General features: G+C 68.7%; 47 protein-coding genes and 2 pseudogenes (1 of these 49 running past the window's edge). 29 read left to right on the top strand and 20 right to left on the bottom strand.

From position 1 onward, the window contains the following. The 5 genes from OR37_RS03515 to OR37_RS03495 form a co-directional block, all read left to right on the top strand. A protein-coding gene (locus tag OR37_RS03515; RefSeq protein ID WP_165570565.1) for a TonB-dependent receptor crosses the window boundary here: on the top strand, positions 1-548 show its 3' end. The gene continues 2872 nt to the left of window position 1, outside the view; the window shows 548 of its 3420 coding nt (coding positions 2873-3420); its start codon lies beyond the left edge, outside the window; its stop codon occupies positions 546-548. Between the two features lie 171 nt (positions 549-719). Continuing rightward, positions 720-1721 carry an agmatine deiminase family protein gene (locus OR37_RS03510; RefSeq protein WP_004615845.1) on the top strand — a complete coding sequence of 334 codons (1002 nt, stop codon included), beginning with the start codon at positions 720-722 and terminating at the stop codon, positions 1719-1721. Continuing rightward, positions 1721-2599: an N-carbamoylputrescine amidase gene (gene aguB, locus OR37_RS03505; RefSeq protein WP_004615843.1), complete on the top strand. Its 879-nt coding sequence runs from the start codon at positions 1721-1723 to the stop codon at positions 2597-2599. Before OR37_RS03510 ends, aguB begins: the two co-directional genes overlap by 1 nt. 13 nt (positions 2600-2612) lie before the next feature. After that, on the top strand, positions 2613-3140 hold the full coding sequence (locus OR37_RS03500) for a GNAT family N-acetyltransferase (protein WP_004615841.1): 528 nt from the start codon (positions 2613-2615) through the stop codon (positions 3138-3140). 119 nt (positions 3141-3259) lie between these two features. Next, positions 3260-4057: a SapC family protein gene (locus OR37_RS03495; RefSeq protein ID WP_004615840.1), complete on the top strand. Its 798-nt coding sequence runs from the start codon at positions 3260-3262 to the stop codon at positions 4055-4057. A gap of 59 nt (positions 4058-4116) precedes the next feature. Here the strand turns inward: OR37_RS03495 and OR37_RS03490 are convergent, their stop codons facing one another. After that, the gene (locus OR37_RS03490) at positions 4117-4509 is read right to left on the bottom strand and encodes a MaoC family dehydratase (RefSeq protein WP_004615838.1); all 393 of its coding nucleotides are present in this window, start codon (positions 4507-4509) and stop codon (positions 4117-4119) included. A 114-nt stretch (positions 4510-4623) separates the two neighbouring features. Between OR37_RS03490 and OR37_RS03485 the strand changes: the two genes are divergently transcribed. Beyond that, complete coding sequence (locus tag OR37_RS03485) at positions 4624-6783, top strand: protein-disulfide reductase DsbD family protein (protein WP_004615836.1); 2160 nt, start codon at positions 4624-4626, stop codon at positions 6781-6783. Positions 6784-6790: 7 nt separating this feature from the next. Here OR37_RS03485 and OR37_RS03480 read toward each other — a convergent pair whose 3' ends face one another. Beyond that, positions 6791-7516: a DUF1353 domain-containing protein gene (locus OR37_RS03480; RefSeq protein ID WP_004615833.1), complete on the bottom strand. Its 726-nt coding sequence runs from the start codon at positions 7514-7516 to the stop codon at positions 6791-6793. A 100-nt stretch (positions 7517-7616) separates the two neighbouring features. Next, positions 7617-8111: a hypothetical protein gene (locus OR37_RS03475; RefSeq protein WP_004615831.1), complete on the bottom strand. Its 495-nt coding sequence runs from the start codon at positions 8109-8111 to the stop codon at positions 7617-7619. A gap of 106 nt (positions 8112-8217) precedes the next feature. Between OR37_RS03475 and pgi the strand changes: the two genes are divergently transcribed. Beyond that, positions 8218-9837 (top strand): glucose-6-phosphate isomerase, encoded by a 1620-nt coding sequence (gene pgi, locus OR37_RS03470; RefSeq protein ID WP_004615829.1) that lies wholly within the window; start codon positions 8218-8220, stop codon positions 9835-9837. Between the two features lie 13 nt (positions 9838-9850). Here pgi and OR37_RS03465 read toward each other — a convergent pair whose 3' ends face one another. Both OR37_RS03465 and OR37_RS03460 read right to left on the bottom strand, forming a co-directional pair. Continuing rightward, positions 9851-11905, bottom strand: a complete 2055-nt coding sequence (locus OR37_RS03465) for a TonB-dependent receptor plug domain-containing protein (protein WP_004615827.1) — start codon at positions 11903-11905, stop codon at positions 9851-9853. A 187-nt stretch (positions 11906-12092) separates the two neighbouring features. Continuing rightward, a complete protein-coding gene (locus tag OR37_RS03460) occupies positions 12093-12377 on the bottom strand; it encodes a hypothetical protein (RefSeq protein WP_004615825.1) in 285 nt (94 codons plus the stop codon). A gap of 808 nt (positions 12378-13185) precedes the next feature. Between OR37_RS03460 and OR37_RS03455 the strand changes: the two genes are divergently transcribed. After that, on the top strand, positions 13186-13557 hold the full coding sequence (locus OR37_RS03455) for a hypothetical protein (protein WP_004615823.1): 372 nt from the start codon (positions 13186-13188) through the stop codon (positions 13555-13557). A 3-nt stretch (positions 13558-13560) separates the two neighbouring features. Here the strand turns inward: OR37_RS03455 and OR37_RS22055 are convergent. Both OR37_RS22055 and OR37_RS03450 read right to left on the bottom strand, forming a co-directional pair. Beyond that, positions 13561-13644 (bottom strand): annotated as a pseudogene (locus tag OR37_RS22055) (hypothetical protein); the annotation flags it as partial. 286 nt (positions 13645-13930) lie between these two features. Continuing rightward, a complete protein-coding gene (locus OR37_RS03450) occupies positions 13931-14770 on the bottom strand; it encodes a DUF3800 domain-containing protein (protein WP_054508499.1) in 840 nt (279 codons plus the stop codon). A 456-nt stretch (positions 14771-15226) separates the two neighbouring features. Here OR37_RS03450 and hisS point away from each other — a divergent pair, with 456 nt between their 5' ends. From hisS to hisG, 3 genes are read left to right on the top strand one after another with little or no spacing between them, the layout of a single operon-like run. Further along, positions 15227-16717 (top strand): histidine--tRNA ligase, encoded by a 1491-nt coding sequence (gene hisS, locus OR37_RS03445; RefSeq protein WP_004615820.1) that lies wholly within the window; start codon positions 15227-15229, stop codon positions 16715-16717. Between the two features lie 4 nt (positions 16718-16721). Next, positions 16722-17855 carry an ATP phosphoribosyltransferase regulatory subunit gene (locus OR37_RS03440; RefSeq protein WP_004615819.1) on the top strand — a complete coding sequence of 378 codons (1134 nt, stop codon included), beginning with the start codon at positions 16722-16724 and terminating at the stop codon, positions 17853-17855. Further along, on the top strand, positions 17855-18814 hold the full coding sequence (hisG, locus tag OR37_RS03435; protein ID WP_035016892.1) for an ATP phosphoribosyltransferase: 960 nt from the start codon (positions 17855-17857) through the stop codon (positions 18812-18814). Before OR37_RS03440 ends, hisG begins: the two co-directional genes overlap by 1 nt. Before the next feature lie 432 nt (positions 18815-19246). On the opposite strand, the gene OR37_RS03430 is transcribed toward hisG, so the two are convergent. Then, entirely contained in the window at positions 19247-20518 is a 1272-nt protein-coding gene (locus tag OR37_RS03430) for an NRAMP family divalent metal transporter (protein WP_004615817.1), read from the bottom strand. A 296-nt stretch (positions 20519-20814) separates the two neighbouring features. Here OR37_RS03430 and OR37_RS03425 point away from each other — a divergent pair, with 296 nt between their 5' ends. From OR37_RS03425 to OR37_RS03415, 3 genes are read left to right on the top strand one after another with little or no spacing between them, the layout of a single operon-like run. Then, positions 20815-22521, top strand: a complete 1707-nt coding sequence (locus OR37_RS03425) for a tyrosinase family protein (RefSeq protein ID WP_004615816.1) — start codon at positions 20815-20817, stop codon at positions 22519-22521. Positions 22522-22533: 12 nt separating this feature from the next. Then, complete coding sequence (locus OR37_RS03420; RefSeq protein ID WP_004615815.1) at positions 22534-22947, top strand: hypothetical protein; 414 nt, start codon at positions 22534-22536, stop codon at positions 22945-22947. Then, entirely contained in the window at positions 22944-23753 is an 810-nt protein-coding gene (locus OR37_RS03415; RefSeq protein ID WP_004615814.1) for a DJ-1/PfpI family protein, read from the top strand. The genes OR37_RS03420 and OR37_RS03415 overlap by 4 nt, the downstream gene beginning before the upstream one ends. Positions 23754-23840: 87 nt before the next feature. Here OR37_RS03415 and OR37_RS03410 read toward each other — a convergent pair whose 3' ends face one another. The 4 genes from OR37_RS03410 to ybaL all read right to left on the bottom strand — a co-directional run bounded on the left by OR37_RS03410 (position 23841) and on the right by ybaL (position 29340). Next, positions 23841-25961 (bottom strand): M13 family metallopeptidase, encoded by a 2121-nt coding sequence (locus OR37_RS03410; protein WP_004615813.1) that lies wholly within the window; start codon positions 25959-25961, stop codon positions 23841-23843. A 109-nt stretch (positions 25962-26070) separates the two neighbouring features. Then, the gene (locus tag OR37_RS03405) at positions 26071-26412 is read right to left on the bottom strand and encodes a response regulator (protein ID WP_004615812.1); all 342 of its coding nucleotides are present in this window, start codon (positions 26410-26412) and stop codon (positions 26071-26073) included. 10 nt (positions 26413-26422) lie between these two features. Beyond that, complete coding sequence (locus tag OR37_RS03400) at positions 26423-27490, bottom strand: sensor histidine kinase (RefSeq protein ID WP_004615811.1); 1068 nt, start codon at positions 27488-27490, stop codon at positions 26423-26425. A gap of 194 nt (positions 27491-27684) precedes the next feature. Further along, entirely contained in the window at positions 27685-29340 is a 1656-nt protein-coding gene (gene ybaL / locus OR37_RS03395; protein WP_004615810.1) for a YbaL family putative K(+) efflux transporter, read from the bottom strand. Between the two features lie 71 nt (positions 29341-29411). On the opposite strand from ybaL, the gene OR37_RS03390 reads away from it, so the two are divergent. From OR37_RS03390 to OR37_RS03330, 13 genes and pseudogenes are all read left to right on the top strand, one after another. Beyond that, positions 29412-29660: a helix-turn-helix domain-containing protein gene (locus OR37_RS03390; RefSeq protein WP_035016917.1), complete on the top strand. Its 249-nt coding sequence runs from the start codon at positions 29412-29414 to the stop codon at positions 29658-29660. 448 nt (positions 29661-30108) lie between these two features. Next, complete coding sequence (locus OR37_RS03385; RefSeq protein WP_235046539.1) at positions 30109-31596, top strand: OprO/OprP family phosphate-selective porin; 1488 nt, start codon at positions 30109-30111, stop codon at positions 31594-31596. A gap of 92 nt (positions 31597-31688) precedes the next feature. Beyond that, the gene (locus tag OR37_RS20585) at positions 31689-33500 is read left to right on the top strand and encodes a HAMP domain-containing methyl-accepting chemotaxis protein (RefSeq protein WP_004615807.1); all 1812 of its coding nucleotides are present in this window, start codon (positions 31689-31691) and stop codon (positions 33498-33500) included. Positions 33501-33582: 82 nt separating this feature from the next. Continuing rightward, entirely contained in the window at positions 33583-35376 is a 1794-nt protein-coding gene (locus OR37_RS03375) for a cation:proton antiporter domain-containing protein (RefSeq protein WP_004615806.1), read from the top strand. Between the two features lie 143 nt (positions 35377-35519). After that, positions 35520-36347, top strand: coding sequence for a class I SAM-dependent methyltransferase (locus tag OR37_RS03370; protein WP_004615805.1), 828 nt, complete (start codon positions 35520-35522; stop codon positions 36345-36347). A gap of 58 nt (positions 36348-36405) precedes the next feature. Then, complete coding sequence (locus OR37_RS03365; RefSeq protein ID WP_004615804.1) at positions 36406-37050, top strand: TetR/AcrR family transcriptional regulator; 645 nt, start codon at positions 36406-36408, stop codon at positions 37048-37050. Then, positions 37047-38030 (top strand): HlyD family secretion protein, encoded by a 984-nt coding sequence (locus OR37_RS03360; protein WP_004615803.1) that lies wholly within the window; start codon positions 37047-37049, stop codon positions 38028-38030. The genes OR37_RS03365 and OR37_RS03360 overlap by 4 nt, the downstream gene beginning before the upstream one ends. Then, positions 38027-38947, top strand: coding sequence for an ABC transporter ATP-binding protein (locus OR37_RS03355; protein ID WP_004615802.1), 921 nt, complete (start codon positions 38027-38029; stop codon positions 38945-38947). Before OR37_RS03360 ends, OR37_RS03355 begins: the two co-directional genes overlap by 4 nt. Beyond that, positions 38944-40116: an ABC transporter permease gene (locus OR37_RS03350; RefSeq protein WP_004615801.1), complete on the top strand. Its 1173-nt coding sequence runs from the start codon at positions 38944-38946 to the stop codon at positions 40114-40116. The genes OR37_RS03355 and OR37_RS03350 overlap by 4 nt, the downstream gene beginning before the upstream one ends. 334 nt (positions 40117-40450) lie before the next feature. Next, positions 40451-41655: pseudogene (locus OR37_RS22310) on the top strand (OmpA family protein). A gap of 459 nt (positions 41656-42114) precedes the next feature. Next, positions 42115-44001: a ribonucleoside-diphosphate reductase subunit alpha gene (locus OR37_RS03340; protein WP_165570564.1), complete on the top strand. Its 1887-nt coding sequence runs from the start codon at positions 42115-42117 to the stop codon at positions 43999-44001. Positions 44002-44205: 204 nt separating this feature from the next. After that, a complete protein-coding gene (locus OR37_RS03335; RefSeq protein WP_004615797.1) occupies positions 44206-45141 on the top strand; it encodes a lipid A-modifier LpxR family protein in 936 nt (311 codons plus the stop codon). A gap of 73 nt (positions 45142-45214) precedes the next feature. Continuing rightward, positions 45215-45556: a hypothetical protein gene (locus OR37_RS03330; RefSeq protein ID WP_004615796.1), complete on the top strand. Its 342-nt coding sequence runs from the start codon at positions 45215-45217 to the stop codon at positions 45554-45556. A 38-nt stretch (positions 45557-45594) separates the two neighbouring features. On the opposite strand, the gene OR37_RS03325 is transcribed toward OR37_RS03330, so the two are convergent. The 7 genes from OR37_RS03325 to OR37_RS03295 form a co-directional block, all read right to left on the bottom strand. Next, entirely contained in the window at positions 45595-47019 is a 1425-nt protein-coding gene (locus OR37_RS03325) for a M20/M25/M40 family metallo-hydrolase (protein WP_004615795.1), read from the bottom strand. An 86-nt stretch (positions 47020-47105) separates the two neighbouring features. After that, on the bottom strand, positions 47106-48170 hold the full coding sequence (locus OR37_RS03320; RefSeq protein WP_004615794.1) for an alpha/beta fold hydrolase: 1065 nt from the start codon (positions 48168-48170) through the stop codon (positions 47106-47108). Positions 48171-48321: 151 nt separating this feature from the next. Next, on the bottom strand, positions 48322-49593 hold the full coding sequence (locus tag OR37_RS03315; protein ID WP_004615793.1) for a patatin-like phospholipase family protein: 1272 nt from the start codon (positions 49591-49593) through the stop codon (positions 48322-48324). Positions 49594-49599: 6 nt separating this feature from the next. Next, positions 49600-50289, bottom strand: a complete 690-nt coding sequence (trhA, locus tag OR37_RS03310; RefSeq protein ID WP_035016891.1) for a PAQR family membrane homeostasis protein TrhA — start codon at positions 50287-50289, stop codon at positions 49600-49602. A 129-nt stretch (positions 50290-50418) separates the two neighbouring features. Beyond that, the gene (locus tag OR37_RS03305; RefSeq protein WP_004615790.1) at positions 50419-51189 is read right to left on the bottom strand and encodes a sulfite exporter TauE/SafE family protein; all 771 of its coding nucleotides are present in this window, start codon (positions 51187-51189) and stop codon (positions 50419-50421) included. A gap of 38 nt (positions 51190-51227) precedes the next feature. Then, positions 51228-52265, bottom strand: a complete 1038-nt coding sequence (locus OR37_RS03300) for an aldo/keto reductase (protein ID WP_004615789.1) — start codon at positions 52263-52265, stop codon at positions 51228-51230. 12 nt (positions 52266-52277) lie between these two features. After that, positions 52278-53444: an MFS transporter gene (locus tag OR37_RS03295; protein WP_004615788.1), complete on the bottom strand. Its 1167-nt coding sequence runs from the start codon at positions 53442-53444 to the stop codon at positions 52278-52280. Positions 53445-53541: 97 nt separating this feature from the next. Here OR37_RS03295 and OR37_RS03290 point away from each other — a divergent pair, with 97 nt between their 5' ends. Next, entirely contained in the window at positions 53542-54471 is a 930-nt protein-coding gene (locus OR37_RS03290) for a LysR family transcriptional regulator (protein WP_004615787.1), read from the top strand. A 160-nt stretch (positions 54472-54631) separates the two neighbouring features. On the opposite strand, the gene OR37_RS03285 is transcribed toward OR37_RS03290, so the two are convergent. Beyond that, the gene (locus tag OR37_RS03285) at positions 54632-55678 is read right to left on the bottom strand and encodes an aspartate-semialdehyde dehydrogenase (protein ID WP_004615786.1); all 1047 of its coding nucleotides are present in this window, start codon (positions 55676-55678) and stop codon (positions 54632-54634) included. 355 nt (positions 55679-56033) lie between these two features. On the opposite strand from OR37_RS03285, the gene OR37_RS03280 reads away from it, so the two are divergent. Then, entirely contained in the window at positions 56034-57251 is a 1218-nt protein-coding gene (locus tag OR37_RS03280) for a PQQ-dependent sugar dehydrogenase (protein WP_004615785.1), read from the top strand. Positions 57252-57377: the final 126 nt, after the last annotated feature.

Below are 57377 nucleotides of genomic sequence, written 5' to 3'. Positions count from 1 at the left end.
GCGACACCCAGCTGTTCTACGTGCCGAAGGCCGACTCGTCGGGCAACATCACGATGACCAGCGACCCGATCGTCCACTTCAACAACGCCAACGACGCCGCCAAGCTCGACGACTTCGTGAAGAGGACAGGCCTGAAGGATTACGCCGGCCAGATCGCGCCGCGTAACGCCTTCAAGTCGCGCGACATCACGACGATGGACGTTCGTCTGCAGCAGGAACTGCCCGCCTTCTTCCCGGGCGGCTCGAAGCTGAAGGCGACCCTGGACATCATCAACCTGGGCAACCTGATCAACAAGAAGTGGGGCGTGCTGGAACAGTACGCGTTCCCCTACCGCGTGAACGTGGTGCAGGCCGTGAACTGTCAGGCGACCGCTCTGGCCAACCCGAGCCTGAGCGCCGCCAACAAGGCGACCGCCACGACCGCCTGCGCCGCCGGCCCGGGCAACTACTATCAGTACAACCTGTCGTCCACGACGACGCCGACCGTGAACACCTCGAACCAAAGCTCGACCTGGTACATCAAGGTCGGCCTGAAGTACGAGTTCTAAGGTCCACGACCTCATCTAGGGGAAAGGGCGGTCCGGCTTCGGGCCGCCCTTTTTCTTTGTCATTTTCGTTTGCTAACTAGGCGGCGCTTGACCCTGGTCCCGAGAGGGGCCATCTGCGCCCCCTTTCGTGTTTTCGCCCCCCGTCTTCCCGTTTCAGGCCCGAGCTTCGCCATGACCGTCATCGTTCCCGCCGAGTGGGCTCCGCACCGCGCCATGTGGGTAGGTTTCCCCAGCCACGCCGAGCTGTGGCGGGAAGATCTTGAGCAGGCGCAGGCCGAGGTCGCCGGCCTCGCCCGCGCCCTGGCCGGTCCCGGCGGCGAGCGCGTGCGCCTGATGGTGGTCGGCGACGAGGCCGAAGCCGCCGCGCGCGCCCTGCTCGGCGACACCAGCGTCGAGATCGTCCGGGGCCAGTTCGGCGACATCTGGCTGCGCGACACCGGCCCGATTTTCGTCGACGATGCTGGCAAGGCCGTGGCGGCCGGCTTCCAGTTCAACGGCTGGGGCGGCAAGTACAGCCTCGAGGGCGACGACATCGTCGCCGAGCAGATCGCCGCCGCCTCGGGCGCGCCGCTGGTCCGCAACGGCTTCATCCTGGAGGGCGGCGCCCTCGATCATGACGGCAACGGCACGATCCTGACCACGCGCCAGTGTCTGCTCAACGCCAATCGCAACGCCGGCTGGGACGAGGCCTCGGCCAGTTCGGCCCTGGCCTCCGCCCTGGGCGCGAAGAAGGTGCTGTGGCTGGGCGATGGTCTGCTCAACGACCACACCGACGGCCATGTCGACAACCTGGCGCGCTTCGTGGCGCCCGGCGTCGTGGCCTGTCCGATGGCTTTCGGGGCCGACGATCCGAACGCCCAGGTCTATGCCGAGACCGCGCGCCTCTTGGCCGGCATGACCGACAGCCGGGGCTCGCCGCTGCAGGTCGCGCGCATCCCCTCGCCGGGCAAGATCCTCGACGAGGACGGCGAGCCGATCCCCGCCTCGCACATGAACTTCCTGATCGCCAACGAGGCGGTCATCGTGCCGATCTACGCCGAGGAGTCGGGGGCCTTCGCCGTCGAGGTGATCAAGGGCCTGTTCCCCGAGCGCCAGGTCATCGGCCTGCCGTCCACCGCCATCCTGACGGGCGGCGGCTCGTTCCACTGCATCAGCCAGCAGGAGCCCGCCTAATGGCCCGCACGCTCAGCGTCGCCGCGATCCAGACCTCTTATGGCATGGATCTGCAGGCCAATATCAAGAAGACCGAAGCCTTCATCCGCGAGGCCGCGTCCAAGGGCGCGCAGGTCATCCTGCCGTCCGAGCTTTTCCAGGGGCCGTACTTCTGCGTCGCCCAGGAGGAGCGCTGGTTCGCGGAAGCCCATCCGTGGCGCGAGCATCCGGTCGTCAAGGCGATCGCGCCGCTGGCCGGCGAGCTGGGCGTGGTGCTGCCGATCTCGATCTTCGAGCGCGAGGGCCCGCACTACTTCAACAGCCTCGTGATGGCCGACGCCGACGGCTCGCTGATGGGCGTCTATCGCAAGAGCCACATCCCCGACGGCCCGGGCTACATGGAGAAGTACTATTTCCGGCCCGGCGACACCGGTTTCAAGGTCTGGGACACGCGCTTTGGCCGGATCGGCGTTGGCATCTGCTGGGACCAGTGGTATCCGGAGGCCGCCCGCGCCATGGCCCTGATGGGCGCCGAGGCCCTGTTCTACCCGACCGCGATCGGCAGCGAACCGCACGACCCGAGCCTGGACACCGCCTTGCCGTGGCGGAGGGCCATGCAGGGCCACGCCGTCTCGAACGTGATCCCGGTGATCGGCGCCAACCGGATCGGCTTCGAGCCGTGGGAGGGCTATCCGAACGGCGGTCAGACCTTCTATGGCTCGTCGTTCGTGGCCGATCATCGCGGCGACCTGGTGTCGGAGCTCGGGCGTTCGGACGAAGGCCTGGTCAGCGCCACCTTCGATCTCGACTTCCTGACGACGCACCGCGCCGCCTGGGGCTTCTTCCGCGACCGCCGGCCCGAATTCTATTCGGCGCTGTCGACCGGCCGCCCGGCTTGATCGAGATCTGCCGGTGATCGAGACCGAGCGCCTGATCCTTCGTCCGCCCGTCGATGGGGACCGGGCGTCGGTGGCGGCGATCGGCGCCGACCCCGAGGTCGGCCGGTGGCTGGGCGGCGTGCGCGACCGCGCCGCCAGCGATCTGCTGGTCGACCGCTGCCTGGAGCATCTGGAACGGTTCGGCTTCGGCATCGGCGTGATCGAGCGCAAGGCCGACCGGCGGGTGATCGGGATGGCCGGTCTGGGCTATGTCCCCGACGGCCTGCCCGAGGAGGGCGAGGTCGAGATCGGCTGGCGCCTGCTGTCCGAAGTCTGGGGGCAGGGCTACGCGACCGAGGCCGCCCGCGCCTGGCTGGCCGAAGGGTTCCAAAAGATCGGCGCGACCGAGATCGTCGCCTTCACGGCGCGGATCAATGTCGCTTCGCAAAAGGTCATGCGCCGTATCGGCATGGTCGCGACGCCGGATCGGGATTTCGACCATCCGCTGGTGGCCGAGGGCGATCCGCTGCGGCCGCACGTGACATGGATCGCTCGGCCCTAGGCGGCCAAGTCCCGTCCGTGAGAGCGGCAAGATTGCCGGTCGGCCTGGGATCGGCTAGAAGGCCGAGCCTTCGCGGTCGTCATCGAGCGCCCGTTTCTTATTCTGTCGTAGAGCTCTTCATGGAAACGACCCAGTCCGCCGGCGAAATCTCCGGCAACGTTCTGTTCTACCACTCGCCTGAACCGCTGAACCGCGAACAGCACGCCAAGCTGGCTCTGGTCCACAAGGACAAGCCGTATGGCTTCGCCGCCGCCGGCACCGCCGTGCCGCTGACGGTCTCGGAATTCGCGCCGGCCGCGCTGACCTATCCGGTGATCTTCGCGGGCGAAGACCGCGTGCCGCTGGCGGTGATGGGCCTGAACCAGCAAGAAAACCTGTTCATCGAGGCCGATGGCTCGATCGAGCCGAACGTCTATATCCCGGCCTATATCCGTCGCTATCCGTTCGTGCTGGCCAATGACGACACCGCCGATCGCCTGATCGTCTGCATCGACCGCGGTTCGGACCTGCTGTCGGAAGCCGGCCAGACCCCGCTGTTCGACGCCAAGGGCGAGCCGACGGAATATACCCAGAACTGCATCAAGTTCTGCGACGACTTCGAGGTCGAGCGCCGTCGCACGGACTCGTTCGTCCAGCTCCTGAAGGACCTGGACCTGTTCGAGCTGAAGAAGGCCGTGTTCCAGCCGCAGGATGAAACCGGCGCGCCGGCCGGCGAGCTCGTCACGGTCGCCGAATATTTCGGCGTTTCGGAAGAGAAGCTGAACAAGCTTCCGGCCGACAAGCTGAAGGAACTGCAGGAAAACGGCGCCCTGGCCCAGATCTACGCGCACCTGGTGTCGCTGCTGGGCTGGGATCGTCTGATCACCAAGACCATGCTGAAGCAGGCCGCTCAAGCGCCGGCCGCCAACCTGAACTGAGGTTCGGCGTCAGCTGAAAGACCGAAGGGCGGCGGGGCTTCGGCTTCGCCGCCTTTTCTTTATCGCGCGAAGATGCTGCGGGTCAGGCACGAGAAGACCAGCCGGCCCGCCTCGTCCAGCAGATCGTGCTGGGCGATGACGATGCCCTTGCCCTCGCCGACCGGATCCTTGCCCATCACGGTCATCCGGCCGCGCAACAGCTCGCCCACGGGCGGATTGCGTAGCCAGCGCAGGGCGTCGACGCCCAGGCGCTTGGTCTGGGGCCAGGCGGCGCTGGCTTCGGCGTCAAGGCGCGACCAGAGCGCGAAGACCATGCCGTCCGGCGCGCCGTTCTCCACCGGCCAGCCCGGATTGAACGCGGCGACGAAGGCCGCCAGGGCCTTTTCGTCCACGGCCCGTGAGCCCAGATTGACGACCTGTCCGATCTCGATGTCGTCGAAGGCGGCGGGCATCAGCGTCTCCCGATTGATTCTCTTTCGACTGTCCCTTGAGCCTTGGCCATTGTCGAGACGCGCGCGGCGCGCCATGTGTTCGTCCGCTGTCGTTTTTCACCGAGCCCGTCGCCGATGTTCCTGAAGAAGTTCGTTCTCGCCCTGCAAGCCCTGCTGATGGCGGGCCTCGTGGCGAACGCCGCGGCGGCTGGGCCGGTGGTCAATTCCGGGCACATCGAGTCCGAGCTGATCGCGCAGGAAAGCGGCGTCGCGCCGGGCGGCACGGTCTATGTCGCCCTGCGCCAGAAGATCATTCCGGGCTGGCACACCTATTGGCGCAATCCGGGCGACGCGGGCGAGGCGACCAAGATCGCCTGGACCCTGCCCGCCGGCTGGAGCGCCGGCAACATGGTCTGGCCGGCGCCGATCAAGGCCAAGCTGGGTCCGCTGCTGGACTACGCCTACGAGGGCCAGGTGCTGATCCCCGTGCCGATCACCGCGCCCGCCAACGCCCAGCCAGGAACGACGATCAGCCTCAACGCCGCCGTCCAGTACCTGGTCTGCCAGGATGTCTGCGTACCCGAGGACGCCAAGCTGACCCTTCTGTTGCCGGTTGTCGCCGGCGCGCCCACGGCCGATCCTCAATGGGGCGCGGCGATTGGCGACGTCCTGGCCAAGGCTCCTAAGCCCGCCGGGCTGAAGGCGGTGTTCAAGCTGGACGGTCCGACCCTGAAGCTGGCGATCACCGGCGCGCCGCTGAAGGGCGCCGAGATGGCCGACGCCTATTTCTACCCGTACTCGCCAAAGGTCATCGAGCACGCCGCGCCGCAGGCGATCGAGCGCGGCCCGGAGGGCCTGACCCTGTCCATCAAGGCCGGCTACGACTTCGTCGGCGGGGGTAAGGCGCCGAGCGAACTGGCCGGCGTGCTGGAGACCCGTTCCGGCGCCTGGGAAGTCACCGCGACGCCGGGCGAACCGCCCGCCGCCGCGATGGGCCTGGGTGCGCCGGCCGCCGCGACCGCGCCGAACGCCGGCGGCGTCTCCGGCGGTCTGCTCGGCGCGCTGTTGTTCGCCTTTGTCGGCGGCCTGATCCTGAACCTGATGCCGTGCGTCTTCCCGGTGCTGTCGATGAAGGCGGCCAGCCTGGCCGGACATGCTCACGACGCCGGCAAGACCCGTCTGCAGGGCTTGGTGTTCCTGCTGGGCGTCGTCGCCACCTTCCTGGCGCTGGCGGGCTTGCTGTTGGCCGTCCGCGCCGGCGGGGCGGCCGTGGGCTGGGGCTTCCAGCTGCAGTCGCCGCTGGTCATCGCGGGTCTGGCCCTGCTGATGCTGCTCGTCGCCCTGAACATGTCGGGCGTCTTCGAGATCGGGACCTCGGTCCAGGGTGTCGGCGCCGAGGCGTCGTCCAAGGGCGGGGCGGCCGGCGCCTTCTTCACCGGGGCTCTGGCCGTGGTGGTGGCCGCGCCCTGCACCGCGCCGTTCATGGCCGGCGCCCTGGGCTATGCCCTGACCCAGCCGCCGATCGTGGCCTTGGCCGTGTTCCTGGCCCTGGCCCTGGGCTTCGCCGCGCCGTTCGTCGCCGTGGCCTTCGTGCCCGGCCTCCAGAAGCTCCTGCCGCGTCCCGGCGCCTGGATGGAGGTCCTGAAGAAGGGGCTGGCCTTCCCGATGTACGGCGCGGCCCTGTGGTTGGTCTGGGTGTTCGCCCAGCAGGCCGACACCTTAGCTCTGGGTCAGGTGCTGGCGGCCGGCGTCCTGGCGGCTTTCGGCGCTTGGCTCTATGGCCTGTCGCAGGCGCGGCGCGCCTCGGGCAAGCCGTCGACGACCTCGGCGATCGTCGGCCTCGTGGCGGTGGTCGCGGCGGTCGCCGTGGCCGGCGCCTCCGCCGTCGCGGCCAAGCCGGCTTCGACCGCCGCGGCCACATCCCAAGCGCCCGTCGCCGGCTCCGGTCTGGTCGCCGAGGCCTGGTCGCCGGAGAAGGTGAAGGCCCTTCAGGCCGAGGGGCGTCCGGTGCTGGTCGACTTCACGGCCGCCTGGTGCGTCACGTGCCAGGTCAATGAGAAGGTCGCCCTGTCCGGCGCCAAGGTCGCCGACGCCTTCAAGGCTAAGAACGCGGTCTACTTGAAAGCCGACTGGACCAATCGGGATCCGACCATCGCCAAGGCTCTGGCGGAGTTCGGCCGGGTCGGCGTGCCGCTGTACGTGGTCTACCCCAAGGCGGGCGGCGCGCCCGTCATCCTGCCGCAGCTGCTGACCGAGGGCCTGGTCGTCGACGCCATCGAGAAGGCGGGGACTTAGGAGCCCCTCACTTCTTGCCGAACGGCAGCCGCTCCCGGACCTTGTCGATCGGGGTGCGGGTCGTGGTGACCGGCGGCGGCGCGTTGATCACCGGGACAGGCAGCGGATAGGCGCGCCAGCCGCTGGCGATCAGGGCGCCGAAGCCCTGGCAGCGCGGCAGGAACTTAACCATGCCGGTGCGGGGCTTGGGGAAGGGCGGCGGCTGGGAGACGCCCTGCCGGGTCGGGTCGACGAAGCGCCAGTCGCTGGGCAGGCCATAGCCGCGCTCGCCGCCGATGCGGACGGCCTGATAGGCGATGTTGGCCTGGAACGGCGAAACGCCATAGCGAAGCATGGCCCGCAGGAAGATCTGGTCGGCTTCCTCGCGCTTGCCGGGCTCGCCGATCGTGTACAGCCAGTCGTGGATGATCGCCGCGCGGGCCGTCGGACCCTGGGGGTCGACCACGGCCTGGCCGTACCACGGCACGCTGGCGAAGTCGGTGACATACCAGCGCGGCACCACGATCACCTTGCCCGTCTCGACATCGCAGTAGGGGAACTCTGCGTCGAGGGTGAACAGTTTCCGGCCGTCCTTGGTCTGGTTGAACAGCATGATCGGCTGCGGCGTCAGCGAGCTGGGCGGCGTCGGCGCGGTCACCGGCACATAGACGGTGGTGCTCTTCTCGGTCGTGCAGGCGGCGAGGGTCAGGGCGAGCGCGGCGAGGGTCAGGCCGGAGCGGATCTTCGAGGACATGGCGTGGCGATTAGGGCCCGGACGGGCGGCCTTGCAAGGGTTGGTCGACTAGCCGACGCCTTAAGCGCGCGTGTTGCGGCGATTCTGGGGCCAGCGGCGATTAGGCCGCGGGCTGGGGCGGCGCGGTGATGACCTCGATATTGTCGTTCAGCAGATAGACCATGTCGCGCAGGGCCAGGTCCTGGTCCTTGATGGTCTTGGCCGCGCCGACGGCGGTCAGTTTCTCGGGCAGATCCTGGCTGATGCCGCGCAGGATGCATTTGAGGTCATCGACCGCGCCCCGCGCCTTCAAGGTCAGGTGCCCCTTCATGTCCAGGCTGGAGAGCTCGCCGATCTTGCCGGAGAAGGCGTCGAAGCCTTTCAGCGCCTTGGCCGTGGCGGCCGTGTCCGCGCCGGCCAGGGTCTTGCGGTAGCTTTCCGCCTCGGTCTTCAGCTGCCGGGCGCGCTTGACGATGTCCTGGAACAGCGGCTCTCCGGCCACCGAGGCCGGGGCGGCGGGCTGCTGCTGCACGGCGGGCGCGGGGCCGGCGGCCTGGCCGGGGCTGTAAGCGGCGAACCACAGCAGGGCGGAAACGGCGACGGCGTCGCAGGACATGGCGGACTCCGGCAAAAAACGTCATTGGTCCGCCATGACGCGGCGGCGGGCGTTTGATAAGCCGCTTGGCGTAAACGCCGATTTACCAAACTTGAGGATGCCGCGCATGGCCGATCTCGACATCGCCTGGACTCGCCTGGAAGCCGCCGCCAAGGCCGCGGGCCAAAAGCGCATCGTCGAGTTCTTCGACGCCGAGCCGGAGCGGCTGGAGGCCCTGACCCTGGACGTCGCCGGCCTGCACCTGGACCTCTCCAAGCAGGCCTGGGACGAGGCCGGCCTGGAGGCCGCGCTCGACCTGGCCCACGCGGCGGATGTCGAGGGGGCCCGGGCCCGGATGTTCGGCGGCGAGGCGATCAACGGCTCCGAGGGGCGCGCGGTCCTGCACACGGCGCTGCGCGCGCCCGCCGGCGCCGACGTCAAGGCGCTGGGCCAGCCGGTCATGGCCGAGGTCGAGAGCGTCCGCCAGCGGATGAAGGCCTTCGCCGAGGCCGTCCGCGCCGGCGAAATCCGGGGCGCGACCGGCAAGCCGTTCAAGGCCATCCTGCACATCGGCATCGGCGGCAGCGACCTGGGGCCGCGCCTTCTGTGGGACGCCCTGCGTCCGATCAAGCCGACCATCGACCTGCGCTTCGTGGCCAATGTCGACGGCGCCGAGTTCGCCCTGACCACGGCCGATCTCGATCCCGAGGAGACCCTGGTCATGGTGGTCTCCAAGACCTTCACGACGCAGGAGACCATGGCCAACGCCGGCGCGGCCCGCGCCTGGCTGGTCGCCGCGCTGGGCGAGCAGGGCGCGAACCAGCATCTGGCCGCTATCTCGACGGCGCTGGACAAGACCTCGGCCTTCGGCGTGCCGGACGAGCGGGTGTTCGGCTTCTGGGACTGGGTCGGCGGCCGCTATTCGCTGTGGTCGTCGGTCAGCCTGTCGGTGGCCGTGGCCTGCGGCTGGGACGCGTTCCAGGGCTTCCTGGACGGCGGCGCGGCGATGGACGCCCACTTCCAGTCCGCGCCGCTGGGCAAGAACGCGCCGATCCTGCTGGCCCTGGCCCAGATCTTCAATCGTAACGGCCTGGACCGCCGGGCCCGCTCGGTCGTGCCGTACTCGCACCGCCTGCGCCGCCTGGCCGCGTTCCTGCAGCAGCTGGAAATGGAGAGCAACGGCAAGTCGGTCGGCCCCGACGGCCAGCCGGTCAAGCGCGGCACGGCGACGGTCGTGTTCGGCGACGAGGGCACCAACGTCCAGCACGCCTATTTCCAGTGCATGCACCAGGGGACGGACGTCACCCCGATGGAGCTGATCGGCGTCGCCAAGTCCGACGAAGGTCCGGCCGGGATGCACGAGAAGCTGCTGTCGAACCTGCTGGCCCAGGCCGAGGCCTTCATGGTCGGCCGCACGACCGAGGACGTCGTCGCCGAGCTGAAGGCCAAGGGCGTTCCGGACGCCGAGATCGCCACCCTGGCGCCGCAGCGGACCTTCGCCGGCAACCGCCCGTCGACCCTGGTGGTGCTGGACCGCCTGACGCCCCAGACCTTCGGCGCCCTGATCGCCCTCTACGAGCACAAGACCTTCGTCGAGGGCGTGATCTGGGGGATCAACAGCTTCGACCAGTGGGGCGTGGAGCTGGGCAAGGTGATGGCCAACCGCATCCTGCCCGAACTCGAAAGCGGCGCGAGCGGCCAGCACGACCCGTCGACCTCGGCGCTGATCCAGCGGTTGAGGAAGTAGCGCCTGGCGCCCCCTAAAACGTCTTGCGCACCCGCAGGGTCCAGAAGGTGCGGGGGTTGATCTCGCGGTCCTCGACAAAGGACACCGGCCGGGCCGGGGTGCGGTCGGCATAGACGACATAGCGCTGGCGGAAGTCGTTCCAGACATTGATCTGGGCGCGGATCGCCAGGCTGGGGGTCGGCTTGTACTCGGCGAAGGCCGAGTAATAGCCCGTGCCGCGCCACTTGTAGGTCTGGTCCGGATCGTAGGTGCCCTGGCCCAGCAGCGGGATTACGTCGAAGCCCCACTGGGTCTTCCAGCGCGGCAGGTCCTGCTGGAAGCCGATGTCGGCCTGGGTCGGCCGCACCCGTGAGATCGGGCGCTTGCGCCCCGTGGTCGGATCGGTGACGTGGCTGTCGTTCCAGTCGTTCTTGAAGGTGATCCGGCCGCCGCCCACCCCCAGCTTGTCGGTCGGGACCACGATATTGACCGACAGCTTGTCCAGCGTGCCGTCGCCGATATTGCCGGTCGCCGATAGGCCGCCCGGCAGCGGCAGGCGGTCGATCACGCCGATGATCTCGTCGTGGCGATAGGTCACCGAGACCACGCCCTGGCCCCAGAACCGGCGCTCGTAGCCCACTTCCGAGATCCAGCGCTGCTCGGGCCGCAGGTCGACATTGCCGCCATAGACCTGGCCGTTGCTCAGCGAGGCCGAGGCCGCGAAGTCGTTGAAGTCCAGCTGGCCCAGCTCGCGCTCGAACCGCACGCGCACCTGGCTGGCCGGCGAGGGCGTCCAGGTCAGTAGCACGCGCGGCTTGGCGTAGAAAAAGCTCTTCTTGGCGCTGGCGTCGCCCGACTGCTTGATGGTCGAGGTCTCGAGGCGCATCTGGCTTTCCAGGTTCAGCTTCGGACCGATCCGCCAGACGGCCTTGGCGAAGGCCTCGCCGCGCAGCTCCTCGACCTTGACCGAGGCCGAGGGCAGGGGCACGTCGACGCCGTCCTCGGTATAGGCCTGCTTGGTGTCGAGCATGTTGTAGGCGACCTCGCCGCCGCCCTCCAGCGTCAGGTCCGGCGAGCGCTCGTTGCGCACCAGGGTCCGCAGGATGGTCTCGCCGTCGTCGCCCTTGGAGGTGAACTTCTGGAACGGGCTGGCCACGCCGTCCTCGCGCTCGGCGCCGGTCGAGGCGTTGCGGAAGGTGTCGAAGCTGTGGATCGCCCGGGTCTCCAGCGTCCAGGTCGGGGCCAGCGGGCGGATATAGGTCAGGCCGACCTCGCCGAACTTGGTGTCTTCCGAATAGTCCGTGCGGTTGAAGCTGGTCGCCGAGACGTCCTGCTGCCACTCCTGCCAGTCGTGGATGCCGTAGCGGGCCGTGGCCTCCAGCTTGCCGCCCGCGAACGGACCCGAATAGTTGAGGCGGATCGAATTGCTGCCGCCCCAGCCGTCGTTCGAATAGGCCGTGTCGCGCAGCACGTTGCCGACCGCGTCGCGGCGCACGGTGCGGCCCGTACCGTTGCTGTCGCTGCTGCTGGTGCCGTCGCTGAGCAGCACGCCCCAGCTTCGATCGCCGTTATTGGCCGTGAACTGATAGCTGCCGCCATAGACGTCGTGGCCGCCGTCGAAGATCTGGGCGTTCCAGGTCAGGATCTGCTGGGTGTTGACGCCCTTCTTCAGGATGACGTTGGCCACCATCGCATAGCCCTGCATGTCGATGCCGGCTGCCCCGCCGCGCACCAGCTCGATCCGCTCGACCTGGCTGGCCGGGGTGCGCGACAGCACGTTGGAGCCGGTGTCGTTCTTCGAGGCCGGGCGGTTGCCGTTGATCAGCACATTGCCGACCGCCCCCTCGAAGCCGCGCGTCTGGGCCCCGTCATTGATCGAGAAGCCGGGGATCCGGTTGACCATGTCCTGGGCGGTGTTCGGACGATTGGCGGCGAAGAAGTCGGGCGTGAAGACCAAAACTCCGCTCTGATCGGCCTCGGTCGTCGGGGCGGGCGCGGGCGTGGTCGTCTGGGCCGTGGCTTGGCCGGCGAGCGCCGCGCCGGCGACGACGAATACCGCCGCCGTCGCCAGCAACTGGGTCCTGGTCATTCGTATTTCCCCTCAATTGACGAGAGGTCTGGACGCCAGGGTCGTTCATCTCAAGTTACAAGCCAGAAATGTGGGTTAAATTGTCGCAATTATTACATGGAGTTCATGTTTCTATACGAGATATTACGAACAATCGTTTCGAAGGCCTGTGGATAGACTTGTGCGGCGCGAAGTCATAGGTGGCGCTTTACCGCGCCCTCCGCCGGGCTTCGGTGACCAGCCGGTCCAGCACCGGCGTGCGGCTGGGGGCCAGCATCGCGGCCCGCGCCTCGGCGAAGATCCGCCGGTTCTCGGCGCAGGTCGCTCGCATGGCGGCCAGCTCCTCGGGCGGGACCTTGTCGGCCAGGGCCTCGGCCTCGCGCTCGGCGCGGTCGGTGAGGCGTTCCAGCCGGTCGTAGAAATTCAGCATCGAGCGCTCGCGGCTGACGGGGTGGCGGGTGCGCTTGCGGCGCGGCGGCTTGGACTTGGGCATGGGTTTCTCCGTTCGGGGGTAAAGCTCCTCCCCCGCGCTGCGGGGGAGGTGGCCCGGAGGGCCGGAGGGGGCGAACTGGGCGGAGGCCGCGCTGGCCCCCTCTGTCGCTCCGCGACAGCTCCCCCGTGGCACGGGGGAGCATCTTCACGCGGCCAGCCGCTGAAGGCGTGTGGGGAGGCGACGGAGCGGCCGGGCGAACCCGGAGACCGTGAGTGGTTTTGTGTTTCGGCTCGCGAGTCCGCTCCGCCAGGCTGTTCTTGCCCGTGAGGATGGGAGGCGTGAGCGTATTTCAGCTCGGGTCCCCACTAGCCCCCGGACGGGCGCGGACCAACTGGGACGGCTACATCCGGACCCAGCCCGACGATCCGCGATAGGCGGCTTGTACGATCACCGCCCTGTCGCTCCGCTGGTGGTTTTGGCCCCGGCCGATCCGTCACCCGCGCGCGCCCCTGAAGAGGCAGCGACGCGGCGTGAGGTCTGCGCCGGGAACCGCCAACGGCCCCGCTCAACCTAGCCCCGCCGCCGTTTTGGGCCGGATCCAAACGCCCTCCCCCGCGACGGGGATGGCTGTGATTATGGAGCGGCGCTGAACGCCGAGGATTGGCGGGTGTGTAAAATCGACAAGGCGTTGATTTCGCTGGATTCGAGATCGCCAATTCCGAGGATAGCGGCGCGCCAATCCCCTTGACGACGCTTCTCCCCTCACGGGGAAGGTGGCCCCCCCAAGCCGCGCGCGCCGTCCCTTGAGCCGCGCCGCGTTCAGCGCCTAAGCTTGGGCCAAGGACAAGACCGAGGGGAGGGGGCGACGATGCGGCTGGCCCGCTGGATATTCCGCCTGGCCGGGATCTACGGGATCCTGCTGCTGGCGCCGATGTACTTTCTGGAGCGACAGGTCGCCGGCCCGGCCGGGGTTCTTCCCCACGCGGAGTACTACTACGGCTTCATCGGAACGGCCCTGGCCGCCCAGGCGCTGTTCCTGATCATCGCCCACGACCCGATCCGCCTGCGCCCGGCCATGCTGGCCGGGGTGCTGGAGAAGCTGGCCTTCGGCGTCCCGGTCTGGGCGCTGTGGCTGCAAGGCCGCGTCGCCGCGCCGGTCGTGGCGTTCGGGACGATCGACCTGGTGCTGGCGGCGCTGTTCGTCCTGGCCTATGTCCGCACCCCGCCGGCGCGGGCTTGAGCCGCCTCGCCTCCCCCGATGGGGGAGGGGAACCGCCGAACGGCGGTGGAGGGGGCCACCACCAAGCCCACCAAACCCCACCGTCATTCTCGCCAGGCTCACAAACCCCACCGTCATTCTCGCCCTCGTGGCGAGAAACCCTGGTTCCGCTAGCACGTGCGGCGCCAGCGAACCGCCAGCGGTTCGCCCCTCCCGCCCTTGCGGCGGACAGAGGGGTTCCCGCCACGAGGGCGGGAATGACGGGGTTTATTGGGATGGGTCAGTGAACACCCCGACCGCTCCAGGTCGGGCCAAGCCTTACGTCTCTTGGAGGCTGCGGCCCGCCCAGCGATCGTCTCGCCGTGAGATGTAAGGGGGTAGGGCGTCTAGTTTCTTATTGCTGCTTGTCCAAAATCGAGTAGCGCAACGTTGGGCGCGCCTGTGACGTCTGTTCCGTCGTGTCGTTGGCGACGGAAGGAATGACAATGCTGCGCTTTTTATTGGGACGCATCTCGACGCGACTATTAGTGGCTAAGGCAGTAACCCGATTTCCGAAGTATCGGTCGACGATCTCGTGATCTTTAAACTGCTCAGGTTGAGTACGGTGGGCCCATATGCGGCCGACAATAGACGCAATCCAGTCAGCGGCCTGTATATGCTGGTTGAGATAGCTCTCGACTTCGAACGGAGGGCTGACTAGTCGACGAGCGGGTTGCGCTCCATACATAGTCTTTGCGGCGCACTCGAGTAGTTCTTTTCTGGCGCTGTGCTCATCCACTACGAGAGCAAAATTGCTACCCTGGGCATGAGAGTGTGCGTCCAGCCCTCGGATGGTCTTGCTGAAGACCGTGGTGTACATGCCGGTCGGATTGCCGTCGGTCATGCCGACGATCTTTTCCCGACCATAGAAGTAGACCTTTCCTTCGTGGCGTCTGATCAGGCTTAGAAGGCGGAAGCCCACTTCTCTAAGTGCGGGATACTTATCGAGCGCCTTCGGGCGGAAAATATCCTGCCCCTTCTTCTCCCAGTTGAAGGGCATCCGCTCAGCGCGAGCTATATCCGCGCGGAATACGCCTTCTTTAAGTCTCAGGAAGCCTGCGGAGAAAGGGCGGATCGACGGTTCGGGCAAGATGATGCCCGCCATGCCGAAAACCGGGCTATCTTTGTAGCGGAGGTCTTGGCGATGGACGAATGGGCCAATATGCCCAAACTCGTCGAGATAGGCGAACAGCATAGTTCGCAGATACACGGAAGCCCGCGCCTTTGGAAGCGCGGGCCCCAGAATGAGCGCGGGAAATTCCCGCTTCTCGAAGGGACGTCTAACTTTGGATTGACGGTACCGTCAAGCCAAATCGGCAAGCCGATGAGGCGTCGCTTCAAAACAACGCACTAGCGTCCACATCGCTTCCTTACATGGGTTCTGTTGCCTTCTTGTTAAGGGGCTAGCGCCACGAAGGCCTCAATGATCGTTATCTACGCCCCCTTCCCCCACACGCCCCAATCCGCTACACCGCCCCCCGCAATGACCCGCACGCCGCACCATCACGGCCACCACCACCATCCGACCTCGCCTCGCGGGATCGGCCGGGTCCGCTCGCTCTAAAAGCAAGCCCCCAGCCAGCCCCCGCCTAGCGGATGGGGCTTGGCTCAAGCGCCATCCGTCGAAGCCTAGAAGACCTTAGGACCGACGATGACCACCGACTCCAACGACACGACCCCGCAAGACTTTCGCCCCGAGGCGCGCAGCCCGCGCGGCTTCGCCGACAAGCGCGCGCGCGACCTGCGGGCCGAGCGGGCGATCCTGGAGGCGGTGTCGGCGGTCTATGAGCGCTACGGCTTCGAGGCGCTGGACACCGGGGCGTTCGAATATGCCGACGCGCTGGGCAAGTTCCTGCCCGACAGCGACCGGCCCAACGAGGGCGTGTTCGCGCTGCAGGACGATGACGACCAGTGGATGGCGCTGCGCTACGACCTGACCGCGCCGCTGGCCCGCTTCGCCGCCCAGAACTGGGAGACCCTGCCGAAGCCCTTCCGCCGCTACGCCTTCGGGCCGGTGTGGCGCAACGAGAAGCCGGGGCCGGGGCGCTTCCGCCAGTTCATCCAGTGCGACGCCGACACGGTGGGCTCGGCCCGTCCGGAGGCCGACGCCGAGATCATCGCCATGGCCGTCGAGGGGCTGGAGGCGGCGGGCCTGCCGCGCGGGGCGGCGGTGCTGAAGATCAACAATCGCAAGCTCCTGAACGGCCTCCTGACCGCCGCCGGGGCCGACAGCGCCGGCCAGAAGCTGGCCGTGCTGCGCGCGGTCGACAAGCTGGACCGCCTGGGCGTCGACGGCGTGCGGCTCTTGCTGGGCGAGGGCCGCCTCGACGAAAGCGGCGACTTCACCAAGGGCGCGGGCCTCAAAGGGCAGGCGGTCGACCAGGTGCTGGACTTCGTGCAGGCCGGCTCGTCCGGCGGTCGCGCGGCGACGCTGGACAATATCGCCCGCGTGGTGGCCGGCTCGGCCGAGGGCGACGAGGGCCTTCTGGAGCTGTCGCGGATCGACGCGGCCCTGACCAGCCTCGGCATCGCCGACGACCAGGCCTTCATCGATCCGTCGATCGTCCGGGGGCTGGAATACTACACCGGCGCGGTGTTCGAGGCCGAGCTGCTGCTCAGCACCACCGACGAGAAGGGGAACAAGGTCACCTTCGGCTCGATCGGCGGCGGCGGGCGCTATGACGACCTGGTGGCGCGGTTCACGGGGCAGGTGACGCCGGCGACGGGCTTCTCGTTCGGGGTGTCGCGCCTGGCGGCGGCGCTGCGGGCGGCGGGCCGCGAGCCGGGCGGCGTCGCGCGCGGGCCGGTGGTGGTGATCGCCTTCGACCAGGCGCACATGCCGGAGTACTTCTCCGTCGTCGGACGGCTGCGCGCGGCGGGCATTCCGGCCGAGGTGTATCTGGGGACCTCGGGCATGAAGCCGCAGATGAAATACGCCGACCGCCGGAACGCGCCGGCCGTGGTCATGCTGGGCGGCGACGAGATCGCGGCCGGGACCGTGACCATCAAGGACCTGGACGCCGGCCGGCAGGCCGCCGAGGGCCTGACCGACAACGCCGCCTGGAAGGCCGAGCGTCCGGGCCAGCAGACCATCCCGCGCGACCAGCTGGTCGCCGCCGTCCGCAAGATCATCGGGGGCTGATGACGTGAGGCTCGAGCGTTCCATTCCGGCGGCGGCGCTGGACGCCATCCGCGCGCCGCTGCTGGCGGCCGGGGCGACCCCGGTCGACGCGCCGGTGCTGCAGCCCCTGGGTCTGTTGCTGGACCTGGCCGGCGAGGCCATGCGGTCGCGGCTGTTCGTGGTGTCCGGCGATGGCGGCGAGGAGGCCTGCCTACGTCCCGACTTCACCGTCGCCGTGGCCCGCGAGCACTTCGCCGACGGGGCCGGCGAGCCGGGCCGCTGCTTCTACGAGGGCAAGGCCTTCCGCGTCGCGCCGCGCGGCAGCGACCGGGCCGAGGAGTTCCTGCAGGTCGGCGTCGAGGCCTTCGAGGCCGGCGACCCCGTGGCCGCCGACGCCGAGATCGCCGCCCTGGCCTGGGCGGCCTCGGCGGCGGGCGGGCGCGCGGACCTGTCGCTGGTGCTGGGCGACGTGTCGCTGTTTTCCGCCTTCGTCGACAGCCTGGAGCTGGCCGCGCCGCTGGCCGCCCGGCTCAAACGCGCCTTCGCCAAGCCCCGGCAGCTGAAGGCCGAGCTGGACGGCGAGGGGGTGTCGTCCACCGCCGAGCAGTCGCGGATCGCCGCCCTGCTGGCCGGCCTGCCCGAGGCCGAGGCGTCGGCCATGCTGCAGGAGCTGTGGTCCCTGGCCGGCATCGAGCCCGTCGGCGGCCGCCGCCCGGCCGAGATCGCCCGCCGCCTGGTCGAGAAGGCCCGGAGCGCCGAGGCCGGGCGCCTGTCGCCCGAACAGGCCGACAAGGTCCGCGCCTTCCTGGCCGTGTCGGATCGTCCGGAGGCGGCGCTGGACGCCATCGTCGCCCTGGCGGGTCCGGACGATGCGGGGCTGAAGGCCGCCGTCGCCGGCTGGCGAGCGCGCCTGGCGGGGATGGCCGCGCGCGGCGTTCCGCTGGAAAAGGCCACCTTGGCCGCCGCCTTCGGCCGGGCGTTCGGCTATTACGACGGCCTGCTGTTCGAGGTCCGCTCGGCGGCCCTGGGCGACGAGGCCCCGGTCGCCGCCGGCGGCCGCTATGACGGCCTGCCCGGACGGCTGGGCGTGACGACGACGACGGGCGCCGTGGGCTGCATGGTCCGCCCGGCCCGCGCCTATGCCGGGGGGCAAGCCTGATGAGCGCCAATCCGATGATCTTCGCCATTCCGTCCAAGGGCCGCCTGAAGGACCAGGTCGAGGACTGGCTGGCCGGCTGCGGCTTCAAGCTGGAGATGACCGGCGGGGCGCGCGGCTATTCGGCCGAGCTGGGCGGCCTGCCCGGCGTCTCGGTGCGCCTGCTGTCGGCCGGCGACATCGCCGCGGGCCTGGACAGCGGTGAGCTGCACCTGGGCGTCACCGGCGAGGACCTGCTGCGCGAGCGCGGCGACGACATGGACAGCCGGGTCATGCTGCTGCGGGCCCTGGGCTTTGGCCGCGCCGACCTGGTGGTGACCGCGCCCAAGAGCTGGATCGACGTCGACACCATGGCCGACATCGACGACGTCGGGCATCTGCACCTGGCCAAGACCGGCCGGCGCCTGCGGGTGGCGACCAAGTACGTCACCCAGACCCGCGCCTTCTTCGCCCGGCACGGCATCGCCGACTATCGGATCGTCGAGAGCAGCGGCGCGACCGAGGGGGCCCCGGCCGCCGGCGCCGCCGAGCTGGTCGTCGACATCACCACCACCGGCGCGACCCTGGCGGCCAACGGGCTGAAGATCCTCTCAGATGGGGTGATCCTGAAGAGTCAGGCCCAGCTGACCGCCTCGCGGGTCGCCAGTTGGTCGGCCGAGCAGCTGGAGAGTCTCCGGCGTATGTTGTCGGTGGTCGAGGCCAAGGGACGGGCGGCCAAGCTGGCGACCCTGGCCTGGCCGGCCGAGCAGGACGCGGCGGCCCAGGCGGCCGTGGCCGCCTTCGTGGCCAAGGGCGGCTCGCGTCGGGCCAATGGCGTGCTGCTGGCGACCGGCGACCTGTTCGACGCGGCCGCCGCCCTGGCCGCCGCCGGGGTCGAGCCCGTCACCGTGTCGCGTCCGGACTATGTTTTCGAGTCGCGCTCGGCGGTGCTCGACCAGTTCGTCGCCACGCTCGAACCTTAACTTTTGACGGATTGGTCAAAAATAACGCCGGATTTCGGGGGTAAATTCGACTGCTCGGTCCAAACTACGGCGCGGGCGTCAAAAATTCGTCCAACCCGTTACGGATTCTGGCTTTGACGCGTTGACACCGTCACGAATTTGACGTTTCTTGACCCTGCAAGGAAGAAACGGGCCCGACAGAGAGCTCCCTTCCTTCGGCGTTTCGGGGAGGAAACGCCCGCCTAGATCGAATGATCGAGAAATAGCCAGCCCGTCGCGATTATCCCCCGCGGCGGGTTTGGTGTATCTGGCCTCTCGATTTCAAATTTTGACTCTTCCGTCAAAAAGATTTCCAGGTCCGGCGAAGCCTGGCTTTCGGGGCGCGATCGTCCGGCGCGCCGGCCCCGCGAGCGCTTTGGCCCCGGCCTCGGACGGAGATGTCGCGGGCCGGACCTATAACGTCAGGAACATGCCGACGGCGGCGACGGCCATGACCAGGGTCGCCAGCCAGCCGAAGACGACCTGGGCGCGGGTGGCCACGAACGGGCCCATCTCCTGTCGACGGCTGGCCACCAGCATCATCGCCGCCATGATCGGCACGGCCGTTACGCCATTGACCACGGCGCTCCAGAACAGCGCCTTGATCGGGTCCAGTCCCGAATAGTCGACCACGAGGCCCAGGACGACGGCCCCGACGATCACGGCGTAGAAGGCGGGCGCCTCGCGCGGCTTGCGCTCCAGCCCGCAGGTCCAGCCCCGCAGCTCGCCGATCGCGTAGCCGACCGAGCCGGCCAGCACCGGCACGCCCAGCAGCCCGGTGCCCACGACGCCCAGGGCGAACAGCAGGAAGGCCATCTGGCCGGCGATCGGCCGCAGGGCCAGGGCCGCCTGCTCGGACGTCTGGATGTCGGTGATCCCGTGGGTGTTCAGCGTCACCGCCGTGGTCAGGATGATGAAGAAGGCGATCAGGTTCGACACGCCCATGCCGATGAAGGTGTCCCAGCGAATCCGGTCCAGTTCCTCGGCGGCGGCCTCCGGCGCGGCGATCAGCGGGGCGGCGCCCTTGGCCTCCTCTTCCTCGACCTCCTCGGAGCTCTGCCAGAAGAACAGATAGGGACTGATGGTGGTGCCGAAGACGGCCACGACCACGACGATCCAGCCCTGGTCCGGAAGGCGCGGGAAGATCGTATGGATGGCGACCTGGCCCCAGTCGATCTTGACGCTGAAGACGACGGCGACATAGGCGAACAGCGCCAGGGTCAGCCACTTCAGCAGGCTGACATAGCGATGATAAGGCACGAACACCTGCAGCAGGACCGTGACCAGCGCGAAGGCGATGGTCAGCAGGTGCTGGTTGGCGCCGGTCACCAGCCGTCCGGCGGCCCCCATCGCCGCCAGATCGGCGCCGATATTGATGGTGTTGGCGAAGAACAGCAGGCCGACCAGGGCCGTGACCAGCCAGCGCGGCAGGATCTTGCCGAGGTTGGTCGACAGGCCATGGCCGGTCACGCGGCCGATGCGGGCGCTGATCGACTGCACCGCGACCATCAGCGGATAGGTCAGGACGACGGTCCACAGCATGTTCAGGCCGAACTGGGCGCCGGCCTGCGAATAGGTGGCGATGCCGCTGGGATCGTCGTCGGCCGCTCCGGTGATCAGGCCGGGACCCAGGCGACGCAGGCGCGGCGCCAGCGGCTTGCGCTCGGCTTCGTCGTCCAGCGCCATGCTCGTCCCCCCAACGCGTCAACCGGGGTGATAGAGCGCGTCTGGCGGCGGCGCGCAACACGCCAGATGGTGCGCCAAGACCGTTGAGCCTTAATCCATAAATTTAGCTGGCGTTATCTTAGCGCATAAGTAGTATATCCCGGGTGGGCGCGTCCCACACGGGGGAGGTGCAAGGACCTGAACGCCTCGCGCGCCGGGCTTCCGGCGCGGGTCCTGCCTCCGCGCGTGACCGTAAGCGTATCACCGTCTTCCGTGTTCGCCCTCCAGGGGGCTCTCGACTCAAAGGGAGGTCGCCGATGACTCGCGATTCCACTCCGGCCGAGGCCGGCTTCTCCATGCCCTCGCGCCGCGCGCTGCTGGCCGCCGGGGGCGCCGCCGCCGCCCTGGCCGCCGCTGGGCCCGTCGCCTCGGCCGCGCCGCCCGCCAAGGCCCGCTGGCGCCGCTACAACGTCAATTCTCCGGAGGGGATGAAGGCGCTGGAGAGCTACAAGAAGGCGATCCGCAAGATGCTGGCTCTGCCGGCGACCGACCCGAACAACTGGTACCGCCGGGCGCTGATCCACACGATCGACTGCCCGCACGGCAACTGGTGGTTCGTGGTCTGGCACCGGGGCTTCGTGGGCCTGTTCGAGCAGACCGTCCGCCTGCTGAGCGAGGACCCGGACTTCGCCTTCCCCTACTGGGACTGGACCGCCGACCCGAAGGTGCCGGCGGCGATGTTCGACGATGTGCTGAACCCCAACAATTCGGCCTATATCCAGAGCCTGGACGCCTTCAACAGTCAGTTTGGCCCCGTGCTGGACACGTTCTGGAAGACCCTGACCAGCCAGCAGAACCAGCAGCTGCTGATCCGCGGCCTGCGCTTCCCGGCCGACCTGCTGTTCGATATCGGACCCCAGGGCGGGCCGATGTTCTTCGCGCCGCCCAATTCGCGCGGCTCGACGCCGGCCAAGCCGGGCTTCGACAAGCCGACCAGCAACGCCGTCTCGTCGTGGATGCTGAACGAGGCCCTGTCGCCGCGCGACTTCATCGACTTCGCCAGTCCGAAGTCCAATTATCACAGCAGCATCACCGGCTTTGGCGTGATGGAAGGCCAGCCGCACAACAAGGTGCACAACTGCGTCGGCGGCATCTGGACCAATCCGGACGGCTCGATCACCTATGGCGACGGCTTCATGCAGTCGAACCTGTCGCCGTGCGATCCGCTGTTCTTCCTGCACCACGCCAATATCGATCGGATCTGGGACGTCTGGACCCGCAAGCAGCAGGCCCTGGGCTATCCCACTCTGCCGGCCGACAATCCCAGCTATGTCGATCCGCTGGGCGATCTGAAGCGCTGGCGGCGCGAGCCGTTCTTGTTCTTCGTCGACGTCAACGGCAATCCCGCGCCGCCCGCCCAGCAGGTCGCCGGAGCGTTCGAGAGCACGGCGGCGTTCGACTACGACTATCAGCCCGGTTCCGGCGAGAATGTCGTGCCCAAGACCCTCTCCGGCGCCCTGAGGCGCCCCGCGCCGGCCCAGGCGTTCGTCGGTCGCCTTCAGGCGCCGGGCTCCACCAGCCTGGGCGTGGCCGAGGTCACGCCGCCGCCGGCCCTGTTGGCCCAGGCCACCAGGCCAGAAGGCCCCACCAGCCTGCTGGCCACCCTGACCGTCGACCTGCCGCCGTTCGAGCACGGAACCGATCTGGCCGTGGTGGTCAACACGCCGGAGGGCGAGCCGGTCACGCTCGACTCGCCGGGCTTCGTCGCCACCCTGTCGATGTTCGGCCGTCACATCGTCACGCGGCCGATCACCTTCACGGTGCCGATCTCGCGTCCCCTGGCGAGGTTGCGGGCGGCGGGAGGCGCCAAGGCCGCCGCGCCGTCGGCCTTGACCATCCGTCTGGTGCGGTTGGGGCCGTCGGGCCTGAAGGCCAATACCGGACCGCACGCCATGCATCACGCCGACACCGGCGCCACCCAGGCGACGCCGCAACTGCTGAACGTGGTCGTCCACGCCAATTAGGGGAGGAAAGTCATGCCGATCGCCGGCCAGTGGACCTATCGCAGCTATCTGAACAATCCCGAGCTGGTCGACGGCGACGCCAACAGGGCGCTGTCGCTGATCTTTGGCGAGGGCGTCTTCACACTGGAGACGCCTTCGCCCGACACCGTGGTCGGAACGCTCGACATGGGCGGCGGCTATGTCCTCGACCTCAAGGGCAAGATCACACGCGATCCCCAAGGGCCGACCTTGGTGGCGATGAACGGCTATGGCCGCGCGGGCTCGCCGACCGACGGCTGGGAATACGACTATCACGCCTGGCCGGGCTATCTCTGGCCCAAGGCGGTCCACCAGGTCCCGTCGCTTCTGGGCACGACCATCCGCGCCAAGCCGCACAATGGCGAGCCGGCGGGCGTCACCGCCTCGTTCATCGCGGTGCGCCAATGAGCGCTTCGCCGGTGAGCGGCGCCTCGACGAGCGGGGCGGGGAAGCCCGCGCCCGCCAAGCCGTTCACGGTCGGCATCGTGGTCTATCCGGGCGCGGATCTTCTCGACATCGCCGGCCCGCACGAGGTGTTCGCCTTCTTCGACGGCGCGGTGATCGGTCGGTCGATTCAGGTGGCCACGGTCGGCCAGACCAAGGCGCCGACCCGCACCGCCGGGGTGCTGAAGATCGTCCCGCAGTACGACTTCACCGACTGCCCGCCGATCGACCTGCTGTTCGTTCCGGGCGGCGGCGATGGTCTGCAGGACGCGATCGGCGACCAGGCGTTGCTGGACTTCCTGGTCACCCGCGCGGCCCACGCGTCCTACGTCACCTCGGTCTGCACCGGCGGACTGATCCTGGCCTCGGCCGGGCTGCTGGACGGCTATCTGGCGACGACCCACTGGGCCTTCGTCGAGGGGCTGTCGCGGTTTCCCAAGGTGACCATCGCCAATGGCTGCCCGCGCTGGATCAAGGACCGCGACCGCATCACCGGCGGCGGCATCTCCTCGACCATCGACGAGTCGCTGTTCATGGTCCGGACCATCGTCGCCGACCTGCTGACGGGACCCGACGCCGGCGCCAAGGCCGACCTCGCCGCCCAGCAGGTGCAGCTGTCGCTGCAATATCATCCCGACCCGATGTTCCAGGGCGGCGATCCCTGCTCGGTCGACTATTCGGTCTATGGGCCGGTCAATGCCAGCATGGCCGACTTTCGACGCCTGGTGGACGCGGCGATCGAGGCCCGGCTGCACCCGAATGGACGGTGACGGGCGCGTCTCACGGAATCGCGGCCAAGAAAAAGGACCGGCGCTGGACGGCGCCGGCCCTTGATCAAGATATAATCCGTAGACGGATTACCAGATCTTCACCCGGTCTTCCGGCGCGACGTACAGCTTGTCGCCCGGCTTGACGTCGAAGGCCGCGTACCAGCCGGGCTGGTTCCGGACCGTGCCGTTGACGCGGTAATAGGCCGGCGAGTGCGGGTCGCTGGCGATCTGCTGCTTCACCGCGTCGTCGCGCGACTTCTGGCGCCAAACCTGGGCCCAGCCCAGATAGACGCGCTGGTCGCCGGTGAAGCCGTCCAGCACCGGCGCGGGCTGGCCGTGCAGCGAGACGTGGTAGGCGTCCAGCGCGAAGCCGAGGCCAGACATGTCGCCGATGTTCTCGCCCATGGTCAGGCCGCCGTTGACGTGCACGCCGGGGAAGGGCTCGAACGCCGAATACTGGGCGCCCAGCTTGGCCTTCTGGACCTCGAACTTCTTGGCATCCTCGGCCGTCCACCAGTCGCGCAGCACGCCGTCGCCGTCGGACTTGCGGCCTTGGTCGTCGAAGCCGTGGCCGATCTCGTGGCCGATCACGCCGCCGATGCCGCCGTAGTTGATCGCCGGGTCGGCGTCCGGATGGAAGAACGGCGCCTGCAGGATGGCGGCCGGGAACACGATCTCGTTGTTGACCGAGTTGTAGTAGGCGTTGACCGTCTGCGGGGTCATGCCCCACTCGGTCTTGTCGACCGGGCCGTTCAGGCGGGCGACGTCGCGGCGGTACTCGAAGGCGCTGGCGCGCTGGGCGTTGCCATAGGCGTCGTCGTCCTTGATCACCAGCTTGGAATAGTCGCGCCACTTGTCGGGATAGCCGATCTTGACGGTGAACTTGGCGAGCTTCTCCTGGGCCTTGGCCTTGGTCTCCGGGCCCATCCAGTCCGACGAGTCGATGCGGGCCTTCAGCACCGTGCGGATGTCGCCGACCAGCGAGATCATCTTGGCCTTGGACGACGCCGGGAAGTAGGCGGCCACATAGTCCTTGCCGACGGCCTCGCCCAGCATGGCGTTGACCGCGCCGACGCCGCGCTTCCAGCGGGCGCGCTGCTCGGGCTGGCCCGACAGGGTCTTGTTGCGGAACGCGAAGCTGGCGTCCGCGAAGCGCTTGGACAGCAACGGCGCGGCGCCGTCCGCCACCTTGAAGGCTTCCCAGGCCTTCAGGGTTTCCAGCGGGGTCTCGGCGTAGATCTTGGCGTACTTCGGGAAGCTGGTGTTGGTCGTGACGATGAAGCGGTCGACCTTGGGCAGCTCGGTCCCGACCAGATACTTGTTCCAGTCATAGCCGGGCGTCAGGGCCTGCAGCTCGGCCAGGGTGGCGGGGTTGTAGGTCTTGTCGCGGTCGCGGCGTTCGACGCGGGTCCAGCTGGCCTCGGCCAGCTTGGTCTCGAAGTCGACGATGGCCTTGGCGTTCTCGGCGGGCTTTTCCCAGCCGGCCAGGGTCAGCATCTGCTCGACATAGGCGAGATAGGCGGCCTTCTTGTCGGCGAACTTGGCGTCCAGATAGTAGTCGCGGTCGGGCAGGCTGAGGCCGCCGGTCGAGGCGTGGACGGCGTAGGCCTTGGGATTCTTGGCGTCGACGCCGATGCCCAGGCCGATGATCGCCGCGTAGGGCGTGGTCGAGGAGCGGCCCATCAGGGCGGTGAACTGGTCCTTGGTCGCGACCTTCTTGATCCCGGCCAGCCAGGGCTGGATCGGCTGGGCGTCCAGCTTCTCGATCGCGGCCTCGTTCATGAAGGCGCGATAGGCGGCGCCGATCTTGGCGCGCTCGCCGGTCGCGGCCTTGTCGGCGGCGGCGGCCTCGATGATCGCCTTGGTGCGGGCTTCGGAAAGCTCGGCCAGCTTGTCGAAATTGCCGTAGCGGACGCGGTCGGCCGGGATCACCGTCTTGGCGTCCCAGGCGCCGTTGGCGAACTTGTAGAAGTCGTCGCCCGGCTTGACCGAGGTGTCCATGCCCGAGAGGTCGAAGCCCCAGGTTCCGTAGCGCGGCGATTCCAGCGAGGCGGCGTCGCCGGCGGGCGCGCCCTCGATCGGAGCCGGCAGCAACGACTGCATCACGCAGGCGTCGTCGAGGCAGACATGCTGTTCGTGGGCCAGCGCCCCGAAAGCCGACAGGGACAAGGCGGCCGTGGCGGCCGCGCCGAACCAAACTCTTTTCATGAAAAATCGCATCCGTAGGTGTGAGCCTGCGGCAATCTGCAACGGCGCGAAAAAATCGTTCCCTTAAAAAAAGTTCATCTTGCGCGTTTCGGCGGCGGCGCGGCGCGCTCTACCCATTGCCGATGCGGTCGATGACCCGGGCGAGCTGTCGGGGGTCGATGGGCTTGGACACGATCGGCGCGTCGCGAAGGTCGGGCCGGACGCCCTGATCGCCATAGCCGGTGACGAAGGCGAACGCCACGCCGCGCTCGCGCAGGATCTCGGCCGTGCGGAACGAGGTCTCGCCGTCGCCCAGGTTCACGTCCAGCAGGGCCAGATCGAAGCTCTCGCGCTCGGCGAGCCTGACCGCCTCGCTCGCCGAGGCCGCGGGACCGACGACCTCGCAGCCCAGGTCGCTCAGCAGGTCCTCGACCAGCATGGCCACGAACAGCTCGTCCTCGACGACCAGCACGCGCAGCGGTTCAGGCCGCGCCGCGGATGAAACGGTTCGACTGGCCGGTCCGGGCGAGTTCGGCGTCGATCTCGCAGACGACGCCGCCTGGCGGATAGTCGAGCCGGACATTCCCGCCGAGTTCGCGCGCCAGACCGCCGGTGATGAGGCGCGTTCCAAAGCCCTGCCGAGTCGGACGGGAGACCACTGGCCCATTGATTTCTTCCCACGTCATGTTCAGCCGCTCTTGGGCGTCGGCCGTTGCCACGCGTTTCCAAACGAGCCGCACGTGCCCGTCCGCGTTGGACAGGGCGCCGTACTTGGCGGCGTTGGTCATCAGTTCGTGCAGCGCCATCGACAGCGCCAGGGCCGCCTTGGGCGCCAGGCGCACCGGCGGGCCCTCGATGGAGAAGCGCTCGACCTCGCCGTGGCTGGCCACGACGGCGGCCACGATATCGGCCAGCTCGGCGCCGTCCCAGCTTTCCCGGGTCAGGATGTCGTGGCCGCGCGACAGGGCCAGCAGCCGGGTCGTCAGCGACTCCCGCGCGTCGCCCAGGTCGGCGGCGTTGCGCAGGGTCTGCCCGGCGACGGACTGCACGGTGGCCAGGGTGTTCTTGACCCGATGGTTCAGCTCGTTGACCAGCAGCCGCTGCAGCTCCTCGGCGCGCCGCCGCTCGGTGATGTCGCGCATGACGCCGGTGAAGAAGCGCTTGTCGCGGTCGCGCCACTCGGCGATCGACAGCTCCAGCGGGAAGGTCGAGCCGTCGGCGCGAAGGCCGTTGACCTCGCGGCCGATGCCGATGATCCGCCGCTCGCCGGTGTCCCGGTAGCGCGCCAGATAGCCGTCATGCTCGGCGTGATAGGGCTCCGGCATCAGCATATTGACGTTGTGGCCGATCATCTCGACGGCCGTGTAGCCGAACAGGCGCTCGGCGGCCGGGTTGAACGCCTCGATCCGTCCGCGTTCGTCGATCACCACGATCGCATCGACGGCGGTGTCGACGATGGCCCGGTAACGCGCGTCTCCGGCGGCGGACTTGCCGGCCTGTCGCTCCCGAGAAGAGCGCGCTTCGCGGGTCGGTTTGGGCGTTCCACCCATCGGCGGCTCCGAGGCTTCGAGCGTCGACCTTATCGTCTGAATCGTCAGCTGGCCAAGTCCTTAAGTTCGAAGGGATTTTGGCCACAATGTCGCACGTCGCCGCCAGGCAGACCCAGGTCTTGGCGCTCGGATCTCGCGGCGGTTCGAGGCTGTTCCCAGGAGCAGGCGGGCGCGGTTGCTCGTCGCGCGATAATCTAGTGATGTTGCGGCGCGGGTTTCGTCTTGCGCGGCGCCCTCGCCAACATGCCGCGCGCGATCTCGTCCTCGCCGATCAGGGCCTCGGTGGCGCCGACGGCCTTCAACAGGGCGACGTCGGCGTCGGTATAGGCGCGGGCGACGATCCGCGCGCGGGGGTTGGCGGCGCGGGCCTGTTCGATGATCCGGGCGGCCTCGAACGGATTGGGCACGGCGATAAAAAGGTGGGTGGCCTTGGAGAGCCCGGCCTTCAGCAGCACCTCGGGACGCACGGCGTTGCCGCCGACCGTCTCGAAGCCGGCGGCGCGCAGGTCCTCGGCTCGCTCGGCGTCGTCCTCGATCACCACCAGGGGCGTGACGGCCTTCAGGCCCTCGGCGACCCGCTTGCCGACCCGGCCATAGCCGACCAGCACCGCGTGCGGCCGGGCGGCGGCGGCGATCGCGGCCTCGCCCGAACCTTCCTTGGCCATCAGCTTGGGAAGCAGCCGGTCCAGCATCACGAACAGCAGCGGATTGACCAGGATCGACAGGATGGCGCCGGCCAGGATCAGGTCGCGGCCTTGCGCCGGCAGCAGCTTCAGCGACACGCCCAACCCGGCCAGGATGAACGAGAACTCGCCGATCTGGGCCAGGCTGACCGAGATGGTTAGCGCCGTGCTCATCGGCCGGCGGAAGGCCAGGACGATGATCAGCGCCGCCAGCGACTTGCCGACCACGATGATCGCCAGGGCGGCCAGCACCGCCAGCGGCTCGCGCAGCAGCACGGTCGGGTCGAACAGCATCCCGATCGAGACGAAGAACAGCACCGCGAACGCGTCGCGCAGCGGCAGCGTCTCGTTGGCGGCCTGCTGGGACAGTTCGCTTTCGGCCATGATCATCCCGGCGAAGAAGGCGCCCAGGGCGAACGACACGCCGAACAGCGTGGCCGAGCCGAAGGCGACGCCGAGCGCGATGGCCAGCACCGACAGGCGGAACAGCTCGCGCGAGCCGGTATGGGCGATGCGATGCAGAACCCAGGGGATCACCCGCCGCCCGACGATCAGCATCAGCGCGACGAAGGCGGCGACCTTGCCGATGGTCAGGGCGAAGGCGGTGAGAACGCCGCCGCCGCCCGACTCGGGCGCGACGCCGCCCATCACGCCGGACAGGGCCGGCAGCAGCACGAGCGCCAGCACCATGACCAGGTCCTCGACGATCAACCAGCCCACCGCGATCTTGCCGCGCGACGTCTCGATCAGGCGTCGCTCCTGCAGGGCGCGCAGCAGCACCACGGTCGAGGCCACCGACAGGGCCAGGCCGAACACCACGCCCGCGCCGATGCTCCAGCCCAGGGCGACCGAGAGGCCCAGGCCCATCACCGTCGCCGCCGCGATTTGGGCGAGGGCGCCGGGAATGGCGATGGTCTTCACCGCCATAAGGTCCTTCAGCGAGAAGTGCAGACCGACGCCGAACATCAGCAGGATCACGCCGATCTCGGCCAGCTGCGGCGCCAGTTCCTGATCGGCGACATAGCCAGGCGTGAAAGGCCCGACCAGCACGCCCGCCAGCAGATAGCCGACCAGGACCGGCAGCTTCAGCCGGTTGGCGATGGCGCCGAAAACGAAGGCCAGACCCAGGCCCGCGACGATGGTGGCGATCAGCGAGGTATGGTGCAAAGGCGCTCCTTGACGGTCATTCTTTTCGGGCGTACTCAACCAATATGGGCGACGCCGCCCCGGTTCGCCAGATGCCCCACGCGAAAATCCTTCTTCCGGCGCAGTGCCGCGCCGCCCGCGGACTGATCAACTGGTCGCAGGGCGAGCTCGCCGACCGGGCGGGCGTGTCGCGCAGCACGGTCAAGGACTTCGAGACCGAGCGCCACGCCCTGCACCACAGCACCGAGCGCCTGCTGATCGAGGCGATCGAGGCCGCCGGCGTGCGACTCATCGCCGCCGACGAGGCGGGCGCGGGCGTCCGCCTAGCTCGGCCGCGATAAGCTCCGCGGCCCGCGGGCTTCAGGCCGCATAGGGATCCCGGATAACGCATCGCGCTTCAGCGGACGCCCGCTCGCCGCAAGCCGGCGCGCCCCGAGAGGTCTGGGCGCCCGCGCGCGCACAATCCCGTTCGCGTCCAATGGTGACGTATGAGTTGAGTGCTCAAGATGATTTATATCGGCGTTCGCTGACGCGGCGCGGGAAATATCCTTGTATGTCTTTGTAATAATTGCGGATATTTTCTAAGGCGCGCCTGGCCAAGGTCTTCTCCGTCGGCGGCGTCAGTCGATGAACTGTACTGAATTCAATCATAAGAAGAGCGGCCCAATAATAGTTTCAGATGAAATTAGGTCATTTTGTCGCACGTCCGCCCGATTAATCGCATGTTTACCTTACGGAACCGAGAAATGAACGCACAAATTCTCCAATATTCGGGGTTGTTTAAGTATCGTGCGGAAATTACTTGCTCTGACCTTGCTCTCGGTCTCGATGGTCTCTGGCGCCGCCGCGGCGGCGGAGCCGTCGCCCACCCCCGCCGTGACGCTGGACGACCTGAGGTCTCAGATCCAGCTGATGCAGGAGCGCCTGCGGTCTCTGGAGGCCCAGGCCAACGCCCTGGCCCAGGCTCAAGGGACGCCCCAGGGTTCGGTCGCGGCCGCGGCCGCCGCGCCGGCTAAAACCGCCGTCGCCGCCAAGCCGGCCGATCCGGGCGCGGCCACCCAGATCAAGTGGGAAGGTTCGCCGCGCTTCACCGACGCCAGCGGCCTGACGTTCAAGCCGCGCGGACGCCTGCTGATCGACGCGGTCGACGTCGGCGTCGATCGGGACAACGCGCCGACCTACAAGTCCCGGCAATATCGCGCCCGGCAGCTCTTCCTGGGCGCCGAGGGCATGATCGGTCCCTTCGCCTATCGCCTTGAGGGCGGGGCGGCCAACGGTTCGGCCTGGTCCTGGGACGACGCGGTCATCGAGTACAAGACGCGCGACGGCCTGCTGCTGACGGTCGGCAACCAGAAGGTCGGCGGTCTGGAGAACCTGACCTCGATCAAGACCATCACCTTCATGGAGCGCGGGCCGTTCGGCGATCTGACCGACAGCGGCTTCGTGCTGGCCGCGCAGGTCACCAAGCTGGGGCGGAACTGGTCGTTGCGAGGCGCGCTGCAAGGCGACTCGATCAACAAGGCCGACGTGACGACCGGGGGCTATGACGCCAACAATACCCGCGAACGGTCGGGCTTCATGGCGCGCGCCACCTGGGCGCCCGTCATGACCCCCAGCGACACCGTCCACCTGGGCGCCTCTGTCCGCTATCGCGACGCCGGCGGCGAGACCGGCTTCACCTATTCGGCGGCCGCCAACACGGCCTATCGGCCCCAGAACGCCGCCGGCGGCGTGTATCTCTCGACGGGCGCGGTGGGCAAGAGCGACACCACCTGGTCTGGCGAAGCCGCCTGGGCCCATCGCAACGTCTCGCTGCAGGGCGAGCTGGCCCAGATCCGGGTCGACCGGGTGTCGACGGCGCTCAGCGCCGCCAATGGCGGCGACAACTTCAATGTCGTGACCGGCTATGTGTTCGCCAGCTGGTTTCCGACCGGGGAGGTCCGCCCCTACAGCGCCGCCGGACAGTTCGGAAAGATCAAGGTGCTGCGCCCGATCGATAAGGGCGGCCTGGGCGCCTACGAATTGGCCCTGCGCTACGACTATGCCGACCTGAGCAAGATGAGCGCCAACACCGTCGTCGCCCCGACCGCCCAGCCCGGCCTGGCGACGGCCGGGACCTACGAAGGCGTGACCGCGGGGGCCAACTGGTACCCGTACAACAACGTCCGTCTGATGACGAACGTGACCAAGGCCAAGATCAACAACCGTCGCGTCGGCGCGGTCGAGAATGACGCCGACGTCACGGTCGTCCAGGCCCGGATGCAGATCGAATTCTAAGCTTGAGCGGGACGCGTCTTCCGACGCCCCTCGGTTCCTCGTCGGAAGGCGCGCCAGTTGTTCCACGCCCTGGCGTGCTCGGGAGTACACGGATGTCTTTTCTGAAGAACATCTCCATCCGCAACAAGATCATGCTGTCGTTCGGCCTGCTGCTGGGCGCGGCGGTCGCGATGATTGTCAGTGTCTTCGTTCAACTGACCGGAATGCGCGAGGCCATCCGGCTGAATGAAGAAAGCAAGTCGATCATCGATCAGACCCAGACCGCCGAGAAGGGCGTCCTGCGCTTCAATTCGCAGATGCGCGGCGTGCTGCTGACCGGAAGCCCGAAGTACATGGACACCTATGTCGAGGGCTGGAACCAGTTCAACGCCGCGATCGCCGCGCTCGAGGCGTCGGATCTGACCGCCGAGGAGAAGACTATCCTGGCCAAGGCCAAGGACGACTCCAAGGTCTGGCTGGCTCAATATGGCGCGCCGCTCACCCGCGCGGCGCTGGATCCGGCCTTGCGGGACTCGGGGCGCGAAACCCTGATCGCCGCCGGCGAGAAGGCGCGCGTCACCCATATCACCAAGGGCGTCGCCGCCGTTCGTAAGATCGAGCAGGCGCGGATGGCCGTTCGCGAGACCGCCCAGGAAAAGGCGATCTTCTCGTCGGTGGCCATGCTGATCGGCGGCGGTCTGGGCCTGCTGGTCATCGCCGTGGGCATGGGCTGGCAGCTCACCGCCCTGGTCGCCGCGCCCGTGGGCCGGATGACCCAGTCGATGCTGCGCCTGGCCGACGGCGACTACGCGGTCGAGACGCCCGATCGCGATCGCGCCGACGAGGTGGGCTCGTTGTCGCGGGCCTTCGAGACCTTCAAGGAAAACAGCCTCAAGGCCGTGCGTCTCGAGAACGAGACCAGCGCCATGCGCGAGTCGGCCGAGGCGGAGCGAGCCAAGACCGAGGCCCAGCGGGCGCGGGAAGCGGCCGAGGACCGGGCGGCGATCGAGGCGCTGGGCAAAGGCCTGCGCGCCCTGTCGAACGGCGACCTGACCCACCGCATCACCGAGACCCTGGCCCCCAAGAGCGTCCAGCTGAAGGATGACTTCAACAGTTCGATCGCCAAGCTGGAGACGGTCATCTCGGGCGTGCGCCACGCGGTCATGACGATGAGCGGCGGGGCGCGGGAAATCTCGGTGGCCTCCGACGACCTGGCGCGTCGCACTGAAAGGCAGGCCGCCAGCCTCGAGGAGACCGCTGCGGCGCTGGAGCAGATCACCTCGACCGTCAATCGCACCGCCGAGGGCGCGGGACACGCGCGCTCGGCGGTCGGCGGCGCCAAGACCGACGCTGAAAACGGCGGCGAGATCGCCGAACGGGCCGTGGCGGCGATGAGCGAGATCGAAAGCTCCTCGCGTCAGATCAGCCAGATCATCGGCGTCATCGACGAGATCGCCTTCCAGACCAATCTTCTGGCCCTGAACGCGGGCGTCGAAGCCGCTCGCGCCGGCGAGGCCGGTCGCGGGTTCGCGGTGGTGGCCCAGGAAGTCCGCGCCCTGGCCCAGCGCTCGGCCGAGGCCGCCAAGGAGATCAAGGCGCTGATCACCCTCTCGACCAACCAGGTCACGCTGGGCGTCGATTTGGTCGGCCAGACCGGCGAGGCGCTCCAGAGCATCGTCGCCAAGGTCATCGACGTCAGCAAGATCGTCGCCGAGATCGCCGCCTCGGCGCGCGAACAGGCCACCGGCCTCGGCGAGGTCAATGTCGCGGTCAATCAGATGGACCAGGTCACCCAGCAGAACGCCGCCATGGTCGAGCAGTCCACGGCCGCCAGCCACGGCCTGGCCCAAGAGGCCGACGACCTCGCCCGGCTGATGAGCCAGTTCAAGGTCGGCGATCCCCAGGCCCAGAGGCTGGCGGCGTAGTCGAAAGTAGAGCCTGTCGGCCGGGTTTGGATTGTTCCATCCAGACCCGGCGGTTTAGGATGGCCTCCGCGAAGGAGGGCGTGTGGCGCACGAGGTATCCCCAGAGAGCTACAAGGACCTGGTCCTTTTCCTGGCGACCGCCGGCATCGTCGCGCCGTTGTTCAAGCGCCTGAGGATCAACCCGATCCTCGGCTATCTGCTGGCCGGGGTAATCCTGGGGCCCTTTGGCCTGGGGCGGTTCATCCCCGTCGCGCCCTGGCTGAACCACGTCACCGTCGACAAGCCCGACGAGATCGCCCAGCTGGCCGAGTTCGGCGTCGTCTTCCTGCTGTTCATGATCGGGCTGGAGCTGTCGTGGGAGCGGCTGCGCCTGATGCGCAAGCTGGTGTTCGGCCTGGGCGCGATCCAGGTGGTCGGAGGCTCGCTGGCCCTGGGCGCGGCCGCCATGCTGCTGGGCCAGGCGCCGATGGCCGCCCTGGCGATCGGCGCGGCCCTGACCTTGTCGTCCACCGCCATCGCCGTGCCGGTGCTGGCCGAGCGCCGTCGCCTGCATTCCGAGGCCGGCCGCGCGACCTTCTCGGTGCTGCTGTTCCAGGACCTGGCCGTGGCGCCGATCCTGATCACTCTGGAGATCCTCGGGCGCGGCCACGGCGGCTTCCAGCCGCGCGACCTGATCTCGCTGGTCCCGGCGGGCATTGGCCTGGGCGTCATCGTCCTGGTCGGGCGCCTGGCGCTGCGGCCGATGATGCGCTCGGTCGCCAAGGCCAAGAGCGAAGAAATGTTCATGGCCGCCTGCCTGCTGGTGATCATCGGGGCGGGGCTGGTCAGCGCGCTGTCGGGGCTGTCGATGGCGCTGGGGGCGTTCGTGGCCGGGGTGCTGCTGGCCGAGACCGAGTACCGCCGCGAGGTCGAGGTCAAGATCGAGCCGTTCAAGGGACTGCTGCTGTCGCTGTTCTTCGTGTCGCTGGGCATCAGGCTGGACCTCTCGCTGCTGGTCGCCCATCCGGCCCTGATCCTGGGCGCGGCGGCGGGCCTGCTGGTCGTCAAGGCGGCGGTGGTGTTCGGCGCCGGCCTGGCCATGGGGCTGGACCGCCGGGCGGCGATCGAGGCCGGCCTGATCCTGGCGGCCGGCGGCGAGTTCGCCTTCGTGCTGCTGGACAACGCCGTGGGCGCGGGCGTCGTGCCGGCCGCCATCGGCCACGCCGTGCTGGTCTCCGCGACCCTGACCATGTTCCTGATCCCGGCCCTGGCCGCGCTGGGCGGCCGCGTCGGACGCCGCGCGCCCGTCGCCCAGCCCAGCGAGGCGCCGCCCCGCTCCGCGCCGGTCCAGCATGTCGGCGATGAGCCCGCCGGCCAGGTTCTGATCGTCGGCTATGGCCGGGTCGGCAGGCTGGTGTCCGACATGCTGGGCCGCCACGACCTGCCCTGGCTGGCGGTCGAGCGCGACGCGCGTCTGGTGGAGCAGGGACGGCGCGAGGGCGGACGCATCTATTACGGCGACGCCTCGCGCCTGGAACTGCTGGAGCGCTGCGGCCTGGCCACCGCCAAGGCGGTGATCGTCACCATGGACTCCCCGGACTCGGCCGAGGCGGTGGTCGCCGCGACCCGAGCCGCGCGGCCGGACGTGTCGATCGTGGCGCGGGCCCGCGACGCCCGCCACGCCGCGCGGCTCTACGAGCTGGGCGCCACCGACGCGGTGCCCGAGACCATCGAGGCTAGCCTACAGCTGTCGGAAGCGGCGCTGGTCGACATCGGTGTGCCGATGGGCCTGGTCATCGCCTCGATCCACGAGCGCCGCGACGAGTACCGCAAGGCGCTAAATCGCCCCGACGCCCTGGGCGGCCGTCGTCGCCGACTTCGCGACGCAAGCCTCTAGAGCCCTTTCCGATCTGATTGATCCAATCAGATCGGATAAAAAGGGCTCTAAATCAAAAGTTTAGAGCATTTTTCGATCCGATAACCGTTTCACACTTATCGGAAAATGCTCTAGGTCGGTGGGCTTCGAAGAAGGAGCAAAGCATGGCCGATAACCGCGACATGTCCGCCTATTGGGACCGGACTGGCCGGGTCTGGGTCGAGCAGCAGGAACTGCTGGACCGGCTGTTCGCGCCGATCGCCGAGGCGGTGGTCGACCGCGCCGACTTGCGGAACGGCGAGCATGTGCTGGACGTCGGCTGCGGCGCCGGCGCGACCACCTTCGCGGCGGCCTGGCGGGTGGGACCCAGCGGGCGGGCGGTCGGCGTCGACATCTCGGCGCCGCTGGTCGAGCTGGCTCGGAGACGGGCGGGCGAGGCGGGGCTGGAGGGCGTGACGTTCCAGCTGGCCGACGCCCAGACCGAGGCCTTCTCGCCCGGCTTCGACGCCCTGGTCTCGCGCTTCGGGGTCATGTTCTTTCCCGATCCGGTCGAGGCTTTCGTCAATCTGCGGCGAGCGCTGAAGCCGGGCGGTCGTCTGGCCTTCGCCTGCTGGCGGGGGCCGGAGGACAATCCGATCTCGGAGGTTCCGTTGCGGGCCGCGGCGCCGTTCCTGACCGAGCTCCCGGCCTTCGAGCGGAACGCGCCGGGCCGCTTTGGCTTCGCCGATCCGGATCGGGTGCGGGGCGTTCTGGCGGAAAGCGGCTGGCGCGACGTCGCCATCGAGGCGCTGGACGACCCGACCCCGGTCAGCGCCGACGAACTGCTGACCATGAGCGTGCGCGTCGGTCCGTTGAACCCGATCCTCGGCGCCCTGGACGAGGCGGCGCGGGAGCCGATCCGCGCGGCGGTCGCCAGGGCGCTTGAGCCCTATATCGAGAAAGGCGTGGCGCGCATGAACTCGGCTTGCTGGCTGGTCTCGGCCAAGGCTTGAGTTCGCTCGGGCGCGTCTGTATATAACCGGCCAGTCAGTTAATTGACGAGGCCGGCCCATGCAGCCCGGACAACCCAAATGGCGGCGGCGCAGCGAGGCGCGACCCGGCGAGATCACGCGGGCCGCGCTCGATGTCTTCGCCGAGAAGGGGTTCGCGGCCGCCAAGCTGGACGAGATCGCCGCCCGCGCCGGCATCTCCAAGGGCGCGCTCTATCTCTATTTCGAGACGAAGGAGGACATCTTCCGCGCGGTGGTGCGCGAGTCGGTGGCGCCCAATCTCGACATGGCCGAGACCATCCTGGCCCAGACGACCCTGCCGTTCGCGGACATGATGCGGCTGATGTTCGGCCGTGTCGGCGAGGTGGCGGAAACCACCCGCCTGGGCGCGGTGATCAAGCTGGTCATCGGCGAGTCGCGCAATTTCCCGGAACTGGCCCGCGTCTGGCATGACGAGGTGGTCAGCCGGACGCTGTCGGCGCTGAGCGGCGCCCTGTCCAGGGCCCAGGCGCGGGGCGAGCTGCGCCAAGGCGATCCGCGCTTGCAGGCGTTCAGCCTGATGGGGCCGCTGCTGATGGGCGTGGTCTGGCGCGAGACCTTCGTCCCCGTCGGCGCGCCGGACCTGGATCTGAAGGCGCTGATCGCGCAGCACGGCGAAACCGTGCTGGCCGGTCTGGCGCCGGCCCAGTCGGGGGCTTCGGCGTGAAGCCCGCGGTCCGCGTCGCCGCCGTCGTGGTCGGGCTCGGCGTCGCCGGCTTTCTGGGCTGGCGGCTGCTGGGCCCGGACGCCCATCGGCCGCCGCGCCTGTCCGGCTATGTCGAGGGCGAGACCCTTTATGTCGGCGCGCCGAACGCGGGGCTGGTCAGCGTCGTGGCCGTGCAGCGCGGCGACCGCGTCCAGGCCGGCCAGCCGCTGTTCGCCCTGGACGCGGCCCAGCTGACCTCCGCGCGCGACCAGGCCGCCGCCCAGGTGGCGTTGGCGACGGCGCAGCTGAACGACGGCCGCAAGGGACAGCGTCCGCAGGAACTGGCCGTCTATGACGCCGAGAAGGCCGCCGCCGAGGCCCAGGTCCGCCAGGCCCAGGCCGACTACGACCGCGTCGCGCCGCTGGTGGGCAAGGGCATCTACGCGCCGGCCAAGCTTGATCAGGTCAAGGCCGCGCTCGACAGCGCCCGCGCCAGCGCCGCCGAGGTCGCGCGGCGCAAGACCGTTGGCCAGCTGGGCCAACGCCCGGACGCCGTCCGCGCGGCGGAATCGGCCGTCGCCTCGGCCAAGGAGGCCCTGGCGGCGGCGCAGAACCGACTGGATCAGATCAGCCCTCGCGCGCCGGTCGCCGCCCGGGTGCAGGACGTCTTCTATCAGCCGGGCGAATGGACGGCGGCCAACCAGCCGATCGTCGCCCTGCTGTCCGACGCCCGCGTGCGTCTGCGCTTCTTCGTCCCCGAGCGCGACGTCGCCCGCTACGCGCCCGGTACGACGGTGCGCTTCAGCTGCGACGGCTGCGGACCCGAGCGCTCGGCGGTGATCAACTATGTCAGTCCCCGGTCGGAGTTCACCCCGCCGGTGATCTACAGCCGCGAAGCTCGCCAGCGCCTGGTGTTCCTGGTCGAGGCTCGGCCCGACGCCGGGCCGCCTCTCGCCCCGGGTCAGCCGGTCGACGTGGTCCCACTGGGGGGCGAGCGGTGATCGATCTGGCGGTCGACGTCCGGGGGCTGAACAAGAGTTTCGGCCCGCGCCACGTGGTGCGCGACGTCTCGATCCAGGTCGGCCGGGGGCGGATCACCGGCTTCCTGGGGCCTAACGGCTCGGGCAAGACCACGACCTTGCGGATGCTGTGCGGCCTGCTCACGCCCGACAGCGGCGAGGGGCGGGTGCTGGGCCTGGATTTCCGGCGCGACGCCGAGGCGGTCAAGCGCCAGACCGGCTACATGACCCAGAAGTTCTCGCTCTACGAGGACCTGTCGATCGAGGAGAACCTGGCGTTCGTCGCGCGGGTGCACGAACTGGACCGGCGGCGCGAGCGGATCCAGGAAAGCCTGGACCGCCTGGGCCTGAGCGCCCGGCGCAAACAGCTGGCCGGGTCGTTGTCGGGCGGCTGGAAGCAGCGCCTGGCCCTGGCCGCCAGCGTGATGCACGAGCCCAAGCTGCTGCTGCTGGACGAGCCGACGGCCGGCGTCGATCCCAAGGCTCGCCGCGAGTTCTGGGACGAGATCCACGCCCTGTCGGCGGGCGGCCTGACCGTGATGGTCTCGACCCACTACATGGACGAGGCCGAGCGCTGCCACGACATCGCCTATATCGCCTATGGCAAGCTGATGGCGCGCGGGACGGCCGGGGCGGTGATCGCCGACTCGGGCCTGATCACCTTCCGCGCCGAAGGGGCCGGCGCCGACCGTCTGGCCGACGAGCTGGCGGCCAAGCCGGGGGTGATCATGGCCGCCCCGTTCGGCGCGGCCCTGCATGTCAGCGGCGTCGACCGCGCGGCGCTGGAGGCGGCTATCGCGCCCTATCGCCGGCCGCCCCTGAGCTGGACCGAGGTCGCGCCGACGCTCGAGGACGTGTTCATCCGGCTGATGAGCCAGTCGTCGGACAATTTCCAATGAGCGGGGCGGCGGATCGCGGCCGGGCCTCCGGAGGTCTTTCCGGCGCGCGCATCCTGGCCGTGCTGATCAAGGAGTTCATCCAGCTCACCCGCGACCGGCTGACCTACGCCATGATCCTGGTGATGCCGATCGTGCAGCTGCTGCTGTTCGGCTATGCGATCAACAACGATCCCCGCGACCTGCCGACCGCGGTTCTGGTCCAGGACCAGGGACCGATGGCGCGTTCGACCCTGTCGGCCCTGGTCAACACCGGCTATTTCAAGATCGTCCGCGCCGCGTCCTCGCCCGGCGAGCTGGACGAGGCCGTGGCGCGCGGCGAGGTCCAGTTCGCCCTGACCATTCCGGCCGACTTCACGCGGCGCGTGGCGCGCGGCGATGACGCCCAGATCCTGGTCGAGGCCGACGCCTCGGACCCCGCCGCCACCGGCGGGGCGATCGCGGCGCTGTCCAGCCTGCCGACCACGGCCCTGTCGCGCGATCTGGTCGGCGCTGTCGCTCAGCGGGGTCAGGGCGCGTCGGCGAGCGCGCCGTTCGCGGTGGTGATCCACCGCCGCTACAATCCCGAGGCCATCACCGCCTACAACATCGTGCCGGGCCTGCTGGGCGTGATCCTGTCGATGACTCTGGTGATGATGACGGCCTTGGGCGTCACGCGAGAGTACGAGCGCGGCACGATGGAGAGCCTGCTGGCCACGCCGGCGCGGCCGATCGAGGTGATGATCGGCAAGCTGGCGCCGTATGTGGCGGTCGGGCTGATCCAGACGGCGGTGATCCTGGTGCTGGCCCGCGCGCTGTTCCAGGTCCCGATGGCCGGCGGCTGGGTCGCCCTGTCGCTGGGCGTCATGCTGTTCATCGTCGGCTCGCTGGCCCTGGGCTTTCTGATCTCGACCCTGGCCCGCACCCAGCTGCAGGCGATGCAGATGTCGTTCTTCTACATGATGCCGTCGATGCTGCTCTCGGGCTTCATGTTCCCGTTCCGAGGGATGCCGGGCTGGGCTCAGGCCCTGGGCGACGTGATTCCGGTGACGCATTTTCTTCGGGTGGTGCGCGGCGCCCTGCTCAAGGGGCTGGACGTGGCTCAGCTATGGTCAAGTCTTTCCGCGCTCGGACTGTTCGTCCTGGTGATCTCCGCGTTGGCGATGGCGCGCTACAGAACGACCCTGGACTGACCGATATCCTGTCTGGACTTGGATTTAGGGCGCTCAAGGTGGGGATTTTTGGCGACTGTCGCCGCTTGTCGGGCCTTTTCCTCGGCTCAAGCCCTTGCGCCGGACCTATTCACGTGCGAACGCAAAGACGCTGACGCTTCCCACAAGCGGATGTTGGCGGACACGCTCGGATGTTGATTCTGAGGGGCGGTCTTGTTTAGCTTTCCTGAGCAATAGCGAAGGGGCGAAACCTGACGAGTGTGTCTTTGCTGACACTTTCCCGTGGCGTTCGCCTTGGTATAACGATGCTCGGTCGGTATCCGGCCTGGGCAGGGCAATAGAGGGCTCTTCAACGATGAAACTCAACCTCCTGGCGGGAGCTGCTCTGGCCGCGGTGTTCGCCGCGTCGGGCGTTTCGGCCCAAGAGACCGGCTGGTACGGCGCGGTCGATCTTGGCTATCACTGGCCGCAAGCCATCAAGTCCGAGTCGGAAGTGAATGCGCCGGACGGCGATCATTATCACTGGGCTTGGAAGTCTAAGGACGACTGGGCGGGCTTCGTTCGTCTGGGCTACCAGTTCGACCCGCACTGGCGCGCTGAAGTCGAAGGCGGCTACCGCCCCGGCGACCTGAAGGCCGTTCACGGTCCGGGCGTGCGCACCCCGGTTGGTCTCTGCACCCCCGGCGTGACGCGCACGGCCGCTTCCGCCGTCTGCGGTGCTCCGGACGGCTCGATCGAGTCCTGGACCCTGATGGCGAACGTCCTTTACGACTTCGCCCCGAATTCGTGGATCAACCCGTTCGTCGGCGTCGGCGTCGGCATCAACCGTCTGGACGTCAAGGCCCTGGGCCAGTTCAGCAACGTCGGCGCTATTTCCGCGACGAACGCCGCGATCCAAAACCTGTCGGTCGACGACAACGACATGGCCGTGGCCTACCAAGCCATCGCCGGCGCTTCGATCAAGGCTTCGGACAAGCTGAAGATTGACTTCACCTACCGCTATATCAGCGGTGCTGATCACTCTTGGCAGACGACGGGTTCGGGCGCCTTGGCGCCGGGCGCGTTCACCGGCGAGTACAAGGACCAGTCGCTGACCGTGGGTCTGCGCTACTCGTTCGCGTCGCCGCCGCCCCCGCCGCCGCCGCCCCCCCGCCGCCGCCGCCTCCTCCGCCTCCGCCCCCGCCGCCTCCCCCGCCGCCGCCGCCTCCGCCGCCGCCGCAGTACGAGGCTCGCGAGTTCATTGTGTACTTCCCGTTCGACCAATCGGTCCTGACGGCGGACGCGCAATCGGTGGTCACGGAAGCGGCTAAGTACGCCAACGCTGGTCACGCCACGAAGATCGTGGTCGTCGGTCACACCGACACCTCGGGTTCGGTGAAGTACAACATCAAGCTGTCGGAACGCCGCGCCAAGGCCGTCGCCGACGCTCTGGTGTCGCAAGGCGTGCCGCAGTCCGTGCTCGGCGTGGACTGGAAGGGCAAGAGCCAACCGGCCGTCGCCACCGGCGATGGCGTGAAGGAACCGCTGAACCGCCGTTCCACGATCTCGATCAACTTCTAAGATCGAATCACACTGCTACGGGGAGGGCCCGGCGGAAACGCCGGGCCCTTTCTCTTTGGGCGTCGCCTTGGCGTTTCGCGGGCGCGCCGATCTTGCCCCAAAGGCCGGCCGGCGAGGCTTTCGCCGAGGCCTCCCTGGGCCTCCGCCGACGCGGTCCTGTCCACCGCGCGCCCCTATCCCTTGTGGTCCGTCTGTTAGCGAACGACGTTGTCCGGGGGCGGATGTCTGGGAGCCGCTTGCGGCCTCCTGTCGCGCCTGAAAAAAGTTCGCTGGCGCAACCCGTTGATCCTGCCTCACAAGTTCGCGGCGTGCACAGTTTGTTAACGAAAAACTCGCCCGCGAGGCGTTGACGAGTCATTCACCACTATGGCCCCATATGTGGGTTGAGGGGGCTCCTCAGCCACAACATGTAGCGGCTGGCCGGGGCGTTTCCCTTCTCCGGAACACGCTGATTGAGCAATGGATTCGGTCATGAACGGCAGTGAAGCGGTGAAGACGAGCGTTCGGAACGAAGCCCGGCTGACGGCGATCAAGCCGTCGCAACGACCCCAGCTGGCGCTGGTGCGCAAGGTCGAGGTCGACCGCTCCCGCGACGCCTTGCTGACCGATTTCGGCAAGACCACGCTGGAAGACCGCTATCTCCTGCCGGGCGAAAGCTATCAGGACATGTTCGCGCGCGTCGCCACGGCTTTCGCCGACGACGCCGACCACGCCCAGCGCGTCTACGACTATATGAGCCGCCTGTGGTTCATGCCGGCCACGCCGGTGCTGTCGAACGGCGGCGCCGATCGCGGCCTGCCGATCAGCTGCTTCCTGAACGCGGTCAATGACAGCCTGGACGGCATTCTCGGCGTCTGGAACGAGAACGTCTGGCTGGCGGCCAATGGCGGCGGCATCGGCACCTACTGGGGCGGCGTCCGCTCGATCGGCGAGAAGGTCAAGGGCCAAGGCCAGACCTCGGGCATCATCCCCTTCATCCGCGTGATGGACTCGCTGACCCTGGCGATCAGCCAAGGCTCGCTGCGCCGCGGCTCGGCCGCCGTCTATCTCGACATCCACCACCCCGAGATCGAGGAGTTCCTCGAGATCCGCAAGCCGTCGGGCGACTTCAACCGCAAGTCCCTGAACCTGCACCACGGCATCAACATCACGGACGAATTCATGTTCGCCGTGCGCGACGGCAAGAAGTTCGGCCTGCGCTCGCCCAAGACCGGCGAAGTGCTGCGCGAGGTCGACGCCCGCGCCCTGTGGCAGAAGGTGCTGGAGCTGCGCCTGCAGACCGGCGAGCCCTATCTGATCTTCTCGGACAGCGTGAACCGCGCCATGCCCCAGCACCAGCGGGAGTTGGGCCTGAAGGTGCGGCAGTCGAACCTGTGCAGCGAGATCATGCTGCACACCGGCACGGACCATCTGGGCAACGAGCGGACCGCCGTCTGCTGCCTGTCGTCGGTCAACGCCGAAACCTTCCTGGAATGGCGCGACCATCCGCTGTTCATCGAGGACGTCATGCGCTTCCTCGACAACGTCCTGCAGGACTTCATCGACCGCGCCCCCGACGCGGCCTCGACGGCCGCCTACGCCGCCATGCGCGAGCGTTCGGTGGGCCTGGGCCTGATGGGCTTCCACAGCTTCCTGCAAAGCCAGAACGTGCCGTTCGAGAGCGCCCTGGCCAAGAGCTGGAACATGCGGATGTTCAAGCACCTGCGCCGCGAGGCCGACAAGGCCTCGATCAAGCTGGGCGAGGAGAAGGGCCCGTGCCCCGACGCCGCCGACCGCGGCTCCATGGAGCGCTTCTCGCACAAGCTGGCCATCGCCCCGACCGCCTCGATCTCGATCATCTGCGGCGGCACGTCGGCGGGCATCGAGCCGATCCCGGCCAACATCTACACCCACAAGACCCTGTCGGGCTCCTTCGCGGTCAAGAACCCCTATCTGGAGAAGCTGCTCGAGGAGAAGGGCCATAACACCGACGCGGTGTGGGGCTCGATCCTGGAGCACGAGGGTTCGGTCCAGCACCTGGACTTCCTGAGCCAGGACGACAAGGACGTCTACAAGACCGCCTTCGAGCTGGATCAGCGCTGGGTGATCGAACTGGCCGCCGACCGCACGCCGGAAATCTGCCAGAGCCAGTCGGTCAACGTCTTCCTGCCGGGCGACGTCGATAAGTGGGATCTCCACATGCTGCACTGGTCGGCCTGGGAGCGCGGCGTGAAGAGCCTGTACTATCTGCGCTCCAAGTCGGTGCAACGCGCGGCCTACGCCGGCGCCGAGGGCAAGGGCGAGGCGACGGGCGGCTTCGACGCTCCGGCCAAGACCGACTACGAGGAATGCCTGGCCTGCCAGTAGGCCGGCGGCCCTCCAAACAGGCATTCAGAAGCACATCGGACGGCGGCGCGGGCGATCGCGCCGCCGTCGCGCGTTTGGGCGGGCGGCTCCGAAATCAGGCGGAACCTTGGTCGATGATCGCGGTTCATCCTGTGCGCATCCGTCGCGATGGACAGACACGGCGAAGCGCGTAGGCTGGGTGTCCATTGGGATGGGGATTCCGCGATGCGGACCGCTGGGGAGCGAACCGTCTTTTGCGCCATGGCCGTGATCGCGGCCATCAGCGCCCACGCGACCTTGGCCCATGCCGGGCAGCCGGCCGCCAAGATGTCCTTCGTCGTTAAACTCGAGGCGGATCGTCCGATCATCCCGCCCGCTAGCGGGGCGGGCTTCGCGGCGCTGGATCCCGCCGCGTCCGAGGCCAGGCTGGAGGGCGGCTTCGCCCTTTCTCCCGCTGGAACGGCTGGCGACGCCCGCCTTCTGGACGCCGATCGCTATTACGCGGGCGTCGGCCCGGTGAGCTGGCGCTCGAACGCCTTCACCCACCAGGCCGAACCCGGCGGGCCGATCGACTCGGTGCGCGTCTCAGTCGGCGGCGTGGCCCGCGTGGCCGCCGTCGCGCCCCTGGTCCTGGTCCGCCCCGGCGCCGAGGCCTACGAGGCGCGCGATGTCGACGTCACCGTCACGCGCGGCTGGCCGGCGGCGATGCAATTTGGCGACGGCAAGTACGCCCTGGACGTCACTCCGCACGCCGGCGTGGGCTTCGGCGGCAGCGGCGGCTCGGCGGAGGCCGGCGCCACGGTGCGCCTGGGCAAGGCGATGAAGGGGCAGGTCCAGGATGCCTTGGGCCTGCATGACGGCGACGCGACCTTCGGCGACCGGGGGCGCTGGTACATCTACGCCGCCGCCAGCGGGCGCGCGGTCGGCTTCAACATGCTGCGCGGCCAGAACGGCGACTGGAGCCGGGCCGGCCTGACCCAGGACGCCGCCAGCCGCCTGATCGGCGACAGCCAGGCGGGCGTCGCCTGGCGGCGCGGACCCATGCAGGCGTCGCTGGGCTATATCCATCGCGAGATCCGCGCCAAGGACGGCATCATGGGTTTGGCCACCCAGAAGGACGACGTCGTGGCTCTGTCCTTCAGCCTGAAGCCGCGCTGGTAAGTCCTATAAGGCTTGTGTTTCGGGCCGCTTTCATGCAGCAAGCCCGGGTCCTTCCACAGCCGCCAGCGATGTCATGAGCGAAAGCGAGCCCCCGCGCCGCAAGACCCTGAGCCTCAAGAGCCCGGTCGCCGCCCCCGGCGGGCCGCCGCCGCTTGAGCGCATGGTCAAGCCGTCGGCTCGCACGACCGTGTTCACGCCCCAGGCGGCGCCACCGCCGCCGCCTCCGCCGCCCGCGCCCACCGGCGACTGGAAGTGCAAGCCGTGCGGCACGCGCTTCGACCCGCCGGCCGAGCTGGCCGACGAGGACTCGGTCCGCTGTCCCTCGTGCAACGCCCGCCTGGGGCTGGCCAGCGACTTCCGCGCCGATCCGCCCAATGTGGCCAAGCTGCGCGCGCGCTGGCTGAAGAAGGCCTGAACCGGGTCCAGGCCTTCGCCCGCCAGAGCCCGACGCCTTCAATCGGCGTCGGCGTAGATCTTCACCAGCTCGGTCAGCAGTTCGCGGCCGGTGTAAAGCGCCCGAACCGCCAGGCGCTCATTGAGGCCGTGCGTGCCGTTGCCGTCCGGGTCGCTGAACGTCCCCGGCGGGCCGTAGGACGGGATGCCGATCGCCTCGAGGAAGATGCCGTCGGTGGCGCCGGTCGACATGGTGGGAACCAGCGGCGCGCCCGGATAGTACTTGGCGACCAGCTTTTCCGCCGGGCCGATCACCTTTGGATCCAGGGGCGGCGGCTGGGCCAGCGGCCCGCGCATCGGCCGGGTCGTGACCGTGACCTTGGGATCGTTGATCGCCGCCGCCAGCGCCGCGCGGACGCTTTCGACGGTCTCGCCGGGGAAGACCCGGCAGTTGATGTTGGCGCTGGCCCGCTGGGGCAGGGCGTTGTCGGCGTGGCCCCCGGTCAGCGTCGTGGCCACGCAGGTGGTGCGCAGCATCGAGTGGTAGCTGCGATCGGTGTTGACGATGGCCTCGGCCGCCTTGTCGGTCGGATCCTTCGATAGCGCCACCATCGCCTTGCCCAGGTCGTCGCCCCGCGCGGCGCCGGCGCGGGCGAAGAAGGCCTGGGTCGTCGGGCTCATCTGCAGCGGAAAATCAAGATCCCGGATCCGCGTCAGCGCGTCGGCCAGCTCGTAGATGGCGTTGTCGCGAACCGGAACCGAGCTATGGCCGCCCGGATTGGTCGTCTCGACCCGGAACTGCGCCACCGCCTTTTCGCCGACATGCATACTGGCAGTCACGACCTTGCCCTTACCGTCGGTGCGCCCGCCGCCGCCCTCGTTCAGGGCGAATTCGGCGGCGACCAGATCGGGCCGGTTCTTGGTCAGCCATTCGGCTCCGTTGAACGGCGAGCCGCCTTCCTCGCCGCAGGTCAGGGCCAGCTTGATCGCGCGCTTGGGGCGATAGCCCTGGGCCTTGAAGCGGGTCATGGCGTCGATCCAGATGGCGTCCATGGCCTTCATGTCCGCCGTACCCCGGCCATAGAAGTAGCCGTTCTCCTCGACCAGCTTGTACGGGTCGCGGGTCCAGTCCTCGCGCTTGGCCACGACCACGTCGAGATGGCCCAGCAGCAGCAGCGGCTTCAGCGTCTTGGAGGTTCCGGGCAGGACGGCGACGATGCCGCCCTCCTTGGGGTAGTTCGGGTCGGCGAAGCGCGTGATCTGGCCGTCGCCATAGCCGGCCTGGCGCAGACGCGCCTCGATCTTGTCCGCCAAGGCCGTGCAGCTGCCCGTCGTGGCGCTGGTGTCGGTCTCGACCAGCTCCTGATAGAGCGCGCGAAACGCGGTCTGGTCCGGGCGAAGCGGAGCCGGCGTTTGCGCCCGCGCCGCCGCCGGCAGCGCCGCCGCCAGAGCGAAGGCGGTCAGAAATTTCGTCGATGGCCGCATCAAGGCCTCCCCCTTTTGCCTGAACGGCATAGAGGCATGTCCGGCGCCGCTTGAGAACCGTCCGCGTTCGACCGGCCGATATCCGCCTATTGCGAAAGCAGCTTCGCCAAATCCGTCTTCCAGAACCGGGCCGAGGTGTGCGTGCCGTGGCCACGGGTTTCGACCGAGGCTGGGATCAGCACGAAGCGCGCCATCGGCATCCGTTTGACCATGCGTTCGGCAAGGCCCAACTCGGGCGGATTGATGAAGTCATCGGCCGAGTTCACCCAGAGCACCGGCACGGTGATCTTCTCCAGCCCCGGCGACGGGTCATAGTCGCGCGAGGCGTCCAGGTAGTAGAGCGCGTCATTGGCCTCGTAGGCGCTGGTCATGCGCGCGAAGGACTGCTCCAGCGCCTTGTCGGCCGCTTCGCGGGTTGGATACTGGGCCTGAAGCGCGATCGGATTGGCGCCGGCGATGATCTGCAGGTCGGCGGCGGCGCGGATGCCCGCGATCGGCTGGGTCGTGTAGTTCCCGTTCATCCAGGCGGGGTCGGCCTTGATCGCGTCGATGGCCATCTTGCGCCACATGCGATTGCGGCCGGCCAGGGCGACCGTGTTGCAGGCGAACGGCGCCAGGCGCTCAGCGAATCCTGGATAGGTCTCGCCCCAGACAAAGGCGTGCATGCAGCCCATGGACGTACCCAGGATCAGCTTCAGCCGCGTCACGCCCAGGCCCTCGACCAGCAATCTGTGCTGCAAGGCGACCATGTCGTCGTAGTCGTAGTGCGGAAACGTCATCCGCAGGCCGTCGCTGGGCTTGGACGAGCCTCCGTGGCCTATGTTGTCGGGCAGGATCACGAAGGTCTTGCCGATGTCCAGCGGCTGGCCCGGGCCGTAGAGTTCGTCGGCGAACACCGGAACCAGGAAGTTCTTGCCCGAGCCGCCCGTGCCATGCAGCACCATGACCGCGTTGTCGATCCGCCCCTTGGCGTCGCGGTGCGGCGTGCCCAGCGTCGTGTAGTGCAACCGGACCTCGGCCAGCGTCTCGCCCGACTTGAAGGTGACGTCGCGGGCGATGAAGTCGCCCTCCTTGGTCGGCCAATCGGCGGCGCGGGTCGAGACAGGGAGCAAAAGGGCGAGCGCCAGAAGCGCGAGGATCGAGCGTTTCATGCGGCGAGCCTAGAGCCTTATCCGCTCGAATGGTATCATTCGAGCGAAAAAATAAGGCTCTAAATCAAACATTTAGAGTGTGATAGCCGAAACCGCTCACACTTTCGGCTATCACACTCTAGCGCCTGTCTGGTTTAGATGGAACCAGGGGTCAAGGGTGGGGTTCCAGCGGCGCGGCGGCGTCCACGGGACCCGACGCGTCGCGGACGACGAGGCCAACGCCGGGCGAGACGGGCGGGGTCTGCTTCTTGAACAGGCCGCGCCACAGGCTTTGTTCCTCGACCGCGCTGGTCCAGGCCTGGCCGGTCAGGGCCTGCTGCTGGCCCGCGTCGTAGATCCGCCGCATCAGCTCGGTCTCGAACTTCAGAAGGTTCGCGCCCTCGAAGGCGTTGGGGATCGAGGCCACCGAGAGCGGCAGGTTGTGGCGCGAGCAGAACCCCGCCGCCAGGCTGAGGGCCTGACGGTACGAGAACCGCAGCATGGTCTCGAAGCTGCGGCTCATGATCGAGGCCACGCCCGGCGGCGTGGACTGGGTCGAGGGGTCCAGCACCGTGTTGACGATCACGTGCACGCGGCCGCGCCGCAGGCGAGAGCCCAGGTTGCGCCAGTGCAGCAGGGCGTCGGGCATCAGAAACAGCGGCGCGGCGACGCCGCCGTCGACGTGCATCTCCTGCAGATGCTGGCCGTCGGCCTCGACGTCGATCAGCTTGGGCGGAAAGATGCCGGGCACCGAGGACGAGGCGACCAGCAGGGTGCGGAACAGCTTCAGCGCCGCCTCGCCGCCGCGCGCGGCGATCTCGCCCATGTCCCAGACCACGGCCCGCTGGCTGTCCAGATTGGTGGTGGCGATCAGCAGGCGACGGCCCTTCAGGTGCTCGGCGGCGATGGCGGCGATCATCTCCTGATCGACGAAGGCCTCGACCAGCGCGTCTAGCGATTCGCCCTTGAAGATGCTGGGGCCGAGCGCGGGGCCCAGGCGTCGGAAGCTCAAGAGCTCCGCCGCGTGGCCGCCGACATAGGCGTCGGTCAGGCGCTCGTCCCAGGCCGGACCGAGGAAGGCCAGCGGCGCGATCAGGGCGCCGGTGCTGACGCCGGTGACGATGGCGAAGTCGGGACGGCGGCCGGCCAGGGTCAGGCCGGTCAGCAGCCCCGCGCCATAGGCGCCGCCGGACGCCCCGCCCGACAGGGCCAGGATGTTGAACTCGTCGCGGCCCAGCAGCGAGCGCATCGGGGCCAGACGGTCGGCGGCCTGCTTCAGGGCGTCGTCGGCCTGGTCGACGGTCAGGCGCACGCCCGGGAAGCCGATGGCCTCGACGGGGCGATCGCCCGTCGGCGTGGGCAGGCGCTTGCCGCGCAGCGGGTCGACGGTCTTCCGATCGCGGAAGAAGCTCTGCAGGTTGATCTTGCCGGGATCCCTGTCCACGACGGCCTAGCGCGCGCCGGCCAGCACCACGCCCACCAGCACGGCCGCGTAGTGCAGCCCCGCGCCGCCGATCACGTGCCCGTGCCAGATGGCGCGGCGGAACTTCAGGCGTCGCATCAGGTAGAAGATGGTGCCGGTGGAATAGACGACGCCGCCGATGGCCAGCAGCAGCAGGGCCACCCAGGACAGGCCGTCGATCATCGGCTTGATGGCCACCAGGACCAGCCAGCCGAGGGCGAGATAGAGGCCGACCCAGAACCGCTTGTCCAGGCCGGGCAGCAGCAGCTTGGCGAACACGCCGGCGCCGGCCACGGTCCAGACGGCGGTCGTCATGCCGATGGCCCACCAGCCATGCAGGTTCTGGGTGGTGAAGGGCGTGTACGAGGCGGCGATCATCACGAAGATCCCCGCGTGGTCGAAGCGGCGCAGCAGCGGGCGCCAGCGGGCCTTGGCGAAGTTGTAGGCGGTCGACAGCGACAGCATCAGGATCAGGCCGACCGTGTAGATGCTGACGGCGACCACCTGGTTGAGGTTGCCCAGGCCAAAGGCCAGGCCCAGCAGGATGCCGCCGCCCAGCAGGGCGCAGGCCAGGCCCGCCAGGTGAACGATCAGGTCGGCGCACTTGGCCGCCGGCGTCGGATAGTGGGTCGCCGTCTGGGTCGCGACGAGATCGGTGGAGGTGCTGGTCGTGGTCATGGCCCGCCCCGGGTGCGTTGTGCTGTACGTCCGAACGCTAGGTTCGTTCCATGACATATAAGCGTCGATCATCATGGCCTTGAAAGGGCCGTCCGGCCGAAAATCGCTCGGGAGGTCAAAAGGCCGCGCTCAGGCGATGAGGCCTCGGGCTCCGTCGAGGACAAGCTTGCCGCCGACCAGGACCAGCAGCACGTAGATCACCCGGTAGAAGCCCTCGGCCGGCACGCGGCGCACCACCCAGACCCCGGCCCAGGTCGAGGCGATGGCCAGGGGCAGCAGCACCCCGGCGGTAGCCAGCACCTTGGGCGTGAAGGCGCCCAGAGCGACATAGGCCGGGACCTTCATCCAGTTGACGGTCGCGAAGAAGATGGCGCTGGTGCCGATGAAGGCGTCGCGCGGCAGGCGGCGGGGCAGCACGTAGATCTGAAACGGCGGGCCGCCGGCGTGGGCGATCTGGCTGGTGAAGCCGGCCGCCGCGCCGCACAGGGCGCCCAGCCAGGCACGGCCGGGCGCGGCCGCGACCTGTTCCGCCGCGCTGACCGCCCGCTCGGCCCATAGGCGTTGCAGGGCGAAGACGACCGAGATCGCCCCCACCGCCAGCTCGACCGCCGCCTCCTTGACGAAGGCGGCCAGGGCCCAGCCCAGGAAAACGCCGACGGCGGCGGCCGGCAGCATCAGGAGCAGCAGGCCCTTGTCCCAGCTCTTCCGGAAGGCCCAGACGCTGACCACGTCCTGGACCAGCAGGATCGGCAGGGTGATCGAGGCGGCCATGACCGGCGAGACGGCCAGGGCCATCAGCGGCACGGCCACCACCCCGATCCCGGCGAACCCGCCCTTGGCCATGCCCAGCAGGATCACGGCAGGAATGGCCACGGCGTAGAACAGGGGATCGGTCAGCATGAGTGGGGATTAGAGCTTTTCCGATCGGTGCGAAACGGTCATCGAATCGAGACCTGCGGCGGGTTCACGGTCCGAAAGCCGCCCTCGCGCCAGTAGGGGTAGTAGGGATAGGCTGGGGTCGTCGCGCTGGCGGCGTCCAGCTGGGCCATTTGCTGAGCCGTCAGGACCCAGCCGACCGCCCCGAGGTTTTGGCGCAGTTGGTCTTCGGTCCGGGCGCCGATGATGACGCTGGACACCGTCGGGCGCTGGAGCAGCCAGTTGATCGCCACTTGCGAGATGGTCTTGCCTGTCTCGGCGGCGGTGGCGTCCAGGGCCTCGACCACGCGAAAGAGGCGTTCGTCGTCCACTGGCGGGCCGGCGTCGGCCGTCTCGCGCAGGCGGCTCGTCTCCGGCAACGGCTGGCCGCGGCGAATCTTGCCGGTCAGGCGGCCCCACCCCAGCGGGCTCCAGACCATGGCGCCGACCCCCTGGTCCGCGCCCAGCGGCATCAGCTCCCACTCGTAGTCGCGGCCGACCAGCGAATAATAGGCTTGGTGGGCCACATAGCGCGGCCAGCCGTGGCGGTCGGCGGCGGCCAGGGATTTCATCAGCTCCCAGCCCGCGAAGTTGGAGGCGCCGACATAGAGCACCTTGCCGGCGCGGACGAGGTCGTCGAGGGCGGCCAAGGTCTCCTCGACCGGCGTGGTCCCGTCGAAGGCGTGAAGTTGAAGAAGGTCGATGCGGTCGGTGCGCAGGCGTCCGAGCGCCTTTTCGACGCCGTCGATTAGCTTCGGGCGCGAGGCTCCGCCGGCCCCGTCACCGGTGGGGAGGCCCAGCTTGGTCGAGATCAGCGCCCGCTCGCGGCGGCCCGCCAGGGCGGCGCCCAGGATCTCTTCCGACGCGCCGTTCGAATAGACGTCGGCGGTGTCGAACAGGGTGACGCCGGCTTCCAGGCAGATATCGACGATGCGGCTGGCGCCGGCGGCGTCGGTATCGCCCCAGGCCGAGAACAGTGGGCCCCGGCCGCCGAATGTGCCGGCGCCGAACGAAAGGGCGGGGACCTTCAGGCCGGACCGGCCGAGCGCGCGATATTCCATGAACCTTGCTCCTTAGGCGATCGACGGTTGGGCGCGGCGTTCGAGCGCCAGGGAGAAGCCCGCCAGCGCCAGGGCCGACAGCGGCACGGCGGCGGCCACCAGCGGGATGGCGGAGAGGCCCGGGCCGTGGGCGATGACCGCCCCGCCCAGCCAGGCGCCGAAGGCGTTGCCGAGGTTGAAGGCGGCGATGTTCAGGCTGGAGGCCAGGCCCTGGCCCGCGCCGCCGGCCTGGCTCAGCACCCGCATCTGCAGCGGCGCGACGGTGGCGAAGGCGGCCGCGCCCAGCAGGAAGGCGGCTATCACCGCGCCGACCTGGCTGTGGAAGGCCAGGGCCGAGCCGGCCATGACCAGGGTCAGCGCCGCCAGGGTCCCGACCAGGGCGGCGTTCAGGCCCTTGTCGGCCCAGCGTCCGCCGACCAGATTGCCGCCGACCAGTCCCGCGCCGAACACGAGCAGGATCGGCGAGACGGCCGCCTTCGAGAAGCCGGCCAGCTCGGTCAGGATCGGCTGGATATAGGTGAAGACCGCGAACACGCCGCCGAAGCCGAGAACGGTCATCAACAGGCCAAGCTGCACCTGCGGCCGGGCCAGCACGGCGAACTCCTCGCGCAGGGGCGCCGGCTCGACCTTGTCCTGGGCGGCGGGAACCAGCGCGGCCAGGACCACGAAGGCGAGGGCGCCGACGCCGGCCACGGCCCAGAAGGCCATCCGCCAGCCGAAGGCCAGGCCCAGCCAGGCGCCGAACGGCACGCCCAGCAGGGTGGCGATGGTCAGGCCCGTGAACATGATCGAGATGGCCGAAGCCTTGCGCTCGGGCGCGACCAGCGAGACGGCGACCAGCGAGCCGACGCCGAAGAAGGTGCCGTGGGCCAGGGCCGTGACCAGCCGGGCGGCCATCAGGATTCCGTAGGTCGGGGCGATCGCCGCCAGGGCGTTGCCGACCGTGAAGATCGCCATCAGCACCAGCAGGGTGGTCTTGCGCGGCAGTCGGCGGGTCAGAAGGGTCAGGATCGGCGCGCCGACGAAGACGCCCAGCGCGTAGCCGGTCATCAGCAGGCCGGCGGTGGGGATCGAGACGCCAAGATCGGCGGAGACCTGCAGCAGCAGCCCCATGATGATGAATTCGGTGACGCCGATGCCGAAGGCGCCGACGGTCAGGGCATAGAGGGCGATAGGCATGACGGCCGGCTCCATTGATGTCAGGCGGTCAGATAGCGCCGCGCGCGTCTGTGAATTAGATTGCGGCCAGGAACTTCACTTGTGATTTGAGGGCACGATGGCGCGCCAGGAGATCAATCGCTCGGGCGAGATGGAGGTCTTCGCCCGCGTGGTCGAGGAAGGTGGCTTCACGGCCGCCGCCAAGGCCATGGGCATGACCCCGTCGGCGGTCAGCAAGCTGGTGGCGCGGCTGGAGGCCCGGCTGGGCTCGCGGCTGGTGAACCGCTCGACGCGCAAGCTGCGACTGACGGCCGAGGGTCTGACCTTCCACGAGCGCGCCCTGCGGGTGCTGGCCGACCTGGACGAGGCCGAGCGGTCGGTGGCGGCCTGCGCGGTCCCCCGGGGGCGGCTGCGGATCAATTCCAATGTGCCGTTCGGCCTGCATCACCTGTTGCCCCTGATCCCGAGGTTCACGGCCCTGCATCCGGAGGTGCAGGTCGACGTGACCTTGACGGACCAGGTCATCGATCTCTTGGACGAACGCGCGGAAGTGGCGATCCGCGTCGGGCCTCTGCGGCCCTCGCAGCTGGTGGCCAAGAAGCTGGGCGACAGCCGCACCGTCCTGGTGGCTTCGCCGGACTATCTGGCGCGGCGCGGGACGCCGAGGCGTCCCGACGACCTGGCGGGCCACGACCTGATCACCTTCAACTTCTCGCGCCAGTGCGACGAGTGGCCGTTTCTGATCGATGGCGAGCGGGCGTACTATCCGGCGCACGGTCGGGCCATGGTCGGGGACGGCGAGTGCGCGACCCACTTGGCCCTGGCCGGGCAGGGGATCACCAAGCTGGGCATCTTCCACATCGTCGACCATATCCGGGCCGGGCGCCTGGTTCCGGTTCTGGACGACTTCAATTCGGGGGAGCTGGAGACGATCAGCGCCGTCTATGTCGGCCACGCGGGCCCGCTGCCGGCGCGGGTGCGGGCCTTCATCGACTTCCTGGCGGCGGAGGTCGATGTCGACTGGCCGATGGCGCGGGCGGTGGCTTAGCGCCCCCTCCGTCTCGCCGCGTATCCGCGGCGATCCACCTCCCCCTTTGCAAGGGGGAGGAGATTGGTTCTCCTCCCTCGCGAAGCGGGGGAGGTGTCGCGGCGCGGATATGCGCCGTGTATGCGCCGTGACGGAGGGGGCGCTAAAGGCTTGCCGTGCTCTACGCGCCCAGCATCACCTCGGCGATCTGCACGGCGTTCAGGGCCGCGCCCTTGCGCAGGTTGTCGCCGACCACGAACAGGGCCAGGCCATGCGCGACGGTCGGGTCCGGACGGATGCGGCCGACGAACACCGGGTCCTGTCCGGTGGCCGCCAGCGGGTTGGGGACGTCGTCCAGCACGACGCCCGGCGCGTCCGTCAGCAGCGACGCGGCCTCGGCGGCCGAGATCGGCCGCTCGAACTCGGCGTTGATCGACAGCGAGTGGCCGGTGAAGACCGGCACGCGCACGCAGGTGCCGCTGACCGGCAGGCCGGGGATCTCGAGGATCTTGCGGCTCTCGTCGCGCAGCTTGACCTCCTCCTCGGTATAGCCGTCCTCGACCACGCGGTAGTTCAGCGGCACGACGTTGTAGGCCAACGGGACGGCCCACTTCACCGGCGCGGGCAGGGGCGCGGCGTCGGGCGAGCGGGCCAGGCCTTCCAGGTCGCCGTCCAGGCCGGCGTTCAGCTGGCCGGACAGCACCTGGATGCCCGCCACGCCCGCGCCCGAGGCGGCCTGGTAGGTGCTGACGGTCAGGCGCTTGAGGCCCGCCTTGTCGTGCAGGGGCTTCAGCACCGGCATGGCGGCCATGGTGGTGCAGTTGGGATTGGCGACGATGCCCTTCTTGATGCTCTTCAGCGCGTGCGGATTGACCTCGGCCACGACCAGCGGGACGTCGGGATCGCCGCGCCAGGCCGAGCTGTTGTCGATCACCACGGCCCCGGCCGCCGCCGCGCGCGGAGCCAGCTCCAGCGACGTCCCGCCGCCGGCCGAGAAGAACACGATGTCGAGGCCCGCGAAGTCGGCGGTCGAGGCGTCCTCGACGACCACCGTCTGGCCCTTGAAGTCGATCTTGGTCCCGGCCGAGCGGGCCGAGGCGAACAGGCGCAGCTCGGCCAGCGGGAAGTCCCGCTCGGCCAGCAGCTCGCGCATCATGCCGCCGACCAGGCCGGTGGCGCCGACGACGCCGACGCGGGGCGGATGGGATCGGGAAAACTTGAAGTGCATAGCAAGGCGTCTCCTGGTGATGCGGAGGCGCGGGAGCTTCAAGGATCTCGTGGTCGAGAGAGCCGCCCCGCGCATCGGCGGGGCTGACTTCGGATGCTGGCTAGTTCGCGCACGCACCCGACGACGCCCCGCCGCGGCGGGTCGTTTTCGGGCTAATAATCGTGATGGCGCGGACTTGCATCGGCAGCGCTTCTAGCGGGCCGGCGCGGCAGCGTAAAGCCGGCGGCGCGAAAGCCGTCATTGGCCGGGTGACTTCGCGCCGAAAGTGTCGGAGCTATAGCGATCGCGGCGCGCTCTACATCTCTGACCATGGAGCGGTCGCCCGCCGCTCCGACCACGCCCTGGGAACCCAAGCATGAAGCTCGCTCCATTCGCCCTGCTGACGACGCTGGCGTCGGCGACGGCCGTCCACGCCCAGACCAATCTCGGCGCCCAGGCCCCCGAGGCCTCCCTGCCGTTCACCGTGACCCAGGTCGCCACGTTCAACCAGCCGTGGCGCGTCGCCTTCCTGCCCGACGGCCGGATGCTGATCACCGAAAAGCCCGGCGCGCTGTGGCTGGTGACCCAGGCGGGCGCGAAGACCGCCGTGGCCCATGTGCCGCCCGTGCTGGCCGAGGGGCAGGGCGGTCTGCTGGGGATCTTCCTGTCGCCCCGCTACGCGACCGACCACGCCGTCTACCTGACCTATGCCGAGCCGGGCGGCGGCGGCTCCAGCCTGGCCCTGGCGCGGGCGACCCTGTCCCTGAAGGGCGACAAGCCCAGCCTGGACGGGCTGAAGGTGATCTGGCGCGACGGCGGACGCGGCGACGGCGGCCAGTTCGGCGCCCAGGTCGCGTTCTCGCCCGACGGCAAGTTCCTGTACCTCACGGTCGGCGAGCGTCAGCGCTTCACGCCGGCTCAGGATCCCAACTCGCCGCTGGGCAAGATCCTGCGCCTGACCCTCGACGGCAAGCCGGCCCCGGGCAATCCGATGGCGGGCAAGACCGGCGCGGCCAGCGTGCCGATCATCGATCCGCCGACCGACACCGAAGCGGCCAAGACCGCGCCGGTGGTCCGCACCTACACGTTCCCGGGCCCGAACCTGACGCCGGCCGAGACCTGGAGCACGGGCCACCGCACGCCCTACGGCCTGGCCTTCGCGCCGGACGGCCGGCTGTGGGAGGTCGAGCACGGCCCCCGGGGCGGCGACGAGCTGAACCTGATCCAGCCGGGCAAGAACTACGGCTGGCCGCTGGTCTCCTACGCGGTCAACTACAACGGCGTGCCGATCCCCAGCCCCGACACGCGGCCGGACCTGGAAAAGCCGGTGCTGTACTGGACGCCGGTGATCGCGCCGGGGAACCTGATGTTCTATCACGGCAAGATGTTCCCCCAGTGGGAGGGCTCGGCCTTCGTCAGCGGTCTGGGGTCCAAGTCGCTGAACCGCATCGTCGTCAACGGCGCGACGGCCACGGGCGCCGAACGCTGGAAACTCGGCCACCGCATCCGCGACGTCGAGGTCGCGCCGGACGGGGCGCTGTGGCTCCTAGAGGACTCGACGAAGGGCGGCCTGTTCCGGCTGACGCCGAAGTAGGGGGCGTTGAGCGCCCCCTCCGTCCCGTCGCCGCTCGCGCGACGCGGGTGAGGAGGAAGCCGCCATCTCCTCCCCCGCGCGCGGGGGAGGAGGATCGATGCGAATACGCATCGAGACGGAGGGGGC

Origin of the sequence: Caulobacter vibrioides OR37 (assembly GCF_000372645.1) — a bacterium.
GTDB lineage: Bacteria > Pseudomonadota > Alphaproteobacteria > Caulobacterales > Caulobacteraceae > Caulobacter > Caulobacter vibrioides_E.
This window is presented reverse-complemented; position numbering and strand designations above follow the sequence as displayed.

What these genes read in the sequence shown, in the direction of transcription:
- OR37_RS03285 (WP_004615786.1), bottom strand. Translation starts at nt 55,678, where the DNA reads ATGCACTTCAAGTTTTCCCGATCCCATCCGCCCCGCGTCGGCGTCGTC.
- OR37_RS03325 (WP_004615795.1), bottom strand. Translation starts at nt 47,019, where the DNA reads ATGCGGCCATCGACGAAATTTCTGACCGCCTTCGCTCTGGCGGCGGCG.
- OR37_RS03465 (WP_004615827.1), bottom strand. Translation starts at nt 11,905, where the DNA reads ATGACCAGGACCCAGTTGCTGGCGACGGCGGCGGTATTCGTCGTCGCC.
- OR37_RS03425 (WP_004615816.1), top strand. Translation starts at nt 20,815, where the DNA reads ATGACTCGCGATTCCACTCCGGCCGAGGCCGGCTTCTCCATGCCCTCG.
- OR37_RS03300 (WP_004615789.1), bottom strand. Translation starts at nt 52,265, where the DNA reads ATGGAATATCGCGCGCTCGGCCGGTCCGGCCTGAAGGTCCCCGCCCTT.
- OR37_RS03370 (WP_004615805.1), top strand. Translation starts at nt 35,520, where the DNA reads ATGGCCGATAACCGCGACATGTCCGCCTATTGGGACCGGACTGGCCGG.
- OR37_RS03365 (WP_004615804.1), top strand. Translation starts at nt 36,406, where the DNA reads ATGCAGCCCGGACAACCCAAATGGCGGCGGCGCAGCGAGGCGCGACCC.
- aguB (WP_004615843.1), top strand. Translation starts at nt 1,721, where the DNA reads ATGGCCCGCACGCTCAGCGTCGCCGCGATCCAGACCTCTTATGGCATG.
- OR37_RS03335 (WP_004615797.1), top strand. Translation starts at nt 44,206, where the DNA reads ATGCGGACCGCTGGGGAGCGAACCGTCTTTTGCGCCATGGCCGTGATC.
- OR37_RS03490 (WP_004615838.1), bottom strand. Translation starts at nt 4,509, where the DNA reads ATGCCCGCCGCCTTCGACGACATCGAGATCGGACAGGTCGTCAATCTG.
- OR37_RS03430 (WP_004615817.1), bottom strand. Translation starts at nt 20,518, where the DNA reads ATGGCGCTGGACGACGAAGCCGAGCGCAAGCCGCTGGCGCCGCGCCTG.
- OR37_RS20585 (WP_004615807.1), top strand. Translation starts at nt 31,689, where the DNA reads ATGTCTTTTCTGAAGAACATCTCCATCCGCAACAAGATCATGCTGTCG.
- OR37_RS03460 (WP_004615825.1), bottom strand. Translation starts at nt 12,377, where the DNA reads ATGCCCAAGTCCAAGCCGCCGCGCCGCAAGCGCACCCGCCACCCCGTC.
- OR37_RS03305 (WP_004615790.1), bottom strand. Translation starts at nt 51,189, where the DNA reads ATGCTGACCGATCCCCTGTTCTACGCCGTGGCCATTCCTGCCGTGATC.
- OR37_RS03340 (WP_165570564.1), top strand. Translation starts at nt 42,115, where the DNA reads ATGGATTCGGTCATGAACGGCAGTGAAGCGGTGAAGACGAGCGTTCGG.
- OR37_RS03390 (WP_035016917.1), top strand. Translation starts at nt 29,412, where the DNA reads ATGCCCCACGCGAAAATCCTTCTTCCGGCGCAGTGCCGCGCCGCCCGC.
- OR37_RS03400 (WP_004615811.1), bottom strand. Translation starts at nt 27,490, where the DNA reads ATGGGTGGAACGCCCAAACCGACCCGCGAAGCGCGCTCTTCTCGGGAG.
- OR37_RS03495 (WP_004615840.1), top strand. Translation starts at nt 3,260, where the DNA reads ATGGAAACGACCCAGTCCGCCGGCGAAATCTCCGGCAACGTTCTGTTC.
- OR37_RS03475 (WP_004615831.1), bottom strand. Translation starts at nt 8,111, where the DNA reads ATGTCCTGCGACGCCGTCGCCGTTTCCGCCCTGCTGTGGTTCGCCGCT.
- pgi (WP_004615829.1), top strand. Translation starts at nt 8,218, where the DNA reads ATGGCCGATCTCGACATCGCCTGGACTCGCCTGGAAGCCGCCGCCAAG.
- OR37_RS03320 (WP_004615794.1), bottom strand. Translation starts at nt 48,170, where the DNA reads ATGAAACGCTCGATCCTCGCGCTTCTGGCGCTCGCCCTTTTGCTCCCT.
- OR37_RS03450 (WP_054508499.1), bottom strand. Translation starts at nt 14,770, where the DNA reads ATGCTGTTCGCCTATCTCGACGAGTTTGGGCATATTGGCCCATTCGTC.
- OR37_RS03290 (WP_004615787.1), top strand. Translation starts at nt 53,542, where the DNA reads ATGGCGCGCCAGGAGATCAATCGCTCGGGCGAGATGGAGGTCTTCGCC.
- hisS (WP_004615820.1), top strand. Translation starts at nt 15,227, where the DNA reads ATGACCACCGACTCCAACGACACGACCCCGCAAGACTTTCGCCCCGAG.
- OR37_RS03480 (WP_004615833.1), bottom strand. Translation starts at nt 7,516, where the DNA reads ATGTCCTCGAAGATCCGCTCCGGCCTGACCCTCGCCGCGCTCGCCCTG.
- OR37_RS03485 (WP_004615836.1), top strand. Translation starts at nt 4,624, where the DNA reads ATGTTCCTGAAGAAGTTCGTTCTCGCCCTGCAAGCCCTGCTGATGGCG.
- hisG (WP_035016892.1), top strand. Translation starts at nt 17,855, where the DNA reads ATGAGCGCCAATCCGATGATCTTCGCCATTCCGTCCAAGGGCCGCCTG.
- OR37_RS03510 (WP_004615845.1), top strand. Translation starts at nt 720, where the DNA reads ATGACCGTCATCGTTCCCGCCGAGTGGGCTCCGCACCGCGCCATGTGG.
- OR37_RS03455 (WP_004615823.1), top strand. Translation starts at nt 13,186, where the DNA reads ATGCGGCTGGCCCGCTGGATATTCCGCCTGGCCGGGATCTACGGGATC.
- OR37_RS03420 (WP_004615815.1), top strand. Translation starts at nt 22,534, where the DNA reads ATGCCGATCGCCGGCCAGTGGACCTATCGCAGCTATCTGAACAATCCC.
- OR37_RS03280 (WP_004615785.1), top strand. Translation starts at nt 56,034, where the DNA reads ATGAAGCTCGCTCCATTCGCCCTGCTGACGACGCTGGCGTCGGCGACG.
- OR37_RS03295 (WP_004615788.1), bottom strand. Translation starts at nt 53,444, where the DNA reads ATGCCTATCGCCCTCTATGCCCTGACCGTCGGCGCCTTCGGCATCGGC.
- OR37_RS03350 (WP_004615801.1), top strand. Translation starts at nt 38,944, where the DNA reads ATGAGCGGGGCGGCGGATCGCGGCCGGGCCTCCGGAGGTCTTTCCGGC.
- OR37_RS03410 (WP_004615813.1), bottom strand. Translation starts at nt 25,961, where the DNA reads ATGAAAAGAGTTTGGTTCGGCGCGGCCGCCACGGCCGCCTTGTCCCTG.
- OR37_RS03330 (WP_004615796.1), top strand. Translation starts at nt 45,215, where the DNA reads ATGAGCGAAAGCGAGCCCCCGCGCCGCAAGACCCTGAGCCTCAAGAGC.
- trhA (WP_035016891.1), bottom strand. Translation starts at nt 50,289, where the DNA reads ATGACCACGACCAGCACCTCCACCGATCTCGTCGCGACCCAGACGGCG.
- OR37_RS03415 (WP_004615814.1), top strand. Translation starts at nt 22,944, where the DNA reads ATGAGCGCTTCGCCGGTGAGCGGCGCCTCGACGAGCGGGGCGGGGAAG.